Annotated in this window: 60 protein-coding genes and 1 riboswitch (2 of these 61 running past the window's edge); of the genes, 43 read left to right on the top strand and 17 right to left on the bottom strand. The window is 39.3% G+C overall.

Going from position 1 to position 57,012, the window contains the following annotated elements:
* Positions 1–17, bottom strand: partial view of a DUF1415 domain-containing protein gene (locus AAEY55_RS01605; protein WP_011328983.1) — the beginning only. The gene continues 532 nt to the left of window position 1, outside the view; only the first 17 of its 549 coding nucleotides appear in the window; its start codon is at positions 15–17; its stop codon lies beyond the left edge, outside the window.
* Entirely contained in the window at positions 14–1,297 is a 1,284-nt protein-coding gene (waaA, locus tag AAEY55_RS01600; protein ID WP_350549789.1) for a lipid IV(A) 3-deoxy-D-manno-octulosonic acid transferase, read from the bottom strand. Before waaA ends, AAEY55_RS01605 begins: the two co-directional genes overlap by 4 nt.
* A 238-nt stretch (positions 1,298–1,535) precedes the next feature.
* On the opposite strand from waaA, the gene AAEY55_RS01595 reads away from it, so the two are divergent.
* Both AAEY55_RS01595 and hldE read left to right on the top strand, forming a co-directional pair.
* Positions 1,536–2,126, top strand: coding sequence for an SIS domain-containing protein (locus AAEY55_RS01595; RefSeq protein WP_011328981.1), 591 nt, complete (start codon positions 1,536–1,538; stop codon positions 2,124–2,126).
* Positions 2,126–3,565, top strand: coding sequence for a bifunctional D-glycero-beta-D-manno-heptose-7-phosphate kinase/D-glycero-beta-D-manno-heptose 1-phosphate adenylyltransferase HldE (gene hldE, locus AAEY55_RS01590; protein WP_350549786.1), 1,440 nt, complete (start codon positions 2,126–2,128; stop codon positions 3,563–3,565). Before AAEY55_RS01595 ends, hldE begins: the two co-directional genes overlap by 1 nt.
* A 103-nt stretch (positions 3,566–3,668) precedes the next feature.
* Here the strand turns inward: hldE and AAEY55_RS01585 are convergent, their stop codons facing one another.
* Entirely contained in the window at positions 3,669–5,174 is a 1,506-nt protein-coding gene (locus tag AAEY55_RS01585; protein WP_350549812.1) for a capsule assembly Wzi family protein, read from the bottom strand.
* Between the two features lie 213 nt (positions 5,175–5,387).
* On the opposite strand from AAEY55_RS01585, the gene AAEY55_RS01580 reads away from it, so the two are divergent.
* Positions 5,388–6,479, top strand: coding sequence for a glycosyltransferase family 1 protein (locus AAEY55_RS01580; RefSeq protein WP_350549783.1), 1,092 nt, complete (start codon positions 5,388–5,390; stop codon positions 6,477–6,479).
* Positions 6,457–7,542, top strand: coding sequence for a glycosyltransferase (locus AAEY55_RS01575; protein WP_350549780.1), 1,086 nt, complete (start codon positions 6,457–6,459; stop codon positions 7,540–7,542). The genes AAEY55_RS01580 and AAEY55_RS01575 overlap by 23 nt, the downstream gene beginning before the upstream one ends.
* A 13-nt stretch (positions 7,543–7,555) precedes the next feature.
* Here the strand turns inward: AAEY55_RS01575 and AAEY55_RS01570 are convergent, their stop codons facing one another.
* Positions 7,556–8,275: a 3-deoxy-D-manno-octulosonic acid kinase gene (locus AAEY55_RS01570; protein ID WP_350549777.1), complete on the bottom strand. Its 720-nt coding sequence runs from the start codon at positions 8,273–8,275 to the stop codon at positions 7,556–7,558.
* A 123-nt stretch (positions 8,276–8,398) separates the two neighbouring features.
* Here AAEY55_RS01570 and AAEY55_RS01565 point away from each other — a divergent pair, with 123 nt between their 5' ends.
* The 6 genes from AAEY55_RS01565 (at position 8,399) to glpG (ending at position 13,687) form a co-directional block, all read left to right on the top strand.
* Positions 8,399–9,457, top strand: a complete 1,059-nt coding sequence (locus tag AAEY55_RS01565; protein WP_058373979.1) for a glycosyltransferase family 9 protein — start codon at positions 8,399–8,401, stop codon at positions 9,455–9,457.
* Positions 9,457–10,014 carry a D-glycero-beta-D-manno-heptose 1,7-bisphosphate 7-phosphatase gene (gene gmhB, locus AAEY55_RS01560; RefSeq protein ID WP_350549772.1) on the top strand — a complete coding sequence of 186 codons (558 nt, stop codon included), beginning with the start codon at positions 9,457–9,459 and terminating at the stop codon, positions 10,012–10,014. The genes AAEY55_RS01565 and gmhB overlap by 1 nt, the downstream gene beginning before the upstream one ends.
* Before the next feature lie 176 nt (positions 10,015–10,190).
* The gene (locus AAEY55_RS01555; protein WP_192532074.1) at positions 10,191–11,384 is read left to right on the top strand and encodes a glycine C-acetyltransferase; all 1,194 of its coding nucleotides are present in this window, start codon (positions 10,191–10,193) and stop codon (positions 11,382–11,384) included.
* Positions 11,385–11,434: 50 nt separating this feature from the next.
* Entirely contained in the window at positions 11,435–12,460 is a 1,026-nt protein-coding gene (tdh, locus tag AAEY55_RS01550; protein WP_350549769.1) for an L-threonine 3-dehydrogenase, read from the top strand.
* A gap of 88 nt (positions 12,461–12,548) precedes the next feature.
* Entirely contained in the window at positions 12,549–12,866 is a 318-nt protein-coding gene (gene glpE / locus AAEY55_RS01545; RefSeq protein WP_350549766.1) for a thiosulfate sulfurtransferase GlpE, read from the top strand.
* Complete coding sequence (gene glpG / locus AAEY55_RS01540) at positions 12,863–13,687, top strand: rhomboid family intramembrane serine protease GlpG (RefSeq protein ID WP_350549764.1); 825 nt, start codon at positions 12,863–12,865, stop codon at positions 13,685–13,687. The genes glpE and glpG overlap by 4 nt, the downstream gene beginning before the upstream one ends.
* Here the strand turns inward: glpG and AAEY55_RS01535 are convergent.
* Positions 13,684–14,082 (bottom strand): flagellar basal body-associated protein FliL, encoded by a 399-nt coding sequence (locus AAEY55_RS01535; protein WP_011328969.1) that lies wholly within the window; start codon positions 14,080–14,082, stop codon positions 13,684–13,686. The two genes, glpG and AAEY55_RS01535, sit on opposite strands and share 4 nt — an antisense overlap.
* A 155-nt stretch (positions 14,083–14,237) precedes the next feature.
* Between AAEY55_RS01535 and AAEY55_RS01530 the strand changes: the two genes are divergently transcribed.
* Complete coding sequence (locus AAEY55_RS01530; RefSeq protein ID WP_011328968.1) at positions 14,238–14,783, top strand: chorismate lyase; 546 nt, start codon at positions 14,238–14,240, stop codon at positions 14,781–14,783.
* Positions 14,780–15,658 carry a 4-hydroxybenzoate octaprenyltransferase gene (gene ubiA, locus AAEY55_RS01525; protein WP_086994012.1) on the top strand — a complete coding sequence of 293 codons (879 nt, stop codon included), beginning with the start codon at positions 14,780–14,782 and terminating at the stop codon, positions 15,656–15,658. The genes AAEY55_RS01530 and ubiA overlap by 4 nt, the downstream gene beginning before the upstream one ends.
* Positions 15,659–15,676: 18 nt before the next feature.
* Here the strand turns inward: ubiA and AAEY55_RS01520 are convergent, their stop codons facing one another.
* The 3 genes from AAEY55_RS01520 to AAEY55_RS01510 all read right to left on the bottom strand — a co-directional run bounded on the left by AAEY55_RS01520 (position 15,677) and on the right by AAEY55_RS01510 (position 18,006).
* A complete protein-coding gene (locus tag AAEY55_RS01520; protein ID WP_041454529.1) occupies positions 15,677–16,297 on the bottom strand; it encodes a 2OG-Fe(II) oxygenase in 621 nt (206 codons plus the stop codon).
* 92 nt (positions 16,298–16,389) lie between these two features.
* Positions 16,390–17,274 carry a LysR family transcriptional regulator gene (locus AAEY55_RS01515; protein ID WP_041454528.1) on the bottom strand — a complete coding sequence of 295 codons (885 nt, stop codon included), beginning with the start codon at positions 17,272–17,274 and terminating at the stop codon, positions 16,390–16,392.
* A 309-nt stretch (positions 17,275–17,583) separates the two neighbouring features.
* Positions 17,584–18,006: a DUF2721 domain-containing protein gene (locus tag AAEY55_RS01510; protein ID WP_011328964.1), complete on the bottom strand. Its 423-nt coding sequence runs from the start codon at positions 18,004–18,006 to the stop codon at positions 17,584–17,586.
* 80 nt (positions 18,007–18,086) lie between these two features.
* On the opposite strand from AAEY55_RS01510, the gene AAEY55_RS01505 reads away from it, so the two are divergent.
* From AAEY55_RS01505 to tsaD, 3 genes are read left to right on the top strand one after another with little or no spacing between them, the layout of a single operon-like run.
* Positions 18,087–18,449, top strand: coding sequence for a DUF2007 domain-containing protein (locus AAEY55_RS01505; RefSeq protein WP_208834294.1), 363 nt, complete (start codon positions 18,087–18,089; stop codon positions 18,447–18,449).
* Complete coding sequence (locus AAEY55_RS01500) at positions 18,433–19,023, top strand: YjaG family protein (RefSeq protein WP_011328962.1); 591 nt, start codon at positions 18,433–18,435, stop codon at positions 19,021–19,023. The genes AAEY55_RS01505 and AAEY55_RS01500 overlap by 17 nt, the downstream gene beginning before the upstream one ends.
* Before the next feature lie 53 nt (positions 19,024–19,076).
* Positions 19,077–20,090, top strand: coding sequence for a tRNA (adenosine(37)-N6)-threonylcarbamoyltransferase complex transferase subunit TsaD (gene tsaD / locus AAEY55_RS01495; protein WP_011328961.1), 1,014 nt, complete (start codon positions 19,077–19,079; stop codon positions 20,088–20,090).
* Positions 20,091–20,096: 6 nt separating this feature from the next.
* On the opposite strand, the gene plsY is transcribed toward tsaD, so the two are convergent.
* Positions 20,097–20,708 (bottom strand): glycerol-3-phosphate 1-O-acyltransferase PlsY, encoded by a 612-nt coding sequence (gene plsY / locus AAEY55_RS01490; protein ID WP_058373966.1) that lies wholly within the window; start codon positions 20,706–20,708, stop codon positions 20,097–20,099.
* Between the two features lie 208 nt (positions 20,709–20,916).
* Here plsY and folB point away from each other — a divergent pair, with 208 nt between their 5' ends.
* From folB to AAEY55_RS01450, 8 genes are all read left to right on the top strand, one after another.
* Positions 20,917–21,276, top strand: a complete 360-nt coding sequence (gene folB, locus AAEY55_RS01485; protein ID WP_350549760.1) for a dihydroneopterin aldolase — start codon at positions 20,917–20,919, stop codon at positions 21,274–21,276.
* Positions 21,277–21,765 carry a 2-amino-4-hydroxy-6-hydroxymethyldihydropteridine diphosphokinase gene (gene folK / locus AAEY55_RS01480; RefSeq protein ID WP_182677866.1) on the top strand — a complete coding sequence of 163 codons (489 nt, stop codon included), beginning with the start codon at positions 21,277–21,279 and terminating at the stop codon, positions 21,763–21,765. It abuts the gene before it with no gap.
* Positions 21,762–22,562, top strand: a complete 801-nt coding sequence (locus tag AAEY55_RS01475; protein ID WP_350549757.1) for an undecaprenyl-diphosphate phosphatase — start codon at positions 21,762–21,764, stop codon at positions 22,560–22,562. Before folK ends, AAEY55_RS01475 begins: the two co-directional genes overlap by 4 nt.
* A 227-nt stretch (positions 22,563–22,789) precedes the next feature.
* Positions 22,790–24,145: a UDP-N-acetylmuramate:L-alanyl-gamma-D-glutamyl-meso-diaminopimelate ligase gene (mpl, locus tag AAEY55_RS01470; protein ID WP_086993990.1), complete on the top strand. Its 1,356-nt coding sequence runs from the start codon at positions 22,790–22,792 to the stop codon at positions 24,143–24,145.
* Between the two features lies 1 nt (position 24,146).
* A complete protein-coding gene (locus AAEY55_RS01465; RefSeq protein WP_041454762.1) occupies positions 24,147–24,770 on the top strand; it encodes a flavin prenyltransferase UbiX in 624 nt (207 codons plus the stop codon).
* Positions 24,767–25,696, top strand: coding sequence for an ABC transporter ATP-binding protein (locus AAEY55_RS01460; RefSeq protein ID WP_208834297.1), 930 nt, complete (start codon positions 24,767–24,769; stop codon positions 25,694–25,696). The genes AAEY55_RS01465 and AAEY55_RS01460 overlap by 4 nt, the downstream gene beginning before the upstream one ends.
* Positions 25,697–26,464, top strand: a complete 768-nt coding sequence (locus AAEY55_RS01455) for an ABC transporter permease (RefSeq protein WP_350549753.1) — start codon at positions 25,697–25,699, stop codon at positions 26,462–26,464.
* Entirely contained in the window at positions 26,464–27,138 is a 675-nt protein-coding gene (locus AAEY55_RS01450) for an SAM-dependent methyltransferase (protein WP_350549750.1), read from the top strand. The genes AAEY55_RS01455 and AAEY55_RS01450 overlap by 1 nt, the downstream gene beginning before the upstream one ends.
* Positions 27,139–27,144: 6 nt before the next feature.
* Here AAEY55_RS01450 and AAEY55_RS01445 read toward each other — a convergent pair whose 3' ends face one another.
* Positions 27,145–29,013 (bottom strand): GGDEF domain-containing protein, encoded by a 1,869-nt coding sequence (locus tag AAEY55_RS01445; protein WP_350549747.1) that lies wholly within the window; start codon positions 29,011–29,013, stop codon positions 27,145–27,147.
* A 268-nt stretch (positions 29,014–29,281) separates the two neighbouring features.
* Between AAEY55_RS01445 and panP the strand changes: the two genes are divergently transcribed.
* Positions 29,282–30,907, top strand: a complete 1,626-nt coding sequence (gene panP / locus AAEY55_RS01440) for a pyridoxal-dependent aspartate 1-decarboxylase PanP (RefSeq protein ID WP_350549744.1) — start codon at positions 29,282–29,284, stop codon at positions 30,905–30,907.
* Between the two features lie 63 nt (positions 30,908–30,970).
* On the opposite strand, the gene argE is transcribed toward panP, so the two are convergent.
* Positions 30,971–32,125: an acetylornithine deacetylase gene (argE, locus tag AAEY55_RS01435; RefSeq protein ID WP_086993975.1), complete on the bottom strand. Its 1,155-nt coding sequence runs from the start codon at positions 32,123–32,125 to the stop codon at positions 30,971–30,973.
* 223 nt (positions 32,126–32,348) lie between these two features.
* Here argE and argC point away from each other — a divergent pair, with 223 nt between their 5' ends.
* The 9 genes from argC to AAEY55_RS01395 all read left to right on the top strand — a co-directional run bounded on the left by argC (position 32,349) and on the right by AAEY55_RS01395 (position 40,227).
* Positions 32,349–33,359: an N-acetyl-gamma-glutamyl-phosphate reductase gene (gene argC, locus AAEY55_RS01430; protein ID WP_011328948.1), complete on the top strand. Its 1,011-nt coding sequence runs from the start codon at positions 32,349–32,351 to the stop codon at positions 33,357–33,359.
* Positions 33,360–34,127 carry an acetylglutamate kinase gene (gene argB, locus AAEY55_RS01425; RefSeq protein ID WP_011328947.1) on the top strand — a complete coding sequence of 256 codons (768 nt, stop codon included), beginning with the start codon at positions 33,360–33,362 and terminating at the stop codon, positions 34,125–34,127.
* Positions 34,128–34,134: 7 nt separating this feature from the next.
* Positions 34,135–35,067 (top strand): ornithine carbamoyltransferase, encoded by a 933-nt coding sequence (locus AAEY55_RS01420; RefSeq protein ID WP_011328946.1) that lies wholly within the window; start codon positions 34,135–34,137, stop codon positions 35,065–35,067.
* Positions 35,064–36,266, top strand: a complete 1,203-nt coding sequence (locus AAEY55_RS01415; protein WP_011328945.1) for an argininosuccinate synthase — start codon at positions 35,064–35,066, stop codon at positions 36,264–36,266. Before AAEY55_RS01420 ends, AAEY55_RS01415 begins: the two co-directional genes overlap by 4 nt.
* A gap of 49 nt (positions 36,267–36,315) precedes the next feature.
* Complete coding sequence (gene argH / locus AAEY55_RS01410; protein WP_011328944.1) at positions 36,316–38,181, top strand: argininosuccinate lyase; 1,866 nt, start codon at positions 36,316–36,318, stop codon at positions 38,179–38,181.
* A gap of 273 nt (positions 38,182–38,454) precedes the next feature.
* Positions 38,455–38,652 (top strand): hypothetical protein, encoded by a 198-nt coding sequence (locus AAEY55_RS01405; RefSeq protein ID WP_011328943.1) that lies wholly within the window; start codon positions 38,455–38,457, stop codon positions 38,650–38,652.
* Positions 38,653–38,668: 16 nt separating this feature from the next.
* On the top strand, positions 38,669–39,202 hold the full coding sequence (locus AAEY55_RS18755) for a hypothetical protein (RefSeq protein WP_041454524.1): 534 nt from the start codon (positions 38,669–38,671) through the stop codon (positions 39,200–39,202).
* A gap of 67 nt (positions 39,203–39,269) precedes the next feature.
* On the top strand, positions 39,270–39,725 hold the full coding sequence (locus AAEY55_RS01400; RefSeq protein ID WP_011328941.1) for a hypothetical protein: 456 nt from the start codon (positions 39,270–39,272) through the stop codon (positions 39,723–39,725).
* A gap of 49 nt (positions 39,726–39,774) precedes the next feature.
* Positions 39,775–40,227 carry a hypothetical protein gene (locus AAEY55_RS01395; RefSeq protein ID WP_350549739.1) on the top strand — a complete coding sequence of 151 codons (453 nt, stop codon included), beginning with the start codon at positions 39,775–39,777 and terminating at the stop codon, positions 40,225–40,227.
* A gap of 13 nt (positions 40,228–40,240) precedes the next feature.
* Here the strand turns inward: AAEY55_RS01395 and coaD are convergent, their stop codons facing one another.
* The gene (gene coaD, locus AAEY55_RS01390; protein ID WP_011328939.1) at positions 40,241–40,735 is read right to left on the bottom strand and encodes a pantetheine-phosphate adenylyltransferase; all 495 of its coding nucleotides are present in this window, start codon (positions 40,733–40,735) and stop codon (positions 40,241–40,243) included.
* A 186-nt stretch (positions 40,736–40,921) separates the two neighbouring features.
* Here coaD and AAEY55_RS01385 point away from each other — a divergent pair, with 186 nt between their 5' ends.
* Positions 40,922–41,590, top strand: a complete 669-nt coding sequence (locus AAEY55_RS01385; RefSeq protein ID WP_058373949.1) for a TetR/AcrR family transcriptional regulator — start codon at positions 40,922–40,924, stop codon at positions 41,588–41,590.
* A gap of 72 nt (positions 41,591–41,662) precedes the next feature.
* Positions 41,663–43,120, top strand: coding sequence for a tRNA uracil 4-sulfurtransferase ThiI (gene thiI, locus AAEY55_RS01380; protein ID WP_011328937.1), 1,458 nt, complete (start codon positions 41,663–41,665; stop codon positions 43,118–43,120).
* Positions 43,121–43,145: 25 nt separating this feature from the next.
* Here thiI and AAEY55_RS01375 read toward each other — a convergent pair whose 3' ends face one another.
* Both AAEY55_RS01375 and AAEY55_RS01370 read right to left on the bottom strand, forming a co-directional pair.
* Positions 43,146–44,048, bottom strand: coding sequence for a 2-dehydropantoate 2-reductase (locus tag AAEY55_RS01375; RefSeq protein WP_350549736.1), 903 nt, complete (start codon positions 44,046–44,048; stop codon positions 43,146–43,148).
* Positions 44,041–44,391, bottom strand: a complete 351-nt coding sequence (locus AAEY55_RS01370; protein ID WP_011328935.1) for a VanZ family protein — start codon at positions 44,389–44,391, stop codon at positions 44,041–44,043. Before AAEY55_RS01370 ends, AAEY55_RS01375 begins: the two co-directional genes overlap by 8 nt.
* A gap of 163 nt (positions 44,392–44,554) precedes the next feature.
* On the opposite strand from AAEY55_RS01370, the gene AAEY55_RS01365 reads away from it, so the two are divergent.
* Together AAEY55_RS01365 and AAEY55_RS01360 are read left to right on the top strand one after the other, a co-directional pair.
* On the top strand, positions 44,555–45,037 hold the full coding sequence (locus AAEY55_RS01365) for a YajQ family cyclic di-GMP-binding protein (protein ID WP_011328934.1): 483 nt from the start codon (positions 44,555–44,557) through the stop codon (positions 45,035–45,037).
* Positions 45,038–45,287: 250 nt separating this feature from the next.
* A riboswitch (cobalamin riboswitch) is annotated at positions 45,288–45,453 on the top strand.
* Positions 45,454–45,489: 36 nt separating this feature from the next.
* Positions 45,490–47,319: a TonB-dependent receptor domain-containing protein gene (locus tag AAEY55_RS01360; protein WP_350549733.1), complete on the top strand. Its 1,830-nt coding sequence runs from the start codon at positions 45,490–45,492 to the stop codon at positions 47,317–47,319.
* A gap of 107 nt (positions 47,320–47,426) precedes the next feature.
* Here AAEY55_RS01360 and msrA read toward each other — a convergent pair whose 3' ends face one another.
* The 3 genes from msrA to AAEY55_RS01345 all read right to left on the bottom strand — a co-directional run bounded on the left by msrA (position 47,427) and on the right by AAEY55_RS01345 (position 52,205).
* Complete coding sequence (gene msrA / locus AAEY55_RS01355; protein ID WP_309216398.1) at positions 47,427–47,963, bottom strand: peptide-methionine (S)-S-oxide reductase MsrA; 537 nt, start codon at positions 47,961–47,963, stop codon at positions 47,427–47,429.
* 87 nt (positions 47,964–48,050) lie between these two features.
* Positions 48,051–51,149, bottom strand: a complete 3,099-nt coding sequence (locus AAEY55_RS01350) for an efflux RND transporter permease subunit (protein ID WP_350549730.1) — start codon at positions 51,147–51,149, stop codon at positions 48,051–48,053.
* 3 nt (positions 51,150–51,152) lie between these two features.
* Positions 51,153–52,205: an efflux RND transporter periplasmic adaptor subunit gene (locus tag AAEY55_RS01345; RefSeq protein WP_350549727.1), complete on the bottom strand. Its 1,053-nt coding sequence runs from the start codon at positions 52,203–52,205 to the stop codon at positions 51,153–51,155.
* A 244-nt stretch (positions 52,206–52,449) separates the two neighbouring features.
* On the opposite strand from AAEY55_RS01345, the gene AAEY55_RS01340 reads away from it, so the two are divergent.
* The 6 genes from AAEY55_RS01340 to AAEY55_RS01315 form a co-directional block, all read left to right on the top strand.
* Positions 52,450–53,157, top strand: a complete 708-nt coding sequence (locus AAEY55_RS01340; RefSeq protein WP_179808032.1) for a DUF2982 domain-containing protein — start codon at positions 52,450–52,452, stop codon at positions 53,155–53,157.
* 21 nt (positions 53,158–53,178) lie between these two features.
* A complete protein-coding gene (locus AAEY55_RS01335) occupies positions 53,179–53,511 on the top strand; it encodes a hypothetical protein (protein ID WP_011328927.1) in 333 nt (110 codons plus the stop codon).
* A 67-nt stretch (positions 53,512–53,578) separates the two neighbouring features.
* The gene (locus tag AAEY55_RS01330; RefSeq protein WP_182677835.1) at positions 53,579–55,240 is read left to right on the top strand and encodes a DUF1566 domain-containing protein; all 1,662 of its coding nucleotides are present in this window, start codon (positions 53,579–53,581) and stop codon (positions 55,238–55,240) included.
* Between the two features lie 9 nt (positions 55,241–55,249).
* Positions 55,250–55,765 (top strand): DUF1566 domain-containing protein, encoded by a 516-nt coding sequence (locus AAEY55_RS01325; RefSeq protein ID WP_089368648.1) that lies wholly within the window; start codon positions 55,250–55,252, stop codon positions 55,763–55,765.
* A gap of 147 nt (positions 55,766–55,912) precedes the next feature.
* The gene (locus tag AAEY55_RS01320) at positions 55,913–56,830 is read left to right on the top strand and encodes an ExeA family protein (RefSeq protein WP_089368647.1); all 918 of its coding nucleotides are present in this window, start codon (positions 55,913–55,915) and stop codon (positions 56,828–56,830) included.
* 11 nt (positions 56,831–56,841) lie between these two features.
* Positions 56,842–57,012, top strand: the 5' portion of a protein-coding gene (locus tag AAEY55_RS01315; RefSeq protein WP_182677833.1) for a general secretion pathway protein GspB. The gene runs 945 nt beyond the window's last position; only the first 171 of its 1,116 coding nucleotides appear in the window; it begins with the start codon at positions 56,842–56,844; its stop codon lies off the right edge, out of view.

Here is a 57,012-nt window from a genome sequence, read left to right as displayed (position 1 = left end):
ATGGCTATGTTGGTCACGGTTTTGGCTCTAAATATTGATTAATAATGTTAAGTGTTTTTTGTATAGCACCTTGGTTATTGCCCACGCATTGCGCTGCTTTTTTACCTAAAGTTTGGCATGCTTTGCTGTTTTGATTTAATGCTATAAGTTGTTGTGTTAGCTCATCAGCATTATCAACCACAATAGCGCCTTTGAGCTTTATAAGCTCAGGGTAAATATGATCAAAGTTATAGGTATGCACCCCGCTGATAACGCCCACTGAAAATGCAGCTGATTCAAGAGGATTATGGCCACCGCGACGAATTAAACTACCGCCAATAAAACTCACATTAGCAGCGCCATATAAGTATTGCAGCTCGCCAAGCGTATCTGCTAACAAGACGTTTTCGTTATTATAATTATTATTGCTGCGACGACTAAAACTCAGTGTACTTTGCGTTAGTAAATCTGCAACCTTATTGAACTGTTCAGGATGGCGCGGCGCTATTATGAGTAACGCATTGGGTTGTTTTTCTAATAGATTTTTATGAGCGCTAATTACCTGCTCATGCTCGATAGGGTGAGTGGAGCCTGCAACCCATATAAAGCGCTGCTCTAAATTATAAAGCTGTTTGAGTGCAGTTACCTTAGTTAGTTGCTCTTGGGTAGGTGTAATATCAAATTTTATTGAACCTGTAACTTTGCTTTTATGTGGCTCAAGGCCAAGCTCTATAAAGCGTTTGGCGTCAGTTTTATTATGACTGGCCAATACAGTGATAGAGCGCATAATAATATGTGTTAGCTTAGCTACTTTTTGATAACCCTGTTGCGATTTTTCAGACAAGCGAGCGTTTAAAACAAGTACCGGAATATTTCTATTGCGACTACTTGCCATAAGGTTGGGCCACAGTTCAGTTTCTAAAATACACAGGGCTTGTGGCTTTACTCGTTTTAAAAATTGGGCGGTTGCAAATGGAAAGTCCATAGGTAAGTAGCAGCAGGCTACCGTGTTTTTAAATTGCGTAATGATTTGCTCACGACCAGTAGGGGTGTTGCACGTTATAAGTATATTTAATTTAGGGTGCGCTTTTTGTACTGCTTTGATCAGGGGGGTAGCGGCGAGTACCTCACCTACAGATGCACAATGCACTAGCAGCGGCTTATTGTTATTGGCAAATAAAGACTTGTCCACAAAACCAAAGCGCTGTTTAAAGTGCGCTCTATAACCTGGGTTTTTTTTACCGCGTAATACATATAAATAAAATACGATTAGTGGGCTAATAATCATTAATGCGAGTGAATAAAAAATGCGTGCCATACTAAGCTTTTATAAGGGTAAGTCGTCTTAGTTTAACGTGAAAATGATCAATTCTAAACACAGAAAAGATAAAATATGGTTTGTGTTCAGCTGCTACCCGATAAAATAATAATAACGCTATTCAAGTTAGCTCAAAATACCTCTTTCAGTAATATGTATATTGAGGTGATTTGGGTATAGATTTATGGAATAATGAAATTAATTTTTCCTGCCATTTCAATTCCTAGAGGAATTTACCATGTCAATTATCGATTCAGTAGCAACGAGTTACCTTGAGAGTTTAAATCGTCATTTAGCATTATTTGAAACGATGGAGGCTTATCATCAAGAGTCTATGCAATTGTTAGAAGTGTGCCATAGTGCATTACAAGCAGGCGGTAAGGTTGTTTGGCTTGGTAACGGTGGTAGTGCAGCCGATGCACAGCATTTAGCGGCAGAATTTGTAGTGCGTTATAAATTAGAGCGTGGTCCACTTGCATCTATGGCACTTACAACCGATACGTCAATTTTAACTGCGCACAGTAACGACTATCATTTTGACACTGTGTTTGAACGCCAAGTACAAGCCTTATGTAAACCAGAAGATTTAGTTATAGGGTTAACCACATCAGGTACAAGCGCCAATATTAATCTAGCGTTAGCAGCAGCGAATAAAATAGGGGCCTTTACCGTAGCATTAACGGGGCGTGATGGCGGTGAAGTTAAAAATATTGCCAAATTACCTATTATTATTAAAAACGATGAAACAGCGCGAATTCAAGAAGCACACATGTTTATTGGCCATTGGTTATGTGAAGCTATTGATATGGTAGTTGCGGAGCAGCAGTAATGGATTTATCGCTATTAAAAAATTTATCTGCTGCGCGTATTTTGGTGGTTGGCGATGTAATGCTTGACCGTTATTGGTATGGTGATTCAGGGCGTATTTCCCCAGAAGCTCCGGTGCCGGTAGTTAAAGTAAGTAAATTAGAAGACAAAGCCGGTGGCGCAGCAAACGTGGCTAAAAATATAGCCCGATTAGATGGTAAAGTAGGCCTACTTGGCTTAATAGGCGAAGATGAAGGTGGACAGATACTAGAAGGCATTTTAGAAGGTGAAAAAATAAATTCACAGTTAGTAAGTGTATGCGACTTACCGACAATTTCTAAAATGCGAGTGATTAGCCGTCATCAGCAAGTTGTACGGTTAGATCTAGAAGAGACGTTTACAGAGCAACACAGCCAGCTGTTATTAAACCGTTTAGAGCTAGTACTTGATGAGTACGATTTTATTGTGTTTTCTGATTACAATAAAGGTTCATTGAGCCTGATTGAAAACATGATAAGCCTAGCTAAAAAAGCAGGGAAAACGGTACTCGTTGATCCTAAATCGTCTGATTTACACTTATATAGAGGTGCAGACTACATTACACCAAATTTAAATGAGTTTAAATTAGCGGGTGGGCAAACAGACTCAGAAGAGAGTTTGGCAACAAGTGCGCGTAAACTCATAAGTGACGCAGGCATAAAAGCAATGTTGCTAACGCGTTCAGAGCAAGGAATGTCGTTAATTAGTGCGACTGAAAAATATGATTTTGCCGCGCAAGAGCTTGAAGTCAGTGATGTAACCGGCGCAGGCGATACAGTTATAGCAACTCTAGCCGTGATGCTAGGGGCGGGAATGACACCTAAAAATGCGGTGGAAATTGCTAACTTAGCAGCGGGCATTGCGGTGAGTAAATTAGGTGCGGCCACAGTGTCGCCAGAAGAACTTAGTCGTAAGCTGGGGCAATATTTACATGCCACAGGTGAGCATTATCAAACTCCGTTTGATGATGTGCTGCAGCATATAGAGTTTGCAAAACAAAATGGCGAAACAATTGTATTTACCAATGGCTGCTTTGATATTTTGCACGCTGGGCACGTACGCTATTTAGCACAAGCAAAAGCGCGTGGCGATAGATTAGTCGTGGGGCTAAATAACGATGAGTCTATATCACGATTAAAAGGCGCTGATAGGCCAATTAATCCGTTGGATGAAAGAGCTATGGTATTAAGTGCGCTTTCTTCTGTTGATTGGGTTATTCCATTTGGCAGTGCAGATGAAAATGATACACCCGCTAAATTAATCGAGCAAATTAGCCCGGATATCTTAGTTAAAGGCGGCGACTACACGGTTGAACAAATAGCCGGTGCTGAGCATGTGCTACTTCACGGCGGAAAAGTTGAGGTGCTTGAATTTTTAGATGGTTGTTCAACGTCAAAAGTGATTAGTAAGATTAAGCAGTAATTACGACGGTTATTAATGAATTAAAAAAGGGATGAAAACAGTGTTTTCATCCCTTTTTATTTGCACTTATTATCCTAGTTTAGGATAGCCAAAAATCCCGAATTTAAAAGTTATATTCATATTTAGCAAATGCAGATGTGTCGTTCTCTGCTGCATCGTTATTTGATGCAAAAGCGCCTAGCGTTAAGCGCCCACCCATAGCAAGTTGCCTGTAACGTATTTCAAGCTGTTTACTGTTATAAGCTGTTTTAGTAATGGTATTACCTAAATCAGGGTTATTAGGGTAACGATCGCGGTTATCATTGTTGTAATCAACATCGCGTAATTTAACTTGCCAATCATCTCCATTTGAAAGCTGGCCTAGCACAGTTAGTACTAGTGATTGCGCGTCATTATCAAATGTTGAACCTATGGTACGGCCATGGTAGCGGTAACCCGATTTGTAATCTGAATGCTCGTAATAGCAGTTTTCACTGCTTGATTCAGCAGAGCATGTTACGCCCGTATCTATGTACTCTACATTTACTAATACGTTTTGATCATAAATACGATGAGTAGTTTGTACACCAAATAAATAGGCTCTGTCGACAGGTTTAAACTTTGAGCTGGCATCTTCACCAATGGTACTTGCATAAATTGCGTACGGTTGGCTAAATAAAGTGTCAGACCAGCGAATATCTATACCCGCAAGTTGATTACCAATCTTAGATTTTAATTCATCATCACAAGTAGTAGTGCCATCTATACAAGCTGCTTCACCTGTCACTATATCAATAAAGTCACTCGCTGAACTTGGTTGGCCATCGCCAGCCCATTGCGCTGACCAGCTCAGTGCAATTTCTAATTGCTGTAATGGCCTGAAATTAACGCGAGTACTCCACAGTAAAGCATCAGGAATTACACGAGTAGACTCTAGCTGAGCCATTTGCGCGGTAAATCCCCATTGGCCTAGCCAGCTTAGCCAAGGCGTTTCAAAAGCAGTGCTTTGCTCACGAGTCACGCTCATTGCAGGCAATGGTTTAGCGTTGCCCGACATTATTAAACTATTATCAACCCCCGGGCCCCAAAACTGCTCTATGGCACCGGCTCTAAAAATCCAGTTACCTAAACGGTAGGCTATATAACTGCCATCAAAGGAGGTGTCATTACAGTCAGTAAGTGCTTGCTCATCTAGCACTATATCGTCTGCAGTTTTCCCCGCTACAAAACATTTTTTGCCATCATTGCGATAATTAACCGCTACTTTAGCGGCAAAACTGTCGCCTAAATAGGCGTAGGCAGCAGATGCTTCTGACTCTTGGGTATTAGTTGCGCCAAAACTGGTGGCGACAATAGTATCTGAACTTGCAAAAGCAGACAGCTGTACACTGTGAGCCCCTGTGTTTTCTGACTTATAACGATGTTTTACCCGTAATAAAGCATCTTGCAAATTTGGCGATAATTGGCCAAGTGGAGTGTTATCTACTTCACTTATAAAGCTCTTCCACATTAGAGGGTAAGTGGTTACCGGGGCTAAAATAACGCCAGCATCGGCTAAAAGTTGAATATCAGCTCTTAACCCGTAATCATCTGGTTTTACCCATGGCTCTGCGTTAACCGACGCGCTCATTGCGCAAAAAAGTGAAGACAATATAAAAATTTTGTTTCGCAAAGTTCAGATCCTTGTGATTTTAATTACCTTAAGTTTAGCAATGAAAGCATGGTATTGCAGTAACTAATCAATATTGAATAGGAGATTTAATAAATAAATGTGTAACCTTTCCTCTATCCTAAAAAGAGTGGGGTTGATATAATTAAGTTCATATTAGGAATTGAGAATGTAATGAGCAGTAAACGACTTTTATTTATACCAGTATCATCACCTGCAGGAATTGGTGAGTATATGCGCTCATTATTATTAGCCCAGACTCTAAAAGCTGAACTGGCAGATAAAGTTGATGTTCATTTTGTATTAAATAAGCATTCATCTTACGCTGAGGCATGTCCATTTGAGACGACTTTGTTAAATCACTCTGCAACCAAAGAACGTGGAAAAGTAGTGCAAGTTATAGAGAAAATAAAGCCGGATGTGGTTATTTTTGATTGTGCTGGTCGTGCTGCGCATATGAAGGCTGCAAAAAATGCTGGGGCTAAAGTGGTATTTATCTCTCAACATGCCAAAAAACGTGCAAAAGGATTAAAGTTAAATCGCGCAGGCCTTATTGACTTCCATTGGGTTGTACAACCTAATTATTGTATTGAGCCATTAAGCTGGTTAGAAAAAGCAAAGTTAGCACTGTTTCCCCTTGCATCTCCTGCTAATGTTGGTCCATTTATAGTATTTGCCACCATAGAACAAAAAAAACAGGTGTTAAATAATTTTAAATTAGAGTCACAAGGGTATTTTATTGTAAGTGCTGGCTCCGGTGGGCATGTGATTGAAGGTTCTAACTGCGCTGATGTTTATTTTCAAGCTGCTCTAAAAATAAGCCAACGCACGGGGTTGAAAGGGGTCGTTGTTTTTGGTTCTAATTACAATAAAAAACTACCAAAAACGGATCAGCTTTTGTGCTTGTCAAGTCAAGGTAATGAGGACTTTTTGGCGTTACTAAGTGAAGCTAAAATGGCTGTGCTCAGTGCAGGAGATACCTTATTACAAGCTATAGCTGTACGTACTCCTGTTGTTGCTTGTGCAATCTCAAAGGATCAACTTGCACGCTTAGAGAGCTGTGTGAAAACTCAAGTGGTTGTTAGGTCGGAACTAGAAGTAGATGCTATTGTAGCTAGAGTAGAGCAAGTAATTAATGAACCCTTATATACAAAAATAACCCAAGAATATAAGTATTTAGAAATCAAGAATAGTTTTGATGTAGTTACTGAAGGTGTAAAAGCATTATTATTGGAAGTAAATAATGAATATAGTGATAGTAATTGATTCACTGGTTGGCGGTGGTGCTGAAAAAGTAATGCTTACTTTAGCAGAGCAAATAGTGGCACTTAAACACAATGTTACTATTTTATCACTCGCTAATAGCGTTGAATACGATATTCCAAGTAACTTACAAGTTGAGAGCTTATTTACGGATAGAGCGTCGAAGGTTGACCGCTTTTGGCAGCGCAAAGCAAGTGTCGCTAAACTAGAGTCGTGGTTTGAAAAAAAGAGAAGTGAAGTTGGGTACATTGACTTAGTGCTGTCAAATTTAGATCGTAGTAATAACCTGCTTGTTCGTAGTAATGTAGAAAATGTCCATTTTGTTATACATAACTCAGTAAATGCTGAGCTAGCAAGGCAAAAAAAATTAGGGCCTCTTTCTTATTTATACCTTAAAAAAAGTAAACAAAATTTAAATGGAAAATCACTCATTTGTGTATCAAAAGGGGTTGAAAATGAAATTACCCAAGGTAACTTAATTACTCCAAGTGCGATCACTACAATTTATAACCCATTCGATTTAAAAAAAATCAATCAGCAAGCCAGTGAGCTAAACACTAACATTCCTAATGTGCCTTACCTTATTCATGTTGGGCGATTAGCCAAACAAAAACGTCATGATGTTTTATTTGCAGCGTTTGCTAGGTTAGATAAAAAGTACAAACTAGTACTGTTATGTAACAAACCGACAAAGGCATTAAAACTTGCACAGCAATATGGAATTGCAGAGCAACTGATTGTGCCAGGGTTTGAGCAAAATCCGTATAATTGGATAAAACATGCCAAAGCGCTAGTATTAAGCTCAGATTTTGAAGGCTTGCCAACGGTATTAATAGAAGCACTTGCAGTAGGTACACCAGTGGTGAGCACTAATTGTACTTTTGGTCCCAGCGAAATACTAACAGGTGCGCTAAGTAAATATTTAGTGCCAATACAGCAAAGTGAGCAGTTAGCACGTGTAATTGAACAAGTGCTGGCAGATAAGCCAAACGTTACAAATGCAGCTATTTTACAACAAGTAAACGCAGAGCAAGTGGCTGCCAAGTACTTAGCTTTAGCTAACTAGCAGCTAAAGTAAATTAGCGCTTAAGCTTTGTGTAACAAACATACAAGGCTTGCCAGTCGCTGGCTTGCCAGTTAAATACAGGGTTGCGGCCTTGTTCTTTTAAAAACGAGCGCTTTAGGCGTTCCATATTACTTTGTTGCCATTGTAAGGCGGGCGGTTTAATTTCGCCGCGATCAAAGTCAATAATATATACTTGGCCAGTGTCATTAAATAAAATATTATTAATGTTTAAATCTGCGTGGTATACGCCCTTACTGTGAAAGAGCGCAATGGTTGTGGCGATACTTGCTAATTCAGATTCAGTTAAAGCACGCTCAACGAGTATATCCAGTACACTTTTGGCACCTGTTACCGCCTCGGTAATAATATCACCGCGGTAAATTAACCCGCTTCGAGTCACTTTTGCAGCAATGGGAGTTGGTACATTTAAGCCAAGCTCAATTAACTGCGCCATTAAAGCAAACTCTTTATATACTCGCGTTTGCTCAAAGCCTAAATACAAGTATTGGTCACTGAGTAATTTACCGACCAAGCCACCGCGCCAATAATGCCTCAGCACAGCGGTTAGTTCATTATTTTTAAAAAACCACGCCATTGCGCGGCCTTTTTTAGCACCCACTATTTTATTTTGTTGCTGCCAGTAGTCGGCATTAAACCAGTTTAAATTAACCTGATTTTCATAATTAGGGTGGCTCAGCAGAGTATGCTTACCTTGGACGTGTTGTTTGAACATAGCTCACGGGTATTACTTAAATATGCGCCTATGTTAGCGCGTTTTAAAGCCGAGGATAAGTACTTGCAATAGCGCGATTATAATTTAAGATCGGGTTTTACTATTTAATGCCCAAGGAAACGCGTGACTCCAGTGCCTAACTACTCCTCTATTTGTATTTTACGACTCTCTGCTATTGGCGATGTATGCCATGCTGTAAGTGCAGTACAAGCGATTCAAAAAGCGCATCCTAATGCAAAAATCACTTGGGTTATTGGCAAAGTAGAAGCTATGTTATTGGCCAACTTACCCGGTATTGAGCTGGTGGTGTTTGATAAAAAACAAGGCAGCGTGGCACTGAAAAATTTAAAGCAAACTTTTAAAGGGCAAAAATTTGATGTACTGCTTAATATGCAGGTAGCACTAAGGGCCGGGTTTGTTGCACGTTGTATTCCTGCAAAAGTTAAAATAGGCTTTGATTGGGCGCGCTCAAAAGAGCTGCATAGCTTATTTATAAATAAACGTATTGCAGCGCAGCCACATGCGCATGTGCTAGAAGGGTTTAAAGGCTTTGCTAAAGCCATTGGCGTAAATGATTATCAGCCAAGTTGGGAAATGCCTTACACACAGCAAGATCAAAACACAGCCGATGAATTACTCACTGCAGAATATTTATCTAATAAGCTGTTTGTTATCTCTCCAGCAGCAAGTAAAGCGCAGCGCAATTGGCTTCCCGAACGTTATGCTGCGCTTGCAGATTATGCTCATCAGCAAGGGTTTAAAGTGGTATTGACCGGCGGCCCTACCGAGCTGGAAATAAACCTTGCCAATAATATTATTAAACACAGCCAGCACCGCATTTTAAACCTAGTTGGTAAAACTAAGCTTAAAGAATTGTTATGCGTGTTAAAACGCGCCAGTGTAGTGCTAGCCCCAGATACTGGCCCTGCTCATATGGCAGTAACGGTAGGCACTCCTGTTATTGGGCTATATGCCCATTCAAACCCAGCGCGTACAGGGCCGTATTTATACCAAAACTATGTGGTTGAGGTATACCATCAAAACTTGCTTAAGCAAACGGGTAAAACAGCGCAGCAGCTGCCTTGGGGCACACGTATTAAAGGTGACGATTTAATGAGCCAAATTACCATTGATGCGGTAAAAGCGATGTTTGATCATGTTGTGCAAAAAGAGTCGTTATAATGAATCAATCACACAAAAATAAAGCACTATTTTTAGATAGAGATGGCGTAGTAAACGTTGATCATGGCTATGTGTATCAAAGTGAGCAGTTTGAATTTATCGAAGGCGTATTTACCACGTGCAAGGCATTTTATGATGCCGGTTATAAAATTATTATTGTTACTAATCAATCTGGTATTGGTCGTGGTTATTACACCGAGGCAGACTTTATAGCACTAACCAGCTGGATGAAAGCACAGTTTAGCGCACATCAAATACTGATAAGCGACGTTTATTTTTGCCCTCATCATCCTATAAATGCATTGCCTGAGTATTTAAAACAGTGCGCTTGCAGAAAGCCAGCTCCAGGTATGCTACTGCAAGGTATTAGTGAGCATAATATCGATCCGCAGCAAAGTATTATGGTAGGCGATAAAAAAAGTGATATGCAAGCTGCAGAACAAGCTGGCATTGCCACGCGCGTATTGGTGCACTCTGGCCAGCAGTTTGATGACAGCGCCAAACAAACTGCAGATTTTATTTTCAATTCAATTAATGATTTACCAGCACTTTTATAAATTCAAATACGCCCCCCAATTCAGGCACTGTAAACTGGCAGGAATTGCTGCCAAATTTATAATTTGCGATGAACTGCAAACAGTGCATTTTATTCGTTAAACTTTTACAATACCCCACATAATAAACAGTAGCTTTGTTTTGCTGTTTAACCTGTTAAATCAAATGGAGACTAAAGATGAGAGCATCTGCTTTTTTTAGCCAGCTACAACAGCAAATTGAAGACGTAAAAACTGAAGGTTTGTATAAAAGCGAGCGTATTATTTTATCGCAGCAGCAAGCTCAAATTGAAGTTGCATCAGGCAAAGTAATTAACTTTTGTGCTAATAATTACCTAGGCTTAGCAAATAGCCCAGAGCTAATTAAAGCAGCGCAAGATGGCTTAGATGCACATGGTTTTGGTGTGGCCTCAGTACGCTTTATTTGTGGTACGCAAGATATTCACAAAACATTAGAGAAAAAAATCAGTGAGTTTTTAGAAACCGAAGATACTATTTTATACTCATCGTGCTTTGATGCTAATACAGGTCTGTTTGAGACTATTTTAGGCGCTGAAGACGCGATTATTTCGGATTCACTTAATCATGCTTCAATTATCGATGGCGTACGTTTATGTAAAGCTAAGCGTTTTCGTTATGCTAATAACGATATGGCTGACCTTGAAAAGCAGCTTATTGCCGCGACCGAAGCCGGTGCTAAAACTAAGCTAATTGCCACAGATGGCGTTTTTTCTATGGATGGCGTTATTTGTGATTTAGCCACAGTGTGTGATTTAGCTGATAAATACGATGCATTAGTAATGGTTGACGACTCGCATGCTGTGGGGTTTGTTGGCGAAAATGGCAAAGGCACACCAGAGTATTGTAACGTGCTTGATCGCGTAGATATTATTACCGGTACATTAGGTAAAGCACTGGGCGGTGCGTCGGGTGGTTATACATCAGGTAAAAAAGAAATTGTTGAATGGTTGCGTCAACGTTCGCGCCCTTACTTATTTTCAAACTCATTAGCTCCGGCAATTGTGACTGCATCGATTAAAGTGCTTGAAATGCTAGAAAGTGGTGGCGAGCTTCGCGCTAAGCTTTGGTCAAACGCTAAATACTTCCGCGAGCAAATGGAAGCTGCTGGCTTTACCTGTGGTGGTAAAGATCATGCCATTATTCCAGTTATGTTAGGCGATGCTAAAATTGCATCATTAATGGCTGATAAGTTATTGGTTGAAGGTATTTATGTAACCGGTTTTTCATTCCCAGTTGTACCTAAAGGTCAGGCACGTATTCGTACCCAAATCTCAGCTGCACACAGTATTGAACAACTTGATACAGCCATTGCTGCCTTTACCCGTATCGGTAAAGAAATGGGCGTAATTTAATTTTATTTTAAACCGCGCTATAGCCGCGGTTTTTTAGTTGAGTGTGAATAATGAAAGCATTATCTAAATTAAAAGCAGAACCGGGTATTTGGATGACAGATGCGCCAAAACCAGAAGTTGGCCATAACGACCTGCTAATTAAAATTCGTAAAACTGCAATTTGTGGCACCGACGTCCATATTTATAAATGGGACGAGTGGGCGAAAAAAACCATTCCTACACCTATGGTTGTTGGCCATGAATATGTTGGCGAAGTGGTTGATATGGGCCAAGAAGTACGTGGCTTTAAGGTTGGCGACCGAGTATCAGGCGAAGGCCATATTACGTGCGGGCATTGTCGTAACTGTCGTGCAGGGCGCGTACATTTGTGTCGTAACACCACAGGTGTAGGCGTAAACCGCGAAGGTGCATTTGCTGAATACTTAGTTATACCAGCGTTTAATGCGTTTAAAATCCCTGATAATATTTCAGACGAATTAGCATCAATTTTTGACCCCTTTGGTAATGCCGTACATACCGCGCTGTCGTTTGATTTAGTAGGCGAAGATGTATTAATTACTGGTGCAGGCCCCATTGGTATTATGGCAGCGGCCGTGGCAAAACACGTAGGTGCACGTCACGTAGTTATTAGCGATGTAAACGAATACCGCCTAGAGCTAGCACGCAAAATGGGTGCAACACGCGCTGTTAACGTAGCCAACGAAAAGCTTGAAGATGTAATAAAAGAGTTAGGTATGACTGAAGGTTTCGATATTGGCCTTGAAATGTCAGGTGTACCAAGTGCTTTTAATTCTATGCTAAATAACATGAATCATGGTGGTAAAGTTGCCATGCTAGGTATTCCACCATCAAATATGGCAGTAGATTGGAACCAAGTTATTTTTAAAGGCTTAGTGATCAAAGGTATTTATGGCCGTGAAATGTTCGAAACCTGGTATAAAATGGCAAGTCTTATTCAATCAGGTTTAGACTTAAACCCAATTATCACTCATCAATATTCAATAGACGACTTTCAAGCTGGTTTTGATATGATGATTTCAGGACAATCAGGCAAAGTGATACTAAACTGGGACTAATGTAGTTCAATACGGTTTTAGCAATGGTATTAAAAGGGCGGCTTGAGTCGCCTTTTTTATTGATTTAATTATTTTAAAAGAGATTTCAATGGCATTTAAACATATATCAATAGCACAAACTCTTGAATTATTAGATAAAGAAGACGTGGTAATTGCAGACATCCGCGATCCAAATTCATATCAAGCGGGGCATATTCCAGGTTCTGAAGCGCTTTCGAACGCTAACATTGCACACTTTATGATGGAAAAAGAGTTTGATCAGCCAATAATTATTGTTTGTTATCACGGTATGAGCTCGCAAGGCGCAGCAAGCTACTTAGTGGAGCAAGGCTTTGAAGATGTGTACAGTATGGATGGCGGTTTTACAGCATGGGAAGCGGCCTACAGCGAGAAAATTGAACGATGATAGAGCTTGGCAGTTTAAATAATCCGCGTGCAGCACAAGGCTTTATAGACTATTTAAAAAGCCAAGGCTTGCAAGGCGAGTTGCGCTCAATAGATGGTAGCACAGTAATTATTAGCGTATTACCTGAGCACTTTCATCAAGTGCAACCGCTTTGGGCTGAGTTTACGCAAAATCCTAATCATGCCCGCTACCAGCAAGCATCTTGGGAAGTTGGAAGTACGCAATCACCGCTTAAGTATCAAGGGCAATCGCTGAATTTAATGGCGCGATTTAAAGCGCTTAGCTGGCTTAATCAAACGGTTAGCATTTTAAGTATTATTATTTATATTGCATTTTTATTGGGTGGGTTTGAAACAATATATACCACGTTGCAGTTTAACCCTGCCGAGCCATTAACGTGGATTACCCCTGCAGTAGTGCACTTTAGCGCCATGCACATTGTATTTAACTTAGTTTGGTGGGTGTCGCTTGGCGATAACATCGAAAAACAATGTGGCAAGCTAAGCCTAATAGGGCTATTTGTAGTAAGTGCCTTAATCAGCAATTGGGCACAATATTTAATGGTTGGCCCTAACTTTGGCGGATTAAGTGGTGTGGTGTATGCGCTACTTGGCTTTTGCTGGATTTACAGCGCCTTAAACCCTAAACAACCTGCATTAGTAAGCACTGCAATTATTGGTTTTATGCTAATTTGGTTGGTGCTTGGATTTGCGGATGTGTTGTTTATAGGAATGGCTAATTGGGCGCATTTAGGCGGGTTAATTAGCGGTATGGCTTATGCCCTTACCACGTCTATGTTAAAAACTAAAAGCCACAATTAGTGATATAAATACTTGGTGAACAAGACTTCACGGATGATCTCTTGTCCCGTTTCTTCTTTTAATAAGCTTTTAAGTTTTGCTGCACTTTTTACTCTTATTTCTTCACGCCCACTGAGCGATTTTATTTTATCTTCAGGTTCTTTAGATAAAATTTCAACTAAGGCGTCGCGCAGCAATGGCGTATGGTGCTCTACGGTTGCAATATCTGATGCGTTATTAAGCATTAAATCGATAGTAATGCGCACATAGCCCATTTTTTTACTCGATGCGCCAATATAGTTGGTAATAATGTCTGGCTCAAAACCAAAGTAACCCACAGTCGAATCTGCTCGTGCGGTTAAGCTTACTAAACTTGCGATAAGTACAAAAAGGCCGGCGAATACTGTTTTTTTCATGTTAAATGCTGTTTTTTATAAACGTGTTGTAAATAGTCTATACCTTATAGTGCCTAATATACAGCGCAGAGCAACTATTAGTGGCAGTAAATCGTACTTTTTCAAATGCTTTGGCAATGTTATTATTCAACTGATTTTTATTAAGTAGAGCAATTGTGATTACTTTCCCTGTTTCATTATCTGCCGATTGGCAATGTGCCTCACTGTTTAGTGATTTATCGAGTGCAGAGCAAGAGTGGTTATTTGAACCGCATTCATTAACAGCCAAATTAAAAAGTCGCTCACAGTGTTTTAGTGTAAAAGTACTTAGTGAGCAAGAGTTTGAGCTTAGTGCAGAGCAACAACAATTATTAGGCTGTACGCAAACTACTGCGCTTAACCGTGAGGTACTTTTACTTTGCGACAATAAACCGGTTGTATATGCGCAAAGCTGGTTGCCAGCAAGTGTTAACGCCGCAAATAATAAATTACATAATATGGGGGAGCGACCATTAGGCGATGTGATTTTTCAAGATCCACAATTAACCCGCACAGATATAGAAATTGCGCGCTTTAATACCCAGCATTCATTACAACAGCTTGTTGCACAATTAAAGTTACCATCGCAAAGTTTACTTGGCCGTCGCAGTCTATTTTCGCTTAAAGACTATAAATTTTTAGTGTGTGAAGTGTTTTTACCAGGAGCGTATTTGTACTCATGAAATTAGCGCGTTTAACCCCAAGCCATATTCCTTATTATATTGCGCTCATGCGTATAGATAAACCAATAGGTACTTTACTATTACTTTGGCCAACATATTGGGCGCTGTGGTTAGCAAATGCAGGAATGCCAAGTTTAACTAACTTTATAGTATTTACGCTGGGTGTTGTGATAATGCGCAGCGCCGGATGCGTTATTAATGATTTTGCCGACAGAAAAATAGATGGTTCGGTTAAACGTACAATGCAGCGGCCATTAGTTTCAGGACAGGTTAGTAGTGGTGAAGCGATTAGTTTGTTTATATTATTAATAACAGTCGCATTTTTACTGGTGTTAATGCTTAGTGTAAATACAATATTACTCTCTTTTGGTGCACTTGCTTTAGCGTTTTGTTACCCGTTTATGAAGCGTTATACACAATTACCGCAAGTGGTGTTAGGCGCAGCATTTGGTTGGGCTATTCCTATGGCTTTTATGGCGTCAATTAATGCACTTCCTATACAGGCTTGGCTGTTATTTATTGCTAATATTTGCTGGACGGTAGCCTACGACACTATGTATGCCATGGTCGACAGAGATGATGACTTAAAAATAGGGGTTAAATCTACCGCTATTTTATTTGGTAAATACGATCGTCACATTATAGGGTTACTTAATTTAGCCTTTATAGCGTTAATGCTCGCTATAGGAGCACTTAATAATATTGGGCTGAGTTATTGGCTTGGTCTTAGTGTTGCTATTGTATTGTTAGTTTACCAACAAGTGCTTATTCAACAACGCGCACGCACCGATTGTTTTAAAGCGTTTTTAAACAATCATTATGTAGGATTAGCCTTTTTTATCGGCTTATTGTTTTCCTACCCTGTCGCATTTTAATAACAGGGTAGAGTATTGTTAGCGGGGTGGATCAATAATGCCACTGATTGACGTGTTTTTTCTGAACCAACCAGCAATCGAGTAGCGTTCATCAACCGCAGGTAGCACTTCATGAACAAAGCGTTCGCTTTCAAATAATACTAAGGTGCCAGCTGTTGGCCTAATAGTAATTTCAATGTCTTTACTTTTAGGTTTATAAATAACTAACTCGCCGCCTTGCTGTGGCGTGTTTAAGTATAAAACGGTGGTAAAAACACGGTTAGAACGACCTTTAAAAGCATCAACATGCTTTTTATAAAAATCACCTAAAGTATATTTTGCGTAGTGGCATTCATAATCAAATAACCCCATAAAAAAACACCGGTTAAGTGTTGTTCTAATGCCTTCCATCGCAGTTTGATAATTTTTTTGGGCTTGCGAACTGCCATCAAACCAGTATGTTTTGTCTTTGCGAATAGTGCTATCAATTTGCTGATTATTTAAGCGGCCAATTCCAGCTAAGCTAAAGTGCGGGTTTATCCGGTAACAATCGGCCATTAAATCAGACATTAAGCCTTCATCAATGGCGTTTTCAACAATAGCGTAACCATAAGCTTCAATATGATCTAAATATATTTCTGAGGTAATAAAGTTGCCCATTGATACTAATTATTAAAATAAAGAGCAGCTAGTCTAGTGCAAAGCAACTTAATAGCCATCATTTATATGTTTAAAGGCACTTATTTTATTTATTAATTTACCGTCATAGCCATTTTTTTTATCAGTGATAACAGGTGCTCTATATGCTCACCCACTTCAATTTTTTGACTCGTTTGTACTATAAGTTGCTCACGGCTTAGGTCTTTATTGGTTTTTAACTGAATAAGATTACTATTTTCAGCAATAGCATTGGTGTGCTCAATGCCTGCTATTGCAAAATGATCTGACTTTTCAAGACCTGCCATTACTTGCTCTATGCTGCCAACTTTAATGCTAGATGATTTGTTTAATCCATCAATGGCTTCATTAAGCATAAGTTGTACGGGTTTAGATTGTGAAAAACAACCAAACATAGGGTAGTGATCTAGCTCTTGTTTGCTAATGTCGGCTTTATGCGCAAGAGGGTGGTTTTTAGAAACAAATAAAATTAGCTGATCAGGTAAGTGAATATCACTACCAATGCTATTAATGGCTTGCGAATAAACACTAATATCTATTTCGCCCTGTTGCAGTTTACGCGAAAGTTCTTGTTTATCTTGGAGTTGCATTTCAATTTTAATATGCGGATATTGATTTAAAAATTGCCCACACGAAATAGGTACAACACTACTTGCTTTGTTGGTGTAGCCAATAATTAGCTTTTTTTCAATAGTGCCATTAATAGATTGAAAAATACGCTGCTTAGTTAATGCCAACTCACTAAGCGTATTTTTAGCATAATCAAGAAAAAGTTCACCAGCATCGGTAAGGTGTACCGAGCGAGTAGAGCGTTTAACTAACTCGTAGCCTATTTCTTCTTCAAGAGTTTGAATGCTACGTGTAAGCGCCGACGTGCTTATTTTAGTTTGTTCTGCGGCTTGTCTGAAGTGGCGTAACATGCCAAGTGCTATGAATTGTTCCAGTTGTTCAAATCTCACTTTATAGTCCCTTTTTATAAGTAAGTCGCATATACGCGAACATAGTAATATTACTTATTAATCTATTAAAATTAATAAGTAATATAATATTTAAATGCGATTGTAAATTTATAATAAATTTCAATCAGCATATCCCTCTTTTAGTATTAATTAAAGAGTGAAATTGTTAAATAGTATTATCCTTTAGGTTAATAACTAATAGTTTGTTATGTGTTTTAAGCTTTTATTATGCAAGTAACATATAAAGTAGCTTTGCCTTAAGGGTTAATAAACCACTGTGCAAAAATTATTATTTGAAACTATAAGCTTTTATTCAACAAAGTTACGACTAACCCGGTTGCTCAATGGTTTATTTTCAATGCTTTGCAGTTCTATTTCAATTGCATCGCAAGAAATATGAATTTCAAATAACGAAGTTAATAACGATAAACTTAAGCAAGTAAGACTAACGCCAAATAAAATAATTCCAGTAGTATTGAGCTCTATAAATAACGCAAACATGGAAAGTGTGCATAGTAAAAAAGATACAACTCCATATACCTGCATGGTTCTTATAAGTTTTATACGCTTTCTTAAATTGGTTATTTGCGCAACAACAACCGGGCGAATTGATTCACCTTCACGGGCGTTTAATCCTCTAATTAATTGCGCTATTACTAAAAATCGGTTTGTATAGGCAAGTAGTAACAATGAAATAGCCGGAAAAAGTAATCCTGGAGTTGTAAGTGTCATATTTATTCCTGCAAGCTGGCTAGTTTATGAATTAACACATTAATGAAAGGCATTGTAAACACAAATAAATGAGGTGAAAATTGCAAAATACTAATAGTGATAACTTAACCGTTGACCCTTTCGCATGGATCACAATATATCGCGCTGAAAATAGTTTAGAAGCGAATATAATTAAAGGCTTAATTTTAAATGATGGCATAGAGTGTCAAATTAAAGGTGAAATGCTGCAAGGAGCTTTGGGAGAAATACCGTTTGATCAGGCTCAAGCCAGTGTGCAGGTTTATGCGATAAAAGAGCGCCATGCGCGACAAATATTGGTAAACTACCAGCAAGTAAAACAATCAGCTCCAGATTGGGTGTGTCCTAATTGTAATGAGCATAATGGATCAACATTTGAATTTTGTTGGTCATGCGAGACGTTAAAAAATGACAAAAGCAAATAACTTTCAGCGTATTAGAGAGCTAAACTACTTACAAAAAGCAGTGTTAGCCAGTGCCTTAATTGAGCGTATGCTACCTAACTATGGCCTATTTAGTGAAGCAACAGGGTTTGGTGACGAAACTGTTTTACGCAGTGCTTTGAATGTGTGCTGGGAAAAAATACTGCTACCAAAAAGTAAGATTGATCTTGAAAAGCAAATCGAAAAAATAGAACCCAATGTGCCTGAGCTAGCTGACTTTGATATGTTTGGTACGTATCCGGCAATTGATGCCGCGACCGCATTATTAAGCCTTATGCATGGTTTAATGGCGCAAGATGAGCAAGAGCTCATAAATATAAGTAAAATATCGCAAGCAACGGTTGCCCGCTTTATTGAATATCAAATGACGGTTGAAGGTGAAGTTGCCGATAACAAAGCAATACGCGAACACCCTCTAATGCAATACGAAATGGATGTATTAGGCGAGCTAATTGACTTTGTAGAAGCCATGGGCCGTGTGACCTCTGATAATGTTAAAGAACTTAAAAAACATGTGCTTGCAGATGGGCAAACCAATATTGGTTTAACATTATAAAACGTAAATAATTTAGTTTAAAAAGCACCTAAATAGGTGGCAGGAGAAAAACAGTGCGAATTTTGGGCATTGAATCGTCATGCGATGAAACCGGTATTGCTATATACGATGACGAAAAAGGTTTATTGGCGCATCAATTATATAGCCAAGTAAAAGTACACGCAGATTATGGCGGTGTAGTGCCAGAGCTGGCATCACGGGATCATGTACGTAAAACACTGCCCCTTATCGACGCTGCATTTGCACAAGCGGGTTGCGGCCCTGAAGATTTAGATGGCGTTGCGTATACAGCAGGCCCAGGTTTAGTTGGCGCACTTCTAGTTGGCACCTCAATTGGTCGCTCTCTTGCTTATGGTTGGGATATTCCCGCAGTAGCAGTGCATCATATGGAAGGGCATTTATTAGCGCCGATGCTTGAGGAAAATGTTCCTGAGTTTCCGTTTATTGCTTTGCTAGTATCGGGCGGACACACCATGATGGTTAAAGTAGCCGGTATTGGCCAATATGAAGTGCTGGGTGAGTCGGTTGATGATGCAGCAGGCGAAGCATTTGATAAAACAGCAAAATTACTAGGACTTGATTACCCCGGTGGCCCACGTTTAGCTAAAATGGCAGAGCAGGGGGTGGCTAAGCGATTTATATTTCCACGTCCGATGACAGACAAGCCTGGTCTAGATTTTAGTTTTAGCGGTTTAAAAACAGCAGCGTCTATCACTATTCGTGAAAACAATGATGACGAGCAAACTAAAGCCGATATAGCGCATGCATTTCAAACCGCGGTTATCGATACCTTGGTAATAAAATGCAAACGTGCACTTAAGCAAACAGGTATAAAACGGTTAGTAATTGCTGGTGGTGTAAGTGCTAATACGCAGTTACGTTTGCAGTTAGAGCGTGTGATGCAAGGTATGAAAGGGCAAGTGTATTATCCGCGTACCGAATTTTGTACCGACAATGGCGCTATGATTGCGTACGCAGGGATGCAAAGATTAAAAGCAGGGCAATTTGCTACCCTTGATATGAAAACTAAACCACGCTGGCCAATCGACAGTCTAGAAGCCATTTAATAGCAGTTAAATATCGCTTTTTTCATCAGTGGGTGCTTTTTTAGCGCCCACTTTTGGCTCGTCACCACTAAATAACCGTGCGATATTAGAGCGATGCCTAAAAATAATTAGTACCGTAATAAAGGTAACGGGTAGCGTATAAAGTGGCTTTATTAACCAAGTGTATAAAGGTGCAAGCGAAACCGCAACTAAGGCAGCAAGAGAAGAATAGCGCGTTATTGCTACCATAATAAACCAAGTACAAATTAACAAACCCGCCAGAGATAGCCCTATAGGTAATAAAGACCCAAAAGCAGTGGCTACCGCTTTACCTCCTTTAAAACCAAAAAATAACGGGAACATGTGCCCTAAACAGGCAGCCACAGCGACTAAACCAAGCGCAAGCGGCTCAAGATCTAAAAAGTAAGCCCCCCAAACGGGAATAGTGCCTTTTAAAATATCAAATACCAGTACTAAACAAGCGGGTAGTGCGCCCCCCAGCCGATAAACATTAGTTGCCCCTGGATTATTAGAGCCATTACTACGCGGATCGGGGAGTTTAAATAACCGCGAGACGAGTATGGCCGACGAAATCGACCCAAGTAAATAGGCTAAAATAAACATTAAAGTGGCTAACACGTGCTTCCTTATTTTTTAATTGTACTTTTTCGGCTATTATTGACGTCAAAATTTATAAACTGCTTTAATTACTAACTAGTATAGCTACCTTGTTATTGTAGAAGTAATTTATATGTATTTAAACACTGCTTAAAGTATATACAGTATTAATTTAATTGATACATTATGCAGTTAACTCAGTGGCTTGTTACTGTCATTAGGAGCATTAATGGACAAGGTATTTATATCGCAATTACACGTCGACACTATTATTGGAGTGTACGACTTTGAAAAAAAAAGTAAACAAAGCCTTTACTTTGACGTTGAAATGTTAAGTGATATTAAACCTGCAGCTGCAAACGATGATATTAATTTAGCACTCGATTATGCAAAAGTAAGTGAGCGGATTATTGAGCACAGTACGGCAAAGCCGGTAGAGCTGCTCGAAACCTTAGTTGAGCAATTAGCGCATATAATTTTGACTGAGTTTAATACCCCACAAGTTACTATTCGAGTAAGTAAACCTGCAGCCGTTGCTCAGGCGCAAACTGTGGGTGTTGAAATTACGCGTACTAAGGCAAGTATTTAAATGGCGCAAATTTATATTAGTTTAGGGTCAAATATTAATAAAGCGCATTATATGCGCTGCGCGCTCATAGCGCTTAAGCCGCACTTTAACGACTTAGTGCATTCTTCAGTATTTGAAAGTGAAGCGGTTGGATTTGCTGGTAATAACTTTTATAACTCGGTGGTTGGTGCTACAACCGATATGCCATTAGCAAATGTATGTAGCTTACTAAAGCAAATTGAGCGCAATAATGGTCGTACTGCAAACGATAAAAAGTTTAGCCCGCGGACCCTCGATTTAGATTTACTATTTTATGATGATGTAATTTGCGACTCTCCCGCACAGTTACCACGTGACGAAATTACAAAAAACGCCTTTGTATTACAGCCTCTAGCTGAAGTAGCTCCACATTTTTATCACCCTGTTGCACAGCAAACCATTGCCGAGCTTTGGCGCGAGTACAACAACCCTCAACAAAAACTATGGAAAGTGGAGTTTTCTAACCCATGAGTATTATTGAAATTATTGTTTTAGCTCTTATTCAGGGATTTACTGAATTTTTGCCTATTTCTAGCTCTGCGCACTTAATTTTACCATCGCAAATATTGGGCTGGGAAGATCAAGGGTTAGCATTTGATGTTGCAGTACATGTAGGTACTTTAATTGCAGTAGTGATTTATTTTCGTAAAGAAGTAAGCAGCATACTTAGTGCATGGTTTAAGTCGTTTGGTGCGCAAGGTAGCACCGATGACAGTAAATTAGGCTGGTGGATAATTTTAGGCACAATTCCAGCCGCTATTTTAGGTTTGCTTTTAAAAGATATGATAGAGCTTTATTTGCGTAGCGCATGGGTGATCGCGGTTACCACCATTATATTTGGTTTATTGCTTTGGTATGCGGATGCAAAAGGTAAGCAAACTAAAACGATTTATCAGCTAAATTGGAAAACCGCGCTTATTATAGGCCTAGCACAGGCCGTTGCGATGATCCCAGGCACGTCACGTTCAGGTATTACTATGACTGCGGGTTTAATGCTTGGCATGAATAAACAAAGTGCTGCACGCTTTTCGTTTTTACTGGCAATACCTATCATTTCTATGATGGGCCTTTACTATACCGTTGAGCTTGCACTAGGGGATCATCTAGTTGACTGGAACACCTTGTTATTAGGTGTTGTGTTGTCATTCTTATCGGCTTATGCCTGTATTTATATGTTTTTAAAAGTAATAGAACGCATGGGAATGTTGCCATTTGTTATTTACCGATTATTGCTAGGGGTCGGGTTAATTGTATTTTTAACGCTGTAATTAATATTTTAACTCGTTTAATTTAAGCGTTTAAAAGCCTTCCTAGTGTGGAAGGCTTTTTTGTCAGTGATACTTTTAACGTTAGTGGCTTAATTATTAAGTTACTTAGGCGTTTTTGGCAACAGTGAAATGCGCATGCGCAATGGTAACGAAGCACGAATTTTGGCATTATAGCGCCATTAAACTTTGCTGTTGTGCAAAGTAAGCACACGATTAAAGGAAAGTAGATGCATATTCATATTTTAGGTATTTGTGGCACCTTTATGGGTGGAATAGCTGCGATTGCTAAATCGCTTGGCCATAAAGTAACTGGGTCTGATCAAAACGTTTATCCACCTATGAGCACGCAGCTTGAAGATCTCGGAATTGAGTTAACCCAAGGCTACGAGGTAACCCAATTAGAGCCAGCGCCAGACATGGTGGTTATTGGCAATGCTATGAGCCGAGGCAATCCATGTGTTGAATATGTACTTGATAAAGGTCTGCCTTATACATCTGGGCCTGAATGGCTAAAACATAACTTATTACAAAATTCATGGGTACTTGCTGTTGCTGGTACACATGGTAAAACCACCACAGCGAGTATGCTTGCATGGATTTTAGAGTATGCGGGTTTAAAACCGGGCTTTTTAATTGGCGGCATAGTACAAAATTTTGGCGTGTCGGCCAAAGTAGGCGAAACCCCCTTTTTTGTTATTGAAGCAGACGAATACGACACTGCATTTTTTGATAAGCGCAGTAAGTTTGTGCATTATTTACCGCGAACACTTATTTTAAATAATCTTGAGTTTGATCATGCCGATATTTTTGAAGATTTAAACGCGATTAAAAAACAATTTCATCATTTAATACGTACAGTACCACAAAGTGGCAAAGTTATTTGGCCAAAGGATGATCAAGCACTTAGTGATGTAATAACTCAAGGACTATGGAGCGAAAGTGAAACCTTGGGTATTGATTGGAATTATGAACTAATAAAAGCCGATGGCAGTGAGTTTAAAGTGTTTTTAAATAATGAAAAACAAGGCACCGTTAATTGGCAGGCAATGGGTGAGCACAACGTTAAAAATGCTATTATGGCAATCGCAGCTGCGCGTCATGTGGGCATTGCCGTTGAGCATAGTATAGCGGCACTTGGCGAGTTTATTAGCCCTAAACGACGCATGGAGCTCAAAGCCGATATTAATAATATAAAAGTGTATGACGATTTTGCACATCATCCAACGGCTATTCAAACCACATTAGCAGGGCTGCGCGCTAAAGTAGGCAGTGATAAAATAATTGCTATTTTAGAGCCGCGATCAAACACCATGAAAATGGGCGTGCATCAACATACATTGCTTGCCTCGTTGAGTGATGCCGATGAGGTACTGCTTTTTGAGCCAGAAAACCTAAGCTGGTCGCTGAGCGAACAAGCGGCTACAGCCGGTATGCAGTGTTTTACCAGTACCCAGGTAATTATTGATACCGTACTTGATAATATAGCAGCTAATCAACATATTTTAATAATGAGCAATGGTAGTTTTAATGGCCTGCATCAGCAACTAGTCGATGCACTGGCTAATAAATACAGCGGAGAATAATTTGCAATTTAAAGACACAATTACCTTAGCATTTAGTGGCGCGTCGGGTGCGCCTTATGGCTTGAGATTATTAGAGGTATTAATAGAGCAGCAATTTCAGGTGTATGTGCTTATTTCAAGTGCAGCGCGAGTGGTATTTGATATTGAATCTGGTATTAAGCTCTCAGGTAATGAAACCAAAGCCAGTGAGCAATTAAGTGCGCTATATAACGCCAAGCCAGAACAGCTAAAAGTATATGGTAAAGACAACTGGTTTAGCCCGGTAGCCTCAGGATCAGCTGCCCCTAAAAAAATGATAGTGTGCCCTTGTAGCGCGGGCACGGTTTCGGCTATTGCTGTTGGCGCATCTGACAACTTACTAGAGCGCGCCGCCGATGTGGTAATTAAAGAGCGTGGCCATCTTATTTTAGTGCCACGCGAAACACCGTTTAATCAAATTCATCTGGAAAACATGCTTAAGCTTTCACGCTTAGGGGTCACTATTATGCCTGCGTCGCCGGGTTTTTATCATCAGCCGCAAAGTATTGCCGACTTAGTTGATTTTATGGTGGCGCGAATTTTAGATCATTTAAACATTGAACATAACCTAACAAAGCGTTGGGGTTATGGTGAGGGCAAGTCATGAGTAAGCAACAAATTGCTTTAAATATAGCAGGCCTTACTAAGGTTTATACTAATGGGGTTGAAGCTGTAAAGGGTATTGATTTACAAGTGCGTGAGGGCGATTTTTTTGCCTTACTTGGCCCTAATGGAGCGGGTAAGTCGACCACAATTGGTGTTATTTCATCACTGGTAAATAAAACAAAAGGTAAGGTTGAGGTGTTTGGTTGCGACATAGACACCGACCTAGAGGCCGCTAAAACGCATTTAGGCTTAGTGCCGCAAGAGTTTAACTTTAGCCAATTTGAAACCCTAACTCAAATATTAGTAACTCAAGCGGGTTATTATGGTGTACCACGCGGCGAAGCACATAAACGCGCCGAAAAGTATTTAACCCAATTGGGGCTGCTGGATAAAAAAGATAAACAAGCGCGTACGCTTTCAGGTGGCATGAAACGCCGTTTAATGATTGCTCGCGCACTTATGCATGAGCCTAAATTACTGATTTTAGATGAGCCAACAGCGGGTGTTGATATAGAGCTGCGTCGCTCAATGTGGGATTTTTTACGCCAAATTAATGAGCAAGGCGTCACCATTATTTTAACCACTCATTACTTAGAAGAAGCAGAGTTATTGTGTAAAAACATAGCCATAATAGACAATGGCCTGATTGTTGAAAACACCACTATTAAAGCACTGTTATCTAAGCTTGATAAAGAAACCTTTATTTTAGATTTAAAAACACCGGCTAAGCCAGTTACCCTAGAGGGTTATAAATTTACAATGGACGACGAGCATACTATTGAAGTTGAAGTGGCTAAATCGCAAGGCTTAAACGCTGTATTTAGTGCGCTAACCGAGCAAGGTAATACCGTGTTGAGTATGCGTAACAAAGCAAATAGATTAGAAGAGTTATTTGTTGGATTATTAGAACAAGGTCGGGGCAAATAAATGTTTAAATATGGCGTAGCTTTAAAAAGTATTTGGATTAAAGAGTGTATTCGTTTTTTACGTATTTGGGTGCAAACCTTAGTGCCTCCAGCAATTACCATGAGTTTATATTTTGTTATTTTTGGTAACTTAATAGGCTCACGTATTGGTGATATGGGTGGCTTTAGTTATATGGAGTTTATTGTACCTGGGCTGATAATGATGTCGGTTATTACTAACTCCTATTCTAATGTAGCCTCAAGTTTTTACTCTACTAAATTTCAAAAAAGTATTGAAGAGCTACTTGTAGCCCCAGTGCCAAACTACATTATTGTGCTTGGCTATATGGGCGGTGGCATGACGCGCGGAATAATGGTGGGCTTTATTGTTACCTGCGTATCGTTATTGTTTGTTGATATTCAAATTCATAATATTTTTATCATTATGGCTACCGTTATTTTAACCTCTGCGGTATTTGCACTCGGCGGCTTAATAAATGCTATATATGCTAATAGCTTTGACGATATTAGTATTATTCCTACCTTTATTTTAACGCCGCTAACTTATTTAGGTGGGGTGTTTTATTCAATTACATTACTGCCTGAGTTTTGGCAAAACGTATCACAAGTAAATCCTATTATTTATATGGTTAACGCGTTTAGGTATGGGTTTTTAGGCGTGTCGGATGTTGATTTAAGCTTGGCAGTTGGTGTTATTTTAGTATTTATTATCGCGTTATTTACCTTAGCGCTGACATTAATTAAAAAAGGTGTGGGGCTAAGACACTAATGACTGATGCAAATTCGCGTAGTATTGTATCTAACCAAGCGGGTATTCACGAAAAGCTGGATGACATAGTTAACAAGCATTTAAACGCAGAGTTTAAAAAGCCAATAGCAGCGCATACACAAAAAGCGTTTGACGAGGTGAATGCTAAAGTACAGGCGTTTAAAGGCCCACTCATTTTAGATTCGTGTTGTGGTGTGGGAGAAAGCACCGCTAATTTAGCTAAGCGCCATCCCGATGCGCTGGTAATTGGTATCGATAAATCGTCGCACCGCTTAGATAAACACGATGTAGAGTATAAACAAACCGACAGTGGTCAGTATATTTTGGTGCAAGCAGACTTAAACGACTTTTGGCGTTTAGCCGTGGCAGCAAACTGGCAACCTAGCCACCATTATTTGCTTTACCCCAATCCGTGGCCTAAATCTAAACATATTCGTAGGCGTTGGCACGGCGCGGCTATTTTTCCGTTTATTGTAAAGTTAGGCGGTAAATTAGAAGTACGCAGTAACTGGGATATTTACGTTAAAGAATTTGCCAGAGCACTTGAACTAACCGGTAATGTTTGTCAGGTTTCTGCTTATGGGGCAGATGAAGCAATTACCCCATTTGAGCGTAAGTACTGGGCTAGTGGCCAACAAAGCCACCGCTTGATTATTAGTTTAACTCAGGGTTGATTAACTTTACTGCTCAAATAATGGATTAACATGTGGCGCTGGATGGGCAATGAAATTACCCTGCATTAGCGTCACATTTACTTTTTTGAGTGCCGTAGCTATAGCTTTGTTCTCTACCATAGAGGCAATTAGTTGAATATTTTGCTGCTTTGCAAAATTGGCTGTGTAATCAACAAATAATGCCGTGTTCTCGTCATTAACTATTTGCTTTATTAGCATGCCATCTAACTTTATTGCGTCAATTTCCAATTTTAAAATATTGAGTGTATTTGCAAAGTCATTGCCAAAACTGTTAATCATCACCTTGATCCCCTTACTTTTAACCATAGTTATAAATGCCCTTACGCTTGAATAATTGGCGATAACTTGTGGTTCAAATAAAACTAAAGTGATATTTTCAGGGTGCGGATAGCGCTGTAACTCGTAAGCAATGTATTCATTTATGCTAGGGTCTAATATATCTTCAATAGTAATATTTAAACTCCAGCTAATTTGTGTTTTACGAAAGCGGCTAAGACACTGTGAAAATAATGTACGGGTTAATAAGCCATCCATACGCAAGCGTATTACGGTATTTGAAAATGCATCGGGTTTTAAAATTTCGCCCTGTGAAGTCACTATTCGTGGCGTGCACTCGTAGTGTAGTGTTTGTTTAGACTCTATATCAATAACAGCCTGAAAATAGGGCACAACGCGCTTTTGCTCAAACGCTTCACGTACTTCTTTTGCTATTTCTAAATTATATAAATACAGCGACTTTGAGTCATTTATAGCCTCAGAGTAATTAACAACACTAAGGTTACCTTGTTTTGCCTGTAAAGCCGCAATATGGGCATTTTTTAGCAGTAACGACTTGTTTCCTCGGGCAATACCTGCACATAACGTAATGTAAATAAAGGGATTGGTTAAAAATGGCGTATTAAAATTATATGATTGGATTAAATTACTTAGCTCTTCGTATGGGGTTTCTTTGGGGGTTAGTAACACCAGTTTGTTGGTTGCTACACGATAAATACGATAATTTACATTGCTGTGCTTTTTAAAGTGTATTAGTAATTTTTTCATTACTTTGTCACCCACTTTAGTACCGTAAAAGCGGTTTATATTTTCAATTTCGTTCACCCAAATTATGGCCATTTGCATATGGTGAACAGGGGTATTTAAAAAATGTTTTTCAAGCGCAATATGATTAGCAAAACCACTACCAGAGTCTCTCATGGCGGCGCGTTTAGTCGCGAAGTTATACATAATTAGCAACAATATAATAACAACTAAAAAAAAGCCGCCTAAAACAGCCGATGTTGAGGCGCTTTGCGCTAACTTATTATTAATAGTTTTAAGGCTTATATCGGCAGCAGTTAAATATGTAATGCCATTTTTATCAATATGCGGGATAAAAATAGTTTTAAAGTCGCCCCATTGATCACTCGATATTTCAAAAACAGGCTCAGTAGATAAAAAGGCACCAATATTAGCCTTAGTTGCCTCTGGGTATAAATCTAAAAACTGGGTTACCTTACCACTATTTTGATCCTCTTGGGTGTAGCTAGAGGCGCTAAAATGAACCTTGCCATTAATTAGCACCATAGAATATACATAAGCAATATCGAGTGCTTGTGCAAGCTCAGAAAGCTGCTTACTTTTACTTTCGTAAGTTGCAAAGCTAATAGTTTGGGTTTTATTTATTTTACTGTGATAGTCATCGCCCAAAATATATTTAACGCTGGTGGCTGCATTAATAAGGCGATTATCGAGGGTGTTAATTACATCACTGCGAATGGTGCTATAAGTATAATAAACACAGATAATTAAACTGATTAAAAACAGCATAAAAGCGCTTATTAATCCATTTATTCTTAGTTTTCCTTGTAGCATATAATTCCCTTTTTATTGTTAAATTAATTATACGCAAAAAAAACAAATGCCCAATGACTTAATTGATTTTGAATTAAAAAGATAAAAAACAGCCAAAATTAGTATTATTTGTCATGTCATTTAGCGTTTTTATGGCTTTAAGCGAGACATTTTCTTAATATTGCAGTAAAGTTAGCGCAATTATTAAAAACCCTGTTACTAAAATAGCACCTTAATTTAGTGTGTTTAATAGAGTAGCAGGCGTTTTAGCCACACACTAGGTATTAAGATGGATCAAAAGCGTTTTGCCGTCGCCTCTAAAGAAAGCCTTAAGCGTATATTTACTGTACCTGAAGCGCCAGACTCAACTTTAAGCAAAATAGAGCTTGAAATATCGAGTAATTTAGCAGGTTTTTTAAACGAAAACATTGCGGCAATTGAAAAACCATTACACGAAATTGAAAAAGACTTTCAGTCGGCGATGATCCCAGAGGATCCAACGTTTGTATCTGCTTATGCGCAAGATATAATGGAGCAGCTGGTTGCACACTCTGTGCACACCGCAGCGCCTAGCTTTATTGGCCATATGACTTCTGCTTTACCTCATTTTTTACTACCACTGTCAAAGCTAATGGTAGGGCTAAATCAAAACCTAGTAAAAATAGAAACCTCTAAAGCTTTTACCCCACTTGAGCGCCAAGTGCTTGGAATGATGCATCATTTAGCGTACGGGCAACAACACGAGTTTTATGCTAAATGGATGCACAGTGCAAAAACATCATTAGGTGCATTTTGCTCAGGCGGTACTGTAGCCAATATTACGGCGTTATGGATTGCGCGAAATCGCTTATTAAAACCTGATGGCGATTTTAGGGGGATAGGCGCACAAGGCTTAATTGCCGGTATGCTGCATTACGGCTATAAAGGCTTAGCTATTTTAATTTCTGAGCGAGGCCATTATTCGTTAGGTAAAGCGGCTGATTTATTAGGAATTGGTCGTGAAAACTTAGTGGGTATTAAAACATGCGAAAACAATAAAGTTGATGTTAATGCCATGCGCGAAAAAGCCTTAGAGCTTGAAGCGCAAGGTATTAAAGTAATGGCCATTATTGGAGTAGCGGGTACCACAGAAACTGGTAATATCGATCCCCTTGAAGTGATGGCAGATTTAGCACAAGACATTAATTGCCACTTTCATGTTGACGCTGCATGGGGCGGGGCAACTTTGTTATCTAATACCCATCGCCATTTACTCAAAGGTGTTGAGCGCGCAGACTCAATTACCATTGATGCACACAAACAAATGTATGTTCCTATGGGAGCTGGGCTGGTGTTGTTTAAAGATCCAACCGCTACCGATGCAATTGAACATCATGCAGAGTATATTTTACGTAAAGGCTCAAAAGATTTAGGTAGCCATACACTTGAGGGAAGTCGCCCGGGTATGGCAATGTTAGTACATGCTTGCTTACGTGTAATTGGCCGTAAAGGCTACGAAATGCTAATCGATCGTAGTATTAAAAAAGCCCATTACTTTGCTAATTTAATTAAAGCAGATGAAGATTTTGAGCTGATCTCAGAGCCAGAGCTGTGCTTATTAACGTATCGTTATGTGCCTAAGCAAATAAAGCAGGCAATTGCAGATGCTGATCCACAAACACGGATTGATATTTTTGCCTCACTTAATCGCTTTACTGCAAGTATGCAAAAACGGCAACGTGAATCAGGGCGATCATTTGTATCACGTACGCGTTTAACGCCTACTCAATACGATAATCAGCCCACCGTGGTATTTAGGGTAGTACTTGCTAACCCACTTACATCAGGCGTTATTTTAAAAGAAATTTTAGCAGAACAAAAAGAGTTGGCTAAAACAGATCCGGTATTTAAAAAGTATTTAAGCAAGTATATGTAATTAAAATATTAGCTTAAATAAAAAAGACGCTATTTAGCGTCTTTTTTATTTTTATAATCGCAATTAAGAAAAGCTAAAACAACTCGCTTTAATTATATTAGTGATAATTTGCTGTGAAGGCTTAATTTTTTCCATTGCTAAAAATTCATCAGGTTGGTGCGCTTGGTTTATAGAGCCGGGGCCCATTACTATGGTTTCACAACCAAGCTGTTGAATAAATGGCGCTTCTGTACAGTAGTTTACTGCCACCGCTTTTTGCCCCGCTATTTTTTCGGCTAGTTTAACCAAAGCGCTATCGGTGCTACCAGTAAATGCAGGAATTGGTTCGTGTAAATCAATTACGCTTACGGCATTAGGGTATTGCTGGTTTATTTCGTGAGTTGCATCAAGTACTAACATTTGCAGCTCTTGCACGCTTAAGCCCGGTAATGGGCGCATATCTATATGCATTTCGCAGCAACCACAAATTCTGTTCGCGTTGTCGCCGCCATGAATATTACCAAAATTTAAGGTTGGATAGGGTATTTCAAAGTGTTCTATTGAATATTTATGCTTTAACTGTTCTTTTAAGATCAGTAGTTTTGTAATCACTTTGTGCATTACTTCGATGGCGTTAACACCACGTTCGGGATCTGAGCTATGGCCTGAGCGTCCGACTACTCTAATTGCGGTACTCATATGCCCTTTATGTGTAAATACTGGAGTCATATCAGTGGGTTCGCCAATTATACAGCGATCCGGTTTTAAATTTGGATGTTTACAAATTTGTTGAGCACCGGCCATTGTTGTTTCTTCATCGGCGGTGGCTAAGATCAAAATGGGCTGAGTTTGCTGCTTTTCATCAAGTTCACTAATAGCTTGCAGTACAAAAGCAAAAAAGCCTTTCATATCAATACTGCCTAAGCCATATAGTTTATTGTTGTGCTCGGTCAATTTAAATGGATTATGATTCCAGCGGCTATCGTCAAATGGCACTGTATCGGTATGGCCAGCGAGCATTAATCCACCATCGCCTTTACCGCGTTTAGCTAATAAATTATAGCGACCTTTGCCGCCTTCTAATTCAATTATTTCACAGCTAAAGCCTAAGCTTTCACACCATTGTGCCAGTAATTCAATAACATTTTTATTACTCATACACAGGCTATCTTCAATGGCACTAATAGAAGGCGCTGCAATTAATTGTTGGTACATAGAAATAAATGAAGGCAAAGACATAAAAAATCCAAAATAAGTAATCAATTTAATTGCATAACAATATAAAAGTATTTATGATGAATATCAATTCACTTTTTAAGCATAAATATTTTAAAAGTAGCGCCATGAAAATAATACGACGATAATCAACATTCATTAATTAATTAAAGTCTTAATTAGCCCAGAGCTAGTTTAAGCGAACAACATGGATAAGTAGTAACTAATTTTAAATAACGAGTAAACAATGAATGTAGTGATTATTGGCGCAAGCGGTTATAGCGGCGCAGAACTAGCAAGTTTAGTTGCTAAGCACCCTAAACTAATTTTAACTGGCTGTTATGTATCGCAAGGTAGCTTAGATAAAAATAAATTGCTGAGTGATTTATACCCCGAACACTTAGGGCTACTCGATCAGCCTTTACTGCCTCTTAGTGAATCTGCTTTTAGCGATATTGAAAACAGTGCCGATTACGTGTGTTTATGTACCGATCATAAAGTAAGCGTAGATTTAGCGCCGCGTTTTTTAGCCATGGGTAAAAAGGTATTTGATTTATCTGGTGGGTATCGCCTTGCGAGCAATGACGACTACGTTACTTATTATGGCTTTGAGCACCAACATCCAGAGTTATTAAATCAAGCTGCTTATGGTTTAGCTGAGTGGAATAGCGATGCTATTGCCGCGGCGCAATTAGTAGCCGTAGCGGGTTGTTATCCTACGGCTGCGCTTAATGCACTTAAGCCTTTGCAGCAGGCCGATTTATTAACAGAGCAAACAATTATAATTAATGCGGTATCGGGTGTAACCGGCGCAGGGCGTAAAGCTAGTATTGGTACCCATTTTTGCGAAGTGTCGCTTGCCCCTTATGGTTTATTTAATCATCGTCATGGCCCTGAAATAGAGCAACACCTTGGTCACAATGTTTTATTTACCCCCCATTTAGGTAATTTCCCGCGTGGTATTTTAGAAACTATTTATGTGCAATTAAAGCCTAATGTCACCATTGAGCAAGTAACACAAGCGTACCAAGTACTTGCCGATGAGCCGTTAATTCGTTTACTGGGCGATAAAATCCCCTCAATTAAAGGCGTAGCTAAACAGCCATATGTAGATATTGGCTGGCAGCAACAAGGCACACAGTTAATTGTTATAGCTGCCATTGATAATTTATTAAAAGGCGCTGCAGGACAAGCATTGCAGTGTATTAATTTATCAATGGGATTGGCGCATACCACAGGCTTAAAAGGATCGTTTTAAATGAGTAAAAAAACCTGGGTAATTAAACTTGGCGGCGCTGTACTTAATACAGAAAACGCGGCTAAAGCATTATTTTCAGTACTTAATGAGCAGCACAACGCGCAGTTTGTCATTGTGCATGGCGGAGGCGCGCTTGTAGACACTTGGCTTAAAGACGCCGGTTTTGCCAGTGCAAAGCATCAAGGTTTACGTATTAGCCCTAAAGAGCAAATGCCGTACATAGTGGGAGCGCTTGCAGGTTGTGCTAATAAACAATTAATGAGTGCGGCAATTAATGCTGGCCATAAACCAGTTGGTTTAAGTTTGTATGAAGCTGGTGTTACTGCCACGCAAAAACTAAAAGCATTATGTTTAGTGGGTAAATGTACCAGTAACGATGATTCGATTATTAACGATTTACTAAAAATTGGCCGTATGCCAATTGTCAGCTCAATTGGTTTTGACTTGCAAGGGCTTTGGTACAACGTTAATGCTGACGAAGCCGCCGCTGCAATTGCCAACAACTTAAACGCAGAACTAATATTTATGACCGATGTTGAAGCAGTGCTTGATGCAAATAAGCAGCCTTTACATCAACTAGATACAAAACACATTGATACTTTAATAAATGAAGGAGTAATTGTGGGCGGGATGGAGGTCAAAGTTAAGACCAGTCTTCACGCTGCCCAACACTTACGACGCGGTGTGTATATTTCCAGCTGGCAAAAGCCAGAAAACTTAACAGCTTTGCTGCAAGGCAAGCATGTCGGAACTAAAATTACACCATAGGTTTATTATGTTTGAGAATTTTTTAACGGGTTTAGAATTAGACCAACAAGGCGCACTTAACTTATTAAAGCTAGCGCAAGATATTAAAGCAAACCCTAAAAAATACAGCCAAGTATTGGCTGGTAAGTCAGTGGTTACTTTATTTGAAAAACAAAGCTTACGTACACGTTTATCGTTTGATATTGGTATAAATCGCTTAGGCGGCCATGCCGTGTATTTAGATCAACAAAATGGCGCGATGGGTGCACGTGAGTCAGTAAAAGATTTTGCTCTTAATATTTCTACCTGGGCAGATGGTATTGTAGCGCGCGTAAATCAGCACAGTACATTAACCACATTAGCGCAGTATTCATCGGTGCCAGTAGTTAATAGCTTGTGTGATTTATATCATCCTTGCCAAGCACTTGCTGATTTTTTAACACTACAAGAAGTGCATGGCGATGTGAGTCAATTAAAGTTAGCTTATTTAGGTGAGGGCAACAACGTAACGCATTCATTAATGTTGCTTGCTGCAACATTAGGTACAGACTTTGTTGCCGTTACGCCTAAAGGATGTTCTCCAGATTCACAAGTTCTGAAAAAAGCGGAACAAATAGCAGCAATGAATGGTGCATCAGTAATGGTGAGCGACAGAGTAGAAGCTGCTGTTGGTGCAAACGCAGTATACGCCGACACTTGGGTATCAATGGGCGACACCACACCACTTGAGTTAGTAAAAGAAAAATACATGCCTTATCAATTAAATAAAGCATTATTAGAGCAAACCGGTGCAACAACAGTGTTACATTGCCAACCGGCACACCGTGAGTTCGAAATTACCTCTGAGGTAATGGACGGTCCAGCGTCAAAAATTATACAACAAGCCGAGAATCGTATGCATGCGCAAAACGCTCTGCTAGTTACATTATTAAATCCAAATTTTGTTAAGGAACACCTATGAGTTCATTTAAAAAAGTCGTTTTAGCCTATTCAGGTGGTCTTGATACGTCGGCCATTGTGCCATGGTTAAAAGAAAATTACGGCTGTGAAGTTATTGCCTTTGTGGCCGATGTTGGTCAAGGTGCAGAGGAGCTTGAAGGCGTAGAAGCTAAAGCTATCGCATCGGGTGCTTCTGAGTGTTATGTAGTTGACTTAAAAGACGAAATGGTAAGTGATTACATTTATCCTACGCTTAAAACAGGCTCAATTTACGAAGGTACTTATTTATTAGGTACGTCTATGGCGCGCCCAATTATTGCTAAAGCACAGGTAGAAATTGCGCGTAAAGTGGGTGCCGATGCACTTTCTCATGGTTGTACAGGTAAAGGTAACGACCAAGTACGTTTTGAATCGTGTTTTGCAGCGCTTGCGCCTGATTTACAAGTAATTGCGCCATGGCGTGAATGGGATTTATCAAGCCGTGAGTCATTGCTAGATTACTTAGCTGAGCGCGATATTCCATGCTCGGCATCGGCTACAAAAATTTATAGCCGTGATGCAAACGCATGGCATATTTCGCACGAAGGCGGCGAACTTGAAGATCCATGGTGCCAACCAAGTGAAAAAGTGTGGACCTGGACAAACTCTCCAGAGCAAGCGCCAGATAAAGCTGAACTAGTAACACTAAATGTAGTTGAAGGTGAAGTTGTTGCAGTAAATGGTGAGCAGCTTAAACCTTATGATTGTTTAGTTAAATTAAACGATATTGCATCGCCTCATGGTGTTGGTCGTGTTGATATTGTAGAAAACCGATTAGTGGGTATGAAATCGCGCGGTTGTTACGAAACCCCAGGTGGCACCGTAATGATGGCGGCACTGCAAGCCATTGACGAACTGGTGCTTGATAAAGCAAGCCGTAAGTGGAAAGAAGTACTAGGCGGCGAATTTGCACATTTAGTGTATGACGGTCGTTGGTTTACACCACTTAAAGACTCTATTTTAGCTGGTGCTGAAGCACTTTCTAAAGATGCAACAGGTGAAGTTGTGCTTAAGCTATATAAAGGCCAAGTTACAGCAGTGCAAAAGCAGTCGCCACACAGTTTATACAGCGAAGCGTTTGCTACCTTTGGTGAAGATGATGTGTACGACCAATCACACGCAGAGGGCTTTATTCGTTTATTCTCGCTTTCAAGCAGAATAAAAGCATTAGCTAAAAAGTAATTTTTACGCCCCTTGTTAAAAGGGGCAATATCGGGTTTGGAGAGATTTCATGGCATTATGGGGCGGGCGTTTTTCTACGGGTCCAGACGAGGCGTTTAAGCAATTTAACGACTCTCTTCCTTTCGATTATCAATTAGCAGAGCAAGATATAATAGGCTCTGTTGCATGGGCTGGTGCACTTGAGCAAGTTAATGTGTTATCAAGTGACGAGCACCAAGAGTTAGTTGCAGCATTGTACCAATTGCTTGAAGAAGTAAAAGCAGATCCACAAGCGGTAGCAACTTCAGGCGCAGAAGATATTCATTCTCATGTTGAAGCTGCGTTAATCGAAAAAGTAGGTGATTTAGCTAAAAAATTACATACAGGGCGCAGCCGTAATGACCAAGTAGCCACCGATTTTAGATTGTGGTGTCGCGACACTGCTGATCATATTTTAAAAGCCATTGCCCAGTTAAAGGGTGAGTTTGTTGCATTAGCAGAGCGTGAGCTTGGGACTATTTTACCAGGTTATACGCATTTACAACGTGCACAACCGGTATTGTTTAGTCACTGGTGTATGGCTTACGTAGAAATGCTAGAGCGTGATGAAAGCCGCCTGCAAGATGCTAAAGCGCGGATGAACTTTTGCCCACTGGGCAGTGGCGCATTAGCGGGTACGGCTTATCCAATTGATCGTCAAGCATTAGCACAGGGTTTAGGCTTTACAGGAGCGACTAAAAATAGCCTTGATGGCGTATCTGATCGTGATTTTGTAGTAGAGCTATTAAGTTGTGCGTCTATTTCGATGATTCACTTATCGCGTATGTCAGAAGATCTTATTTTTTATAACTCAGGCGAAGCCGGATTTATAGAGCTTGCGGATAATGTGACATCGGGCTCGTCGTTAATGCCACAAAAAAAGAATCCAGATGCACTGGAACTAATTCGTGGTAAAACCGGACGCGTTTTTGGTGCATTTAGCGCCATGATGATGACCCTAAAAGCACTGCCACTTGCTTATAATAAAGATATGCAAGAAGACAAAGAAGGCATATTTGACGCTATGCCAACGTGGCTTGCCTGTATTCATATGGCACAAGCGTGTATTAAAGGTATTAAAGTAAAAGGCGAACGTACACTTGCAGCGGCAAAAGGTGGCCATGCAAATGCAACTGAGCTTGCAGACTACTTGGTAGCTAAGGGCGTACCTTTTAGAGAAGGGCACCATATTGTGGGTGTACTGGTACAATTGGCCATTAGTGAAGGTAAAACGCTTGAAGACTTATCGCTTGAGCAATATAAATCGGTAAGTGACGTATTTGCAGATGATGTTTATCCGGTACTAGAAATTGACGCCTGCATTAAAGCGCGTCAAGCACTTGGCGGAACATCAATTGAGCAAGTAACCAGCGCTATTAAAGCTGCGAAAAAAAAACAGCAAATAACGGTTCGTGATGCCAATTTAGACGATGTTGAATCGATTGCTAAGCTAGTTCAGCATTGGGCTACGGTAGGCGAAAACCTACCACGGGCTAAAAGTGATATGGTGCATTCGATTAACGAATTTGCTGTAACCGAAATTAACGGCAAAGTATCGGGGTGTGCCTCACTGTACATTTACGACACAGGTTTGGCGGAAATACGTTCTTTGGGTATAGACCCACAAAGCGCAGTGTCAGGACAAGGGCGGCAGTTAGTTGAACATTTATTAGCGAAAGCCAAAAAATTGGCGTTAAATAGAGTAATAGTGCTAACCCGAGTCCCAGATTTTTTTGAAAAACAGCGTTTTAGCTTTTGTACCAAAGAAAGCTTGCCAGAAAAAGTAATGAAAGATTGTGAGCTTTGTTTACGTAAAGAAAACTGCGATGAAGTCGCAATGGAATATATTTTAAAGCTAAGTAATAAAGCGGAGATCCCGTGTAAATTCGTGGCTTAAACTCCCTAGATGTAAAAAACGTACGGGTTACCCTCGTGCGTTTTTTTATGGGTGAAAAACACTAATTTAAGTTATAAATATAAAGTTTTATGATTATTTCAAGGTGTTAATTAAAAGTTGGCACAGTGGTTGCTTTTGTTATAGGTGTAAAATGTAGTAACAGCTTAGATAAAAATGTTGCTGCTAAATATAAGGTAAATTTAATTACCCTCTTTAAAAGGTGTAATACAAGATTTCGCCAACAATACAAAAATACCTATAAGGAATAATCACATGCAAGTTTCAGCTAACAACCAACTACAAATGCAAGCATACAATAAAACGCAACAATTAAAGCCAGCAATGGAACAAACTGCTAGCCCTAAAACCCTGCAATCTGATACAGTAAGCTTCTCTCAAGAAGGAATGGCGGCCGCTGGTGCAGACCTTCAGCGTGGTGGTGGCATAGTTATTCCTGTTAAGCCAAAATAATGAATTAAGGTCACGAATGTTTTTAACTGAGTTTTTTGGTTTGTTTTCGCTATCGGCTTTTATAATGTGGGGCTTCTTGATGGCGTTTTTATTTAATATTTTCGTTTATTCGTTAAGTATTAAAAGAGATACAACTCTATTACTCAGTTCATTTATTATGATGACCTCTTATACGGTATCAGATTATTTTCTTACCTGGCTTTCTATTAAAATTACGGTTTATTTGGACTGGGCACTATATGACTACACAACACTAACGGCACTTGTTGTTTGCTATCTTATTATAAAAAAGACAACGCCTTCTTTTTTATACTTAATTCTTGGGTTAACAATTAACTCCTTTCTTTTCATGTTTATGTATATAGATATGTATATATATAAAAATATTGAGCCATGGTTTCTTTGGGATATATATACATTTTCTGTCAATTTAATTGATTTAATAATGATAGTCGCTCTAATTGTTGATCGAGACTTCCTCGGCTTACATAAGCTAAAAAATATTATAGTGTCCTTATTTAAAAAATTTAACTTAAAACATTCTCATTAATTAAATGTATCTAGTCGATTTGTTTTTAGCTGATTACGTATGGGCGTTTATACAATGGGGCTTTTTAATGGCCTTTTTATATTCGCTAGTGTCGGGTATTAATAAGGCCGATAAGTCATTAATTTATATAGCTGCTATAATGATGTGCTCCTACACCTTTAGTGATTTACTGCCTATATTAAATAATATCTACCTAGATTGGATTCTCTACGATCTCCTAACAATTACAATATTGATAGCCGCTATATTCACTTCTTATGTATTAACTTCTACAGCCAGTAATTATATTATTCTTGGATTATTTGTTAATGCCTGCCTAACAATCGCTATTTATTACGACTTGTATGTATTAAATAACATTGACGAATGGTGGCTTTGGAGTGTTTATTCAATTGGCGTTAACGTTATCGATTTACTTATGATTGCAGTGCTTTTTATAAATAAAGACTTTTTGGGTTTGATTGAGCTCAAACGTTTTATTTTTAATCGTAGTGTATTACAGCAGAATCAAATTGACCATTAGTGAAACAATAGGCCAATCAATAGGCGCTTTTATTTTATGGGGCTTTTTAATGGCGTTTTTGTACACGTTAGTATCAAAAATTAATAAAAAAGACAAAGATACTATCCAGCTCGCTTTTATTATGATGACTTCATATTTTTTAAGTGCATTCCTCGATTATGAAACAGTGACACTTATAGATTGGGCAACATACGATGTGCTGACAATTGGTGTAATTATTGTGTGGGGTGTATTGATTAAAAAGCCTAAACCAATTGCATTTATGTATTTAATCGTAGGACTAAGTATCAATGCTTGTTTGTTTTTTGCTATGTATTACGATATTTATGTTTTAGAACAAACCGAAGTTTGGTGGTTGTGGACTTTGTACGCAATAGGGATAAACGTTGTTGACTTATTGATGGTGCTAGTATTAATTATAAATAAAGATTTTTTAGGCCTAGTATGGGTATGTAACCAAGTTAAAGCGCGCTATATGCATAGAGCTAGCGCACTTAAGTAATACGCTCGTTAGCTTATTTGCTGTAGCTGCAACCTAGCTTTTTATTAAGTGCAGCCATTACAATAGGGTCTACAAATTCGCTTACATCACCATTATGGCGTGCCACTTCTTTTACTAAGGTTGACGAAATAAACGAATTTCGCTCTGACGGGGTTAAAAATACACTTTCTAAATCTGGGTTTAGGCGTCGATTCATATTCGCTAGCTGAAATTCATAATCAAAATCAGAAACCGCTCTTATGCCTCTAATTAATACATTAGCATTGTGATCGCGTGCCAAATCAGCAAGTAAACCTGAAAATCCTATCACTTTTACATTATCTATATGAGTTAAAAGAGTATTAGCTAGAGCTACACGCTCATCAAGGCTAAAGCAAGGCTGTTTACTGGGGTTATGAGCAATAGCAACGATAACAGTATCAAACATCTTTGAGGCACGTTGAATTAGATCTGTGTGTCCGTTAGTTAGCGGATCAAAAGTACCTGGATAAATTGCAGTGATTTTCATAAAGTATCGCTATGTATTATTTTTAGCATTAGTGTAACAGTGTTTTTTATACAAATCAGCCTAGTAAGTGGCTTTAATTGTCACGACTAAGCTATTACACAGAGTGTTTAATTATGCTGTTTTTGTTTATACTAGACAACTTATTGTACGAATTGTAACTTGTTGAATAAAATAGAGTGTTAGTATATGAATACCAAGGATAAAATAATACACACCAGTATTTCATTGTTTAATGAGCATGGTGAGCGAGCGATATCAACTAATCATATAGCCTCGCATTTAAACATGAGCCCGGGTAATCTTTACTACCATTTTAAAAATAAAGAAGACATTATTCGCCATATTTTTGCGCTGTATAGTGAGCACTTGAGCACTCATTTTAAACCTATAAACAAAAATGATGATGCATTTAGTCAGTTAACGGTATATCTAGATTCGTTATTTGAACTGATGTGGCGCTACCACTTTTTTTACGACAATTTAGGCGATATTTTGGCGCGAGATACGCAGCTAAAGCAGGCTTATATTGATTTTCAACTAGAGCTGTTAGAGCAGGTGCGTAAAATAATACTTGGTTTACGTGATAGTGAAATGATTGCGATTAATGAGCAAGATGCGCTCGAACTTGCACATACGCTTAAATTAACAGTTAGTTTTTGGACCCCTTATATTAAAGCCCGCAGGCTCAGTGGCGCACTTGCCGAGCAAGATATTTATCATGGTATTTTAAAAGTATTAACTTTATTTAGAGCCTACAGCACAGATAAAAGTAGCGATAAAATGAACCAGTTACGCGAAAAATACACGCAACTTGCTCACTCAGCCCCAAGTATTCCGGCTGCTCTTAGTTCCTAGGCGTTAATTTTTTTGCTATAATCGCGCGCCCAATGCCTGGGAGCGCGAATTCCCGCAGTCTAAGAGTGAACTATGCTTAAATTTATCGTCAAACTACATCCTGAAATTGCCATCAAAAGCCGCTCGGTTCGTAAACGCTTTACCAAAGTGTTAGAAAATAACATTAAGATTGTACTGCGCCGTATTGACGAAAAAGTACAAGTTAGAAACAACTGGGACAATATCTCAGTAGTTACCCTACTTGAAGGTGAGCAAACACGTGCCACTTTTATTGATAGCCTAGCGCGAATTCCGGGTATTGTGCAGTTTATAGAAGTAACCGAAACGAGCTTTGAAACGCTTGACGATATTTATAAAAAAACCATTGAATTAGTTGGTCACACCATTGAAGGTAAAACGTTTTGTGTACGCGCTAAACGTATTGGTAAGCATGACTTTACTTCAACGGAGTTAGAGCGTTATGTGGGCGGTGGACTAAATCAGCATGTTGCCGGTGCAAGCGTAAAGCTAAGCCACCCAGAAGTAACGATACGCCTTGAAATAAAAGACGAGAAAGCTTACATAGTATCGCATACTCACCTTGGCATGGCAGGCTTCCCGCTGCCAACACAAGAAGATGTACTATCACTTATGTCTGGCGGTTTTGATTCGGGTGTAGCCAGTTATCAAATGATCCGCAAAGGCGCTCGTACGCACTTTTTGTTTTTCAATTTAGGCGGTGCGGCGCACGAAATTGGTGTTAAACAAGCGAGCTACTACTTATGGAATAAATACAGCTCAACCCATAAAGTTAAATTTATTACCGTTGATTTTGAACCAGTAGTAGCAGAAATATTAGAGAATATTGAAAACAGCCAAATGGGTGTGGTGCTTAAACGCATGATGATGCGCGCAGGCAGTAAAGTGGCCGAAAAATTAAATATTCAAGCTTTGGTAACCGGTGAAAGTATTGGTCAGGTTTCTAGCCAAACATTAGCAAATTTAAGTGTCATTGACCGCGTAACCGAAACCCTTATTTTACGCCCGTTAATTCAACACGATAAACAAGAAATTATTAATATTGCACGTCAAATTGGTACGGCCGAAATGGCCGAAACGATGCCGGAATACTGTGGTGTTATTTCTAAAAAGCCAACTGTTAAAGCTAAAATAGAAGTAATAAAAGCAGAAGAAGAGAAGTTCGACTTTGATATTCTTAATACCGTGATAGAAAACGCACGCGTAATGGATGTGCGCGATATTGATGTAGAAGCTAAGCAGGAACTAAAAGAAGCTGAGTCGGTTGCCGATTTACCAGCTGGTGCAGTGGTAATTGATATTCGCTCTCCAGAGGAAGAAGAAGCAGCACCACTGGAAATTGATTCTATAGAAGTGGTGCATTTGCCGTTTTTTCGCTTAGCAACTAAGTTTGGTGATTTACCAAAAGATCAAGACTATTACTTGTATTGCGATAGAGGTGTAATGAGCCAGTTACAAGCGCTTATTCTACACGAACAAGGCTTTACTACGGTAAAGGTATATCGCCCGTAGAAGTTAACTATTTAAAAAGCGTGGTTTATACCGCGCTTTTTTTTGCTGCAATTTTAGCTAAAAGTTCATCGTTAAAAGGGGTTTTTATATTATAAAGCTTGCCTTGCTCGCTAATGTACCCACAAATTGCCATTATTTCAGTTGCTCTATTGTGAGCAACATCTTGTTGCATAGATGAGAAGTTCTCTGCGGTACGTGCCATCACATCATACGCACTGCTCAGTGCATTGATTAACGTTACATCAAGGTTTTTTGCCTTAGCAATATTACATGCTTCGGTTAGCAGGTTAATTATAATTGAGCAATATTGAGGCTCGCGCAACTGACCATTTTTAATGTTATGTAGCGCACTTAGCGGATTTATTGCTATGTTAACTAATAACTTATTAAAACGTAGCTGCTCAATATTCATAGACGCATTTAAAAGGGGTATCGCGGTTAATTGATCCGCCATAATTTTGCTATTTTTAACACCTAAGTTGTTACATCCGCCAATTATACTTTGCCCATTACCAGTGTACTGTACTATATATTGGTTTGATTTAAACCCTGCCATGCTCGTTGTTAAAAAATAAAGCGCTTGGTGCTCATTAAGCTCACATTTTAACTGCTCTACATTACCCATACCGTTATGCGAAAGCACAACAGAGCAATGCTGAGGCAAAAAATGTTTTATTTGTGCAAATGCGCTTTGCACTTGAAAGGCTTTTACCGTAAATAAAAACACATCAAATTTAGGTAAACTATTAAGCTCATTTAATGAAATAAAAGAGGCATTTATTTTTTGTGAAGCACTGTTGTCACTACTGTAAAAGCGAGTGTTACTCGTACTTTTTCGGGTTAACACGCTTACACTATGCTGCGCACTTAAAAAGTGGGCTAATAATAAGCCTATTGCGCCGTCGCCAATAATAAGAATTTTAGCCATGAGAGTTCTTTTTACGTGGGGTTAAAATTGCTTTGATTATAAAGTAGCTTGCTGCGCCGGCAAAATCTGCAATAAAATCTGCGATTGATGCTTGCCTATATGGAAGTGCGTCTTGCATTATTTCTATTGCAGCACCGTAACCGGCTAATAAAAGTATTTGTGCGTATAAAGGGAGTTTAAACGCTTTATCCATTATTATGGCAAGGATGAAAAATATCCCAAAGTGGGCTACTTTATCAACATGAGGAAACAGGTTGCCAACCCCTTTTATTTCTTTCGCAAATAAAAAGGTAAACACCACAATACTAATTAAAAAAATTGCTTGATAAACACGCCTTGTCACAACAAATCCTAAAATCGCTTAAAAAAGAAACCGTAGTATATCAAACTAATTTAGTATCGCACCTGAACAAGATGCATAAAAGTGTAAAGATTTATAGTTTTAGCGTTATAATCGCTTTAATAAATTAAGTATAAAATTAAGATAAAATAGTTAGGAGAAATCAATGCCTTCATTTGATATTGTATCTGAAGTAGAAATGAACGAAGCTAAAAACGCAGTTGATAATGCAAACCGTGAACTAGAAACTCGCTTTGACTTTAGGGGAGTTGATGCATCGATTGAGCTAAATGATAAAGTAATTAAGCTTAAAGCCGAAGCTGACTCTCAGGTTATACAATTATTTGATATTTTAGCGAGTAAAATTTCTAAGCGTGGTATGGATGTATCAAGCCTTGAATTGCAAGATATTAGCCGAGCGGGTAAAAATGTTTTTCGTAACGTTGGTTTAAAGCAAGGTATTGAAAAAGAGATGGCTAAAAAAATAGTTAAAGCCATTAAAGATTCAAAAGTTAAAGTACAAGCCGCCATTCAAGGTGAAGAAGTACGCGTAACAGGTAAAAAGCGAGATGATCTTCAAGAAGCTATGCAAGTAGTACGTAGCGCCGATTTAGGCCAGCCATTTCAGTTTAAAAACTTCCGCGATTAATAAAACAGATTACAGATATTATAGAGATTAGGAGACTAATTTTTAAAAAATTTGTGTTAAAAAAGCCAAGCTACAGCAATGAAGTTTGGCTTTTTTGCTATTAGTAGCTTGATATGTAATTTAACTCTTTTAAAGTGATTGTTGAGGGTTTATATCGTTAAAAATCAAACTTTGGCTATATAGACGTCTATTGACATTTGTAAACAAAATACTCACAATAGCGACCTATTTTCAAGGTGCTTGCTTAATACCTTTGTATACGTTTCAAAGTATTGAAATTAACAGCAAGATAATCGGGAAGTTGGTGCGTTTTCAAGACGATAACAACCCCAACACTGCCCCCGCAACGGTAAAGTATTAGCAGCTATTATAGTGTTGACTGAGTCCGGAGACCGGCCTTGAAGTAATCTTACTTATTAACATCTTTGCGGTGGGCAAAGGTAGGGGACATCATGTTAAATAAATCAGCACTTGGCGTTGCAATTTCTGCCGCGCTTTCATTTTCTGTGTCTGGCGCAGAGCAATCAATTGAAAAAATAACCGTTACAGCTAATAAATTTGAGCAATCAATCAATGACGTTTTAGCAAGTGTAAATGTTATCGAGCGTGCAGAAATAGAAGCAAGCAACGTACGCGATTTACCAACGCTATTAAGTAAACAAGTTGGTTTTCAGGTTAATCCAAACGGTGGTTTTGGTCAAAGTACAGGTGTGTCACTTCGTGGTACTGGCTCTGGCGATGCGTTGATTTTGATTGACGGTGTACGTACAGGGTCTGCAACACTTGGACAAAAAGCACTAAATAATGTCCCTTTAAATAGTATTGAACGCATTGAAATTATTAAAGGCTCTCGCGCGGCTATTTATGGCTCTGACGCACTCGCGGGCGTAATTAATATTATCACGCGTGAGTCAGATAACTTATCTGTGAGTGCTACGTTTGGTTCTGATTCTTATCAAGATTATCAGGTGGCTGGCTCTGTAAAATCAGGCGATGTTACTACTGCGTTTAACGCAGGTTTTGAAAAAACTGATGGTTTTGATGTACTCCAAGGTGTAGCACCAGATGAAGATGGCTATGAAAATAAGAATCTTGGTTTTAAAGTAAATTATACCGATGCACGCTACGGCAACTTTAAGTTATTAGGCCAATACAGTGAAGGCTATGTAGATTACGACAATCGTTTCAGCCCAGCCACAAGTACTGTAGAAACAGGTGATTTTAAAAACTATCAGCTTTCTGCAGGTTGGAATAAAAACTACACTAACCAATCGCACAGTATTGATATTGCTATTTCAACAGATGATTCACACGATACCTCAGCATTTGGTGTAAATGATTTTATAACGAAACGTGTGCAATTGGATTATAACGGTCAATATACATTATCTGAAGAGCTTAATATTAGCGGCGGCGTTAACTGGTACAACGATGATGTATCTCGTAGTACAACGCAGTATGGTGTACAAGAGCGTGATGTATTAGCTGTATTTGTTGGTGCTTATTATAATACAGAGAAAGTGTTAGCTAATTTAACTGTGCGTCAAGACGATGATGAACAGTTTGGTGACGAAACGACTTACACTGCAGCAGCTGGCTATCATTTATCTGAAGACGCAACCTTTAGAATAAGTCAAAGCACTGGTTTTAAAGCACCTACATTTAACGATTTATACTTTCCGGCTTTTCCTGGTTTTCCACCTTCATCTAATCCTGATTTAGAGCCTGAAAAATCATTAAACCGAGAGATTGGGTTAAATGTAGATTTTGATATAGCAAGTGTTGATGTTGCTATTTTTAGAAATGATATTGAAGATAAAATCTCTTTGGATTCTAACTTTTTTCCTATCAACTTAAATGAAGCACGCTACGAAGGGGTTGAGTTTAGCCTGTCACAACAAATTTTGGGTTTCGATAGTAATCTTAACTTTGCTTATTTAAGTGCAGAAGACGAAGAAACGGGCGCAGAGTTACGTAATGTTGCTAAACGTACATTTAATTGGGAACTTGCAAAACAGTTTGGTGCGTTTGATGCGAGCTTAGACATGCAATATCGTAGTGACCGACAAGGTGCTGTGACGCGTTTAGGCTCATACACGCTTTGGAACTTAGCGGGTAATTATCAAGTAAATGAACACATTGAGGTTTCGCTTCGTGTAGAAAACTTATTTGATAAAGAGTATAACGTGGTTGACTCAAGCACTGATTCTATAACGGGTGAAGTATATTACTACAACACACCAGAGCGTCGCTTTTTTGCGGGCGCAAGCTACCAGTTTTAGCCGTCTTTAATGCTTTTAATGCCTTTAATAGATAAAGATTATTAAATTAAGCTGAAAATACAAAAGCCCGATTTAAATCGGGCTTTCTACTGAGTAGTTAAACTTAGCTAGTCAGTTAAAAACTCTTTAAATACGGTTTCAAACTTATGTAATTTAGGTGCTATTAAAATACTACAGTAACCCTGCTGTGGGTTTTCGTTATAGTAATCTTGATGATAATGCTCTGCTGGATAATACGTAGTGGCAGGGCTGACTTCTGTCACAATTGGCTCACTCACATGGCTTTGCAGTTGAGCTATCATTTCATTGGTTTGCTTTAGTTGAGCCTCATCGTGATAGTAAACAACACTTCTATACTGTGTGCCTATATCGTTACCTTGGCGATTTAATTGTGTTGCATCATGCAAAGTGAAAAACATTGCTAGCAGTGTTTCAAAGCTAACTACAGTGGTGTCAAATTCAACTTTAACAACCTCAGCGTGCCCGGTTGTGCCAGAGCATACAGAATTATAGGTTGGGGTGTCGGTTTCGCCACCGGTATAGCCAGAACTTACATCTAATACGCCATTTACACGTCTAAATGCTGCATCTATACACCAAAAACAGCCGCCACCAAAGGTAGCGACTTGCGTTGTTGAACTCATAAATACTCCAAAATAGCTGTAAGTTTAGATTATGCAGAGCATAAGTCTAAAGCGTCGTAACAACAAGGTTACGACGCTATTAGGAGGTTAGATCTCTTCGAATGGCTTTTTAGCGGCTTGTTTATCAAGTTTTTGCTGCAAAAACTCAGGTGACTGTGTATTGCGCGCAAGTGCATAGTAAGCAGCAGGTACTACAAACAGAGTCAGTAGGGTTGATACAACAACACCGGTAAACACTACAACACCAATTACCATACGGCTTTCTGCACCCGGGCCCGAGGCTAAAACCAGAGGTACCGCACTCATTACAGTGGTTAATGAGGTCATAATAATAGGGCGTAGGCGCTGCGTAGCGGCTTGTAAAATAGCTTCGCTAAACTCTACGCCTTTGTCGCGTAGTTGGTTAGTAAACTCAACAATTAATATGCCGTTTTTAGCACTTAACCCTATGAGCATCACAATACCTATTTGGCTGTAAATATTGAGCGTAAGTCCTGTGGCCCACAAGCCAAACATAGCACCCATTAAGCCAAGGGGTACGGTAAGCATTATTACAAATGGGTGCATAAAGCTTTCAAACTGTGCCGCTAGTACTAAAAAGGTAACCGTAAGTGCTAAAATAAACACGTAGGTCATGGCCGAAGCACCTTCATAAAACAACTGCGATTCGCCTTTGTAGTCAATCGCGCCATCTATGTTGTTTTCTTCCATGGCCACTTTGTTTAAAAAGTTAAGTGCTTGCTCAAGTGTATAACCATCGGCTAAGTTGGCGCTTAAGGTAATTGCACGCATACGGTTGTAGCGGTTTAAGCGCGATGCGGTAGCTTCTTCTTTTAAGCTAATTAAACTATCAAGCGGGACTAGCTCGCCACTGCGTGATTTAAGATAAATGTTTGATATATCAGTAGGGTTGGCAAAGTCTTCTTTAGTGCCTTTTAAAATAACGTCGTACTCTTCGCCGCGATCTATAAAAGTAGTAACACGACGCTGACCTAGCATGGTTTCGAGTGTACGCCCTACATCAGATACAGAAATACCTAAATCGGCCGCTTTGTTTTTATCTATGCTGACTAAAAACTGTGGGAATGTTTCTTTGTAATCATGATCGATTCTAACCAGTCCTGGATTTTTCTCAGCGCGCTCTATAATACGGTCGCGCCAATCGGCTAGTTGTGCGTAATCGTTACCTTGTAGTACAAACTCGATTGGGCGTGATGAACCACCGCCGCCAATGCCTCGGCGCATAATAGCAAAGGCTCGCACGTCGGTAACTTCCTGCAGTTTAGTGCTTATTTCGTCCATTATTTCCCAGGTAGAACGTTGGCGTTTGTCCCAATCGGCCATACCTACAATTGCTACACCGCCACTGCCGCCCCAGCCTGGTACGCGCACGAGTACGCGGCTTAGCTCACCAGATTCAGAGTAAGGCATTAAGCGATCTTCAATTTTACTCATGTTAGCGGCATTGTTCTCATAACTGGCGCCTTCAGGGCCACTCATCATAACAAAAAAGGTACCACGGTCTTCTTTAGGTGTTAGCTCAGAGGGTATTTGAGTAAATAATGAATAACTTACAAAGCCAGCTAATAATAAGCTGATCATTAAGCCCCATTTGCGGGTCATGTTAGAGGCAAGTGAGTTACGATAACTAAGCTCTACCTTAGCAAAAAAGCGGTTCATCGACTGGCTAAATTTACTTTCTTTTTCAGAGGCTTTTAATACTTTAGAACATAACGCAGGTGAAAGAGTAAGTGCTGTAATACTTGAGAAAAACACTGCGGCACTTACCGCCATAGCAAATTCAGTAAATAAAGCACCAATACGGCCATCCATAAATACTAAGGGTACAAATACCGAAATAAGCACTAAAGTGGTGGCAATAATTGCAAAGCCCACTTCGCGCGCGCCTCTATAAGCGGCCAATAAAGGAGGCTCGCCAAGCTCTATGCGGCGATGAATGTTTTCTAACATAACAATGGCATCATCAACCACTAAGCCGATTGCTAGTACCAGTGCAAGTAAAGTAAGTAAGTTAATGGAATAACCCATAGCGAGTAAAAACATAAAACTACCCACTAACGCCACCGGCACAGTAACTGCAGGGATTAAGGTGGCACGAATATTACCTAAAAATATAAAAATAATTAATACAACTAAGCCCATAGAAATAGCAAGGGTGCTGTATACCTCATTAATCGATTCTTTTATAAAAATAGATGAGTCGTAACTATCCTCTATAGTGGTTCCTTCGGGTAGGTTACGTTTTATTTTTTCAAGTTCGGCGCGGGCGTTATCAACCACAGTTAAGGTGTTGGCTTTAGCTTGCTTTACAATGCCTAAACCAATCATATTGCGGCCATTACCCCGAAATAAACTCTCGTCATCGGCGGCTTCTAGGTGTACATCAGCCACTTCACTTAAGCGTACTAGGTAACCGTCATCACCGCGTTTTATTACTAGGTTTTGAAAGTCGCGCTGATCTTTATAACTGCGGGCTGTACGTACAGTAAAGTCACGGTCAACCGATTCAATTTCGCCAGCGGGTAACTCTACGTTTTCGGTGCGTAGTGTTTGTTCTATATCGCTCGCAGTAATACCGCGAGCAGCCATTGCTTGGCGGTTTAGCCAAATTTTCATGGCGTATTTTCGCTCACCACCAATGCGTACGTTAGACACACCATCAACTACGGCTAGGCGATCAACAATAAAACGCTGTGCGTAATCAGATAATTGCATTGAGTTCATGGTTTCGCTGTTTAGCACAAACCATACAATAGGGCTTTCATCGCTGTTAGACTTAGACACCTCAGGCGGGCGAACTTGTTCAGGTAGGCTATCTGCGGCGCGGGCAACACGTTCACGCACATCGTTAGATGCAGCATCTATATCGCGCTTAATATCAAACTCAATCGTAATATTTGAGCGGCCATTACGGCTCGATGAGTTAATACTTTTAATGCCTTCAATACCCGATATACGATTTTCGATGACTTGGGTTATTTTGGTTTCTATAATCTCTGCAGAAGCACCAGTATATTCGGTACTAATATTAACAATAGGTGTTTCAATATCAGGGTACTCACGCAGTGGCAGCATGCTAAAAGCAACGAGCCCAAAGGTGAGTAAAAGTAGATTTATTACAATCGCAAAAACAGGGCGTTTAACGCTAATATCGGTAATTTTCACGGGTTATCCCTTCACGCTAACTTTACTGCCAGAGCGAATTTTTATTAGCCCCTCAGTTATAATTTGCTCACCATCGGTTAAGCCTTCATCAACAGCAACCCAGCCGTTATTTCTGCCCGCAATATGCACTTCAACACGATTAGCAACACCGTCCAAAATTTGAAATACGTAATGTTTGTCTTGTAGCGGAATAATTGCTTTTTCTGGAACTATTAATGCTTGGTTACTACTTAGCTCTAACGCTGTTTTAAGTAGCATACCAGGGCGAAGCAAACCTGAATTATTTGCAAAGCTGGCGGTTACTTCTACGCTACGCGTTACCGAGTCAATACGCGAACTAATATGCGTTACTTTACCGATAAAGGTTTGATCTGGATAAGCATCATTTTGAGTGAGCACTTTCATGCCGGTAGCTAATTGCGCTAAATATTTTTCAGGTACTTTAAAGTCTACTTTAATGATACTTATGTCATCGAGGGTGGTAATAATTGAACTGTTATTTACATAGGCACCAATCGATATTTCACGCTTGCCCAACATGCCAGAAAATGGCGCGGTAATGGTCATTTCAGCTAGCTTGGTTTTAGCACTTTCTAATTGTGCTTGGGTGGCATCAACTCGTGATAATTGCTCTTCAAGTAACGATTTTGCTGTTGACTGAGAACGTGAAAGTTCGGTAAGTCTATCGAGTTGGCGTTTTTCTTCGCGTAAATTAATATTTAGCTCTTTTACAGCAATTTGTTCTTGTTGGCTTTGCAGTTGTACTAGCTTTTGGCCTTTGCTAACTAGGTCGCCATCTTCAAAGAAAATATTAGTCACGTAATCACTTTGTGCGCTGGTAATATATACAGCTTGGTTAGCGCGAGCGCTACCAATAGCTTCAATCATTACTGCATTTTCTTGCGAGGTAACAGTGTGAGCAGACACTTGCGTGGCCATTTGTGAAAAATCTGCTTGTTCACCTTGGCTAGCGGGTAAATATAAATAAACGCTAAATATTACGAGTAGCGTAATAATAAATGGAAAAAGAGCTCTACCTGATTGTCTTGAGTACATTGCTTTAATACCAAAAAATAAATTATAACTATTGTACGAAATAACACCGAGAAAAGGCGGTATTATGTCCCATTAATTTGTGAATTAAGCGTAAAAGTTATAATAATTAATTAAATAAACTCATGCTTGAGCTTTAAAAGGTATTTTATGAAGTTAAATACGTCGTGCAAAAAATGTTTAATGCTCAGAAAAATAGCATTGTGGGGCATTATTATGTTCATTTTTTACAGTGTTTATTATCAATATGGATGAGTTTAACGCTATGCAAATTAAGTATCGTGCGCAGGGAGCTAAGCATGGCATAGAAGTATTAATTGTTGGTGCGATTGGTTTGTTATTTATTATGCTGTTTAATTTATTACGCCCTGGTGAAATTAGCATTCTAGAAATTTTTTTAGTTAGTTTGTGTATTGCAGCAATAACAATTGGTTTTTTTAAAACCCAAGAGCCATTTTATAGCTTAGTGTTAACCACTGAGCAGTTAACTTATCAGCACAAATATGGTGTTTGGCATTTAGCTCATAGTAATTTTAAATCAAGCGGAATACCCAAAATAGCAGTAGGGCTTGAGCACTTAGAGCTTAACGTGGTAGGAATTAAGGTAAACGATATGGATGAGTTTTTAACGGGTTTAGCCCCAAGAATCGCAGGGAAATTATTGATAGAGCAGCGTCATTTATTTATGCAACTAATTCAAAAGAATTGCAAAAATGGCGATTGCCCATCAGAATGGCTGGTAGAGGATACACAATATAGATCTAAAAATGGAATTAGCTATAATGGGTTAATAGCAATGTTTGCCAACAGGGCTAAGCATTTGCAGTTACTAACAGGCTATGAGCTATTATTACCAGCGAGTGTATTAGATAGAAATATTTGGGAATTTAGTGCTAACTTAAATGCATGGCAGCGCGACCCCCTTAAATTTATAGCGTCGCAAGTAAGTAATTAAAACGCGGCAGTAGGAATAATAATGAGCCAAGAAAGAGCTTTTTTAAAAAGTGGTCGTAATACCATAATACATAAAGACAAAAAACTTGATTTAGTCATTGTTAATTCTGAGATCCACCCTCGAATTAAAGTGACCCAAAATGGCTTAGAACCATTTAAAGAAGAGCTGCCAAAAAACCGCCGTGACGCAAAAGAGCGTTACTTAGAAGTTGTTTATGTTGGTAGCGCCGATGTGTTTGGCGAAGAAAAACGATTGTTATTTATTCAAGCCCTTGATGGGCGGGAATACAAGGTTGATTACAGTAAAATAGGTACTAAGTTATTTGTACGTATTCATCAAGATAGTTATTTATAGTACTTAGTGGCACTTTTATTGCTTTAAATAATTATTAATTATTTTTTGATATAAAAAGGTGCTTAGTATGAGAGCAATTGCGTTAATCCCGTTATTGTCGTGTGGGCTATTGGTTGCATGCGGAGGTGGGGGGAGCTCTGATGATGGTGATAACACTCAAGCTTCAGTATTTGCAGGTAACGATTTGCAAATTATTGAAAAAACCGATTTTACTATTACTGCAAAAGGCTCACCTACCGAGGGTACGTTTACTTGGCAGCGCGTAAGCGGCCCCATTGTTGATGGATTTCCGCTCGATGGTGCAGTGCAAACTATTACCGCGCCAGATGTAAAGGCAGACAGTGAACTGGTGCTCAGAGTAAGCTATCAAACAACCGGTGGTGGTTTAGTACATGACGATATTAGTATTTTTATTACTTCAAACAATCAATTACCCCAAGCTGTAATTACTCAAACAGCACCGCAAGTATTGCCATCGGTTTATAACGATACCGTAACGCTAAGCGCAGCAGACTCAACAGATCCAGATACAAATGGTCAAATTAATAGCTACTTGTGGCAATTAATATCAGGACCAGCCCTCAATATTAATAGTTTTACTAATTCTACCTTAAGCTTTAGCCATCCACTGCTTGAAAACCATACAAATTTAAAGTGGTCATTAACGGTTACCGATGATGAAGGGGGAGAGTCAACCTCTGAATATGACATGACTTTAAATAAAACAGCGCAAGTTGTTATTGCCAATGCCGGGGCTGATCAGCAAGTTAACGAGTTTGATAAAGTAACCTTAGATGCAAGTAACAGCGCTGCCGCAACCAGTACTTATAAATGTGACTGGCAACAACTAACCGGCAAAGCGGAAACATTAGCTAATAGTAATCAATGTATTACTACTTTTTATGCCTCAGACATAGACACTAACGCCACTTTAAGCTTTGAAGTAATGGTTACTGATTCAAAAGGGCGCACCGCAAACGATAGTGTATTTGTAGATGTTGCACCTAAAGCGCTTGGGTTAATAAACGATACAGGTGTAGGGGAGTGTTACAACAATACTCAACGTATAAACTGTGTTAGTAAAGATTTTCCAAATCAAGATGCTGAACTTGGTCGAGACAGCTTTGCGAATCGTTTAGCCAAAGTAGGGCAAGGTAATTTAGCGTTTGATTACACCAAACTAAATGAGTTTGCCGATGAAGTGGCTGATGACGCACAAAATTTTAGTTGTATTCGCGACAACGTAACCGGTTTAGTGTGGGAGGTTAAAAGCCCTGTGTCAGGTGTGGTACCTAACACTACATTACGCGATGGGCAAAATCATTACACATGGTACCTTACTGAATCTGCTATTCCTCAGGTAGGCGGAGCAAGAGGCGCAGCCAACTCTAGTTGCCCAAGTAATACCGATTGCGGATTGCAAAGCTATATACAAGAAGTAAATGCGTTAGATTTTTGTGGTGGCACAAATTGGCGAGTACCTACTTACACCGAGTTACTAAGCTTAGTAGATTACGGCAAGCAAGGGCAAAATGTATTAATAGATGAGAGTATTTTCCCTAATATGCCAGCGGTTAGTTTACTGGGTCACTTGCGTTATTGGACCTCTCAAACAGCGGTTGATGGCACCAGTTTATCGCAAGCTTATATTATAGATATGAGCGATGGTAATGACCTTGCTTATCCAAAAAGTAAGACTGCTTATGTTCGTTTAGTTAGAAGCCGTTAGGGGAAGTATATGAAATTTAAATTAATAACTACATTTGCGGCAATGAGTTTAAGCTTTAACGTAATAGCTGGGGTTTGTTATGACTCTGTTACGCAAACAACACCAACAGAGCGATTTACAATAAATCCCGATGGCACAGTGTCAGATAGCAAAACAGGTTTAATGTGGCAGCGTTGTAGTTACGGACAAGTGTATAACAATGCTACAGCAACATGCGAAGGCTCTACACCATCATTAACCTGGCAAACTGCATTGCGAGGCGCAGTTAACGATACAACGGCAAGTTATAATGACTGGCAAGTACCAAATATTAAAGAGTTAGCAAGTATTATTGAACACAGATGTACAGAGCCAAGTATTAACGAATCGGTGTTTTTGGGCACAAAGCTACAAAACTATTGGACCAATACCTCAGGTGTAAACACGATTAACTCTGCTTGGGTATATCAGTTTGACAGTGGATTAAATAGTTTGCACGCTAAAACCAGTAGTGTTTATTTGCGCTTAATGCGTTACGAAAAATAATCCAATATAAGTAAATGCACAGCTAAGTTTAAAGCAGTGCTTTTTACATTAATTTACGTTATTTCAATAATAAAAGAGCCTGAGTGTTGTCACTAAGGCTCTTTTTTTGCCATTATGGAGGGGATTTATTTACCAAGGAATACTCAGGTGTATTTAAGCTATTTTGGTTTGCATGAAAAACCCTTTTCAATCTCGCCTAATCCCCATTATTTGTTTTTAAGTGAGCGACATAAAGAAGCGTTAGCGCACCTTACCTATGGACTAGGTGAAGACGGCGGCTTTGTATTATTAACCGGCGAAGTGGGTACCGGTAAAACAACCATTACTCGCAGTATGCTAGAAAAACTGCCAGAGAATACTCAAGTTGCGATGATCCATAATCCGGCATTATCAGAGCTTGAGCTCTTGGCGAGTATTTGTGATGAGCTTAAAATTAATTATGATGCACAAAATGCGAGTTTAAAAAGCCTTACCGATGTTATAAAAAAGCACTTAGAAGCAAATAATAAAGCGGGTGGGCATACCATACTTATTATTGACGAAGCGCAGTTACTTGCTCCCGATGTACTAGAACAACTGCGCCTACTAACCAACATAGAAACCGATCATAAAAAGCTATTACAAATAGTGCTGGTGGGGCAACCTGAGCTGCAAGTATTATTAAAACGAAATGAGTTAAGGCAGCTTGCACAGCGTATAACAGCTCGCTATCACTTACTGCCTTTAACACAAGGACAAACGGTGGCATACATTAAGCATCGTTTACATATTGCAGGCTGTGATAAAGGTATTTTTTCGTTGGAAGCAATGCAAAGCGTTCATCAACTTACCGGTGGCGTGCCACGATTAATGAACTTAGTGTGTGAGCGGGCGTTAGTAGGGGCATTTGCAAAACAGCAATTAACAATAGATAGCGAGATTATAAAAAAATCTGCTCAGGAATCATTACCACCCGATTTTATTGCGGCTAATAATACGCCACCTAAAACCGTGCCATATTGGCTATATTGCTCTGCTTTTGTTGCTTTATTTGCAGCAGGCTTAGGGCTTTCATTTATTTTATAGTTAGGTGATTAATGTCTTATTTATTAGATGCGTTAAAGCAATCGCAACAAGCCGATATAAGCGCCGAGCAGTATGACTTACAGGCACAGCAGGCTAAACAACAACAGTCTCTAGTGCGATACCGCCGCTTGGCGTTTGTGATTGGTGGCAGCTTAGCGGTTAGCTTTAGTGTTGCTGGTGGT

Origin of the sequence: Pseudoalteromonas sp. 120-MNA-CIBAN-0494 (assembly GCF_040308885.1) — a bacterium.
GTDB classification, from domain to species: domain Bacteria; phylum Pseudomonadota; class Gammaproteobacteria; order Enterobacterales; family Alteromonadaceae; genus Pseudoalteromonas; species Pseudoalteromonas nigrifaciens.
Note: the sequence above shows the minus strand (reverse complement) of the source record. Positions and strands in the feature narration are given on the sequence as shown.

What these genes read in the sequence shown, in the direction of transcription:
- waaA (WP_350549789.1), bottom strand. Translation starts at nt 1,297, where the DNA reads ATGGCACGCATTTTTTATTCACTCGCATTAATGATTATTAGCCCACTA.
- AAEY55_RS01595 (WP_011328981.1), top strand. Translation starts at nt 1,536, where the DNA reads ATGTCAATTATCGATTCAGTAGCAACGAGTTACCTTGAGAGTTTAAAT.
- hldE (WP_350549786.1), top strand. Translation starts at nt 2,126, where the DNA reads ATGGATTTATCGCTATTAAAAAATTTATCTGCTGCGCGTATTTTGGTG.
- AAEY55_RS01585 (WP_350549812.1), bottom strand. Translation starts at nt 5,174, where the DNA reads ATGAGCGCGTCGGTTAACGCAGAGCCATGGGTAAAACCAGATGATTAC.
- AAEY55_RS01580 (WP_350549783.1), top strand. Translation starts at nt 5,388, where the DNA reads ATGAGCAGTAAACGACTTTTATTTATACCAGTATCATCACCTGCAGGA.
- AAEY55_RS01575 (WP_350549780.1), top strand. Translation starts at nt 6,457, where the DNA reads ATGAATATAGTGATAGTAATTGATTCACTGGTTGGCGGTGGTGCTGAA.
- AAEY55_RS01570 (WP_350549777.1), bottom strand. Translation starts at nt 8,275, where the DNA reads ATGTTCAAACAACACGTCCAAGGTAAGCATACTCTGCTGAGCCACCCT.
- gmhB (WP_350549772.1), top strand. Translation starts at nt 9,457, where the DNA reads ATGAATCAATCACACAAAAATAAAGCACTATTTTTAGATAGAGATGGC.
- AAEY55_RS01555 (WP_192532074.1), top strand. Translation starts at nt 10,191, where the DNA reads ATGAGAGCATCTGCTTTTTTTAGCCAGCTACAACAGCAAATTGAAGAC.
- tdh (WP_350549769.1), top strand. Translation starts at nt 11,435, where the DNA reads ATGAAAGCATTATCTAAATTAAAAGCAGAACCGGGTATTTGGATGACA.
- glpE (WP_350549766.1), top strand. Translation starts at nt 12,549, where the DNA reads ATGGCATTTAAACATATATCAATAGCACAAACTCTTGAATTATTAGAT.
- glpG (WP_350549764.1), top strand. Translation starts at nt 12,863, where the DNA reads ATGATAGAGCTTGGCAGTTTAAATAATCCGCGTGCAGCACAAGGCTTT.
- AAEY55_RS01535 (WP_011328969.1), bottom strand. Translation starts at nt 14,082, where the DNA reads ATGAAAAAAACAGTATTCGCCGGCCTTTTTGTACTTATCGCAAGTTTA.
- ubiA (WP_086994012.1), top strand. Translation starts at nt 14,780, where the DNA reads ATGAAATTAGCGCGTTTAACCCCAAGCCATATTCCTTATTATATTGCG.
- AAEY55_RS01520 (WP_041454529.1), bottom strand. Translation starts at nt 16,297, where the DNA reads ATGGGCAACTTTATTACCTCAGAAATATATTTAGATCATATTGAAGCT.
- AAEY55_RS01510 (WP_011328964.1), bottom strand. Translation starts at nt 18,006, where the DNA reads ATGACACTTACAACTCCAGGATTACTTTTTCCGGCTATTTCATTGTTA.
- AAEY55_RS01500 (WP_011328962.1), top strand. Translation starts at nt 18,433, where the DNA reads ATGACAAAAGCAAATAACTTTCAGCGTATTAGAGAGCTAAACTACTTA.
- folB (WP_350549760.1), top strand. Translation starts at nt 20,917, where the DNA reads ATGGACAAGGTATTTATATCGCAATTACACGTCGACACTATTATTGGA.
- folK (WP_182677866.1), top strand. Translation starts at nt 21,277, where the DNA reads ATGGCGCAAATTTATATTAGTTTAGGGTCAAATATTAATAAAGCGCAT.
- AAEY55_RS01475 (WP_350549757.1), top strand. Translation starts at nt 21,762, where the DNA reads ATGAGTATTATTGAAATTATTGTTTTAGCTCTTATTCAGGGATTTACT.
- mpl (WP_086993990.1), top strand. Translation starts at nt 22,790, where the DNA reads ATGCATATTCATATTTTAGGTATTTGTGGCACCTTTATGGGTGGAATA.
- AAEY55_RS01460 (WP_208834297.1), top strand. Translation starts at nt 24,767, where the DNA reads ATGAGTAAGCAACAAATTGCTTTAAATATAGCAGGCCTTACTAAGGTT.
- AAEY55_RS01455 (WP_350549753.1), top strand. Translation starts at nt 25,697, where the DNA reads ATGTTTAAATATGGCGTAGCTTTAAAAAGTATTTGGATTAAAGAGTGT.
- AAEY55_RS01450 (WP_350549750.1), top strand. Translation starts at nt 26,464, where the DNA reads ATGACTGATGCAAATTCGCGTAGTATTGTATCTAACCAAGCGGGTATT.
- AAEY55_RS01445 (WP_350549747.1), bottom strand. Translation starts at nt 29,013, where the DNA reads ATGCTACAAGGAAAACTAAGAATAAATGGATTAATAAGCGCTTTTATG.
- panP (WP_350549744.1), top strand. Translation starts at nt 29,282, where the DNA reads ATGGATCAAAAGCGTTTTGCCGTCGCCTCTAAAGAAAGCCTTAAGCGT.
- argE (WP_086993975.1), bottom strand. Translation starts at nt 32,125, where the DNA reads ATGTCTTTGCCTTCATTTATTTCTATGTACCAACAATTAATTGCAGCG.
- argC (WP_011328948.1), top strand. Translation starts at nt 32,349, where the DNA reads ATGAATGTAGTGATTATTGGCGCAAGCGGTTATAGCGGCGCAGAACTA.
- argB (WP_011328947.1), top strand. Translation starts at nt 33,360, where the DNA reads ATGAGTAAAAAAACCTGGGTAATTAAACTTGGCGGCGCTGTACTTAAT.
- AAEY55_RS01420 (WP_011328946.1), top strand. Translation starts at nt 34,135, where the DNA reads ATGTTTGAGAATTTTTTAACGGGTTTAGAATTAGACCAACAAGGCGCA.
- AAEY55_RS01415 (WP_011328945.1), top strand. Translation starts at nt 35,064, where the DNA reads ATGAGTTCATTTAAAAAAGTCGTTTTAGCCTATTCAGGTGGTCTTGAT.
- argH (WP_011328944.1), top strand. Translation starts at nt 36,316, where the DNA reads ATGGCATTATGGGGCGGGCGTTTTTCTACGGGTCCAGACGAGGCGTTT.
- AAEY55_RS01405 (WP_011328943.1), top strand. Translation starts at nt 38,455, where the DNA reads ATGCAAGTTTCAGCTAACAACCAACTACAAATGCAAGCATACAATAAA.
- AAEY55_RS18755 (WP_041454524.1), top strand. Translation starts at nt 38,669, where the DNA reads ATGTTTTTAACTGAGTTTTTTGGTTTGTTTTCGCTATCGGCTTTTATA.
- AAEY55_RS01400 (WP_011328941.1), top strand. Translation starts at nt 39,270, where the DNA reads ATGGCCTTTTTATATTCGCTAGTGTCGGGTATTAATAAGGCCGATAAG.
- AAEY55_RS01395 (WP_350549739.1), top strand. Translation starts at nt 39,775, where the DNA reads ATGGCGTTTTTGTACACGTTAGTATCAAAAATTAATAAAAAAGACAAA.
- coaD (WP_011328939.1), bottom strand. Translation starts at nt 40,735, where the DNA reads ATGAAAATCACTGCAATTTATCCAGGTACTTTTGATCCGCTAACTAAC.
- AAEY55_RS01385 (WP_058373949.1), top strand. Translation starts at nt 40,922, where the DNA reads ATGAATACCAAGGATAAAATAATACACACCAGTATTTCATTGTTTAAT.
- thiI (WP_011328937.1), top strand. Translation starts at nt 41,663, where the DNA reads ATGCTTAAATTTATCGTCAAACTACATCCTGAAATTGCCATCAAAAGC.
- AAEY55_RS01375 (WP_350549736.1), bottom strand. Translation starts at nt 44,048, where the DNA reads ATGGCTAAAATTCTTATTATTGGCGACGGCGCAATAGGCTTATTATTA.
- AAEY55_RS01365 (WP_011328934.1), top strand. Translation starts at nt 44,555, where the DNA reads ATGCCTTCATTTGATATTGTATCTGAAGTAGAAATGAACGAAGCTAAA.
- AAEY55_RS01360 (WP_350549733.1), top strand. Translation starts at nt 45,490, where the DNA reads ATGTTAAATAAATCAGCACTTGGCGTTGCAATTTCTGCCGCGCTTTCA.
- msrA (WP_309216398.1), bottom strand. Translation starts at nt 47,963, where the DNA reads ATGAGTTCAACAACGCAAGTCGCTACCTTTGGTGGCGGCTGTTTTTGG.
- AAEY55_RS01345 (WP_350549727.1), bottom strand. Translation starts at nt 52,205, where the DNA reads ATGTACTCAAGACAATCAGGTAGAGCTCTTTTTCCATTTATTATTACG.
- AAEY55_RS01340 (WP_179808032.1), top strand. Translation starts at nt 52,450, where the DNA reads ATGGATGAGTTTAACGCTATGCAAATTAAGTATCGTGCGCAGGGAGCT.
- AAEY55_RS01335 (WP_011328927.1), top strand. Translation starts at nt 53,179, where the DNA reads ATGAGCCAAGAAAGAGCTTTTTTAAAAAGTGGTCGTAATACCATAATA.
- AAEY55_RS01330 (WP_182677835.1), top strand. Translation starts at nt 53,579, where the DNA reads ATGAGAGCAATTGCGTTAATCCCGTTATTGTCGTGTGGGCTATTGGTT.
- AAEY55_RS01325 (WP_089368648.1), top strand. Translation starts at nt 55,250, where the DNA reads ATGAAATTTAAATTAATAACTACATTTGCGGCAATGAGTTTAAGCTTT.